We start from the raw sequence: 50,533 nt of genomic DNA, 5'->3' as shown, positions 1-50,533 counted from the left end.
TCGGCCCGGTCGCCACCGCCGCCCTCGCCGACGAGGCGGCCGGCGGCGGGGTCCCGGCGCTGCGGGCGTTCACGCTGGAGGTCGGGCGGCCGGTGCGGCCGATGCTCGCCGCGTCCGCGCCGACGGTCGCCGAGGCGCTCGCCAAGATCGACGGGCCCGCGGCGGTGGAGTGGAAGCTCGACGGCGTCCGCGCCCAGATCCACGTCCGGGAGGGCGAGGTCCGCGTCTTCACCCGCACCCTCGACGAGATCACCGGCCGGCTGCCGGAGATCACCGGGGCGCTGGCGGCGCTGCCCGTCCGCGACGCGGTGTTCGACGGCGAGCTGATCGCGCTCCGCGAGGACGGCCGTCCCCAGCCGTTCCAGATCACCGCCTCGCGCGCCGCCACCCGCACCCGCAAGGACGGCCCGCACGTCCCGCTGTCGCTGTTCCTGTTCGACGTCCTGCGGCTGGACGGCGCCGACCTCCTCGACCGGCCCGACGCCGAACGGCACGCGGCGCTCGCCGGGGCCGTCCCGGCCGGGCTGCTCATGCCGCGCACGGTCACCGCCGACCCGGCCGAGGCCGAGGCGGTCTTCGCGGACGCCGTCGCGCGCGGGCACGAGGGCGTCGTCGTGAAGTCCCCCGCCACGCCCTACGCCGCCGGACGGCGCGGCGCGGGCTGGATCAAGGTCAAACCCCGGCACACGCTCGACCTGGTCGTCCTGGCCGCCGAGTGGGGCCACGGCCGCCGCCGGGGCCTCCTGTCGAACCTGCACCTCGGCGCGCGGGACCCGGAGCGTCCCGGCGAGTTCGTGATGCTCGGCAAGACCTTCAAGGGCCTCACGGACGAGCTGCTCGCCTGGCAGACCGAACGCCTCCGCGAGCTCGCCGTCGACGAGGACGCCTACACCGTCCGCGTCCGGCCCGAGCTCGTCGTCGAGATCGCCTTCGACGGCCTCCAGACGAGCCCCCGCTACCCGGGCGGGCTGGCGCTGCGGTTCGCCCGCGTCCTGCGCTACCGGCCCGACAAGAAGGCCGAGGACGCCGACACCATCGACACCGTCCGGTCCCTGGCCCCGGAGACCCCCTAGTCGACGCGCGAGTGCCGTCCCCGCCGCCGCCCGGACGAGCCGGACTCCCCTGGGTCACCCGTCCGGCCCGGGTCCCCCGTGCGGCTCGGATCGCCCGTCCGGCTCGGATCGCCCGTCCGGCCCGGGTCGCCCGTGCGGCCGGGATCGCCCGTCCGGCCGGGGTCGTCGGTGCGGTTCGGGTCGCCGGGGCGGTGGGAGGAGGATCTGCGGCGCCGGGTCTCGGGCAAGATCAGGTCGTGGCGTCCGGCGATGAACTCCTGGATCCAGATCTTGGCGCGGATCACCGGCCGCCGGTACCGCTCCTCGCGCCGGACGGCCCGCCGGTACTTCCGCGAGCCCGGCGCGTACAGCCAGCGCGACCACGGCGACCCCGGGCGCGCCACCCGGACCGCCCCGAACACCAGCACGGCGGGCACGAACAGCCCGACCAGGCCCGTCCAGATCTTGCCCTTGAGCAGCGCGACCACCGCGAGCCCCAGGTTCGCCGTCACCGACGCCACGTACACCACCAGCAGGACGGGGCGGGTGACCTCCTCGCCCGGCTCGGGCTGCTGGATCCCGGTCAGGCCGAGCGGGTGGACGCCGAGCAGCAGCAGCCCGGTGACGGCGATCGCGACGAACACCGCGTCCACCGACGCGCGGCCCTTCTCCGTCCAGTAGACGTCCTGGAGGTGCAGGATCAGCGCGAACTCGTCCAGCACCAGGGCCGCGCCCATGCCGAACACGCCCGCCGCGAGGACGTTCGGCCAGGAATGCGCCTCCGGGATCGCGAACCCGGCGACGCCGCCCAGCAGCATCAGGACCACGCCGAACACGACGTGGTGGATGTGCAGGTCGCCCGCCTTGACGTTCTGGAACCACCAGCGCACGTTCGCGCGGATCAGCCGCACGTTCACCCGGGTGAACACGAACGTGACGATGAACGCCACGAAGAAGCAGAACAGCGGCAGCCGCCCGGTGTCGACGATCCGCCGTGCGAAGAACTCGGCCATGCACCCCCCGTATCCCCCATCATGCCCCGTGATCTGCGGCGATATCGTGAAGGGCCAGGATGATCAGTGAAGATCACACCCGAGGGAGCCATCGTGAGCCGCAACGTGGACCACGTCGACCCGGTCTGCCGGGCCTGGATCGCCGAGGCGATCCGGAAGGTCGAGGCCGACGCCAACCGCAGTGCGGACACGCACCTGCACGTGTTCCCGCTCCCGCCCGAGTGGGGCATCGACCTCTACCTGAAGGACGAGTCCGTCCACCCGACCGGGTCCCTGAAACACCGGCTCGCCCGGTCGTTGTTCCTGTACGGGCTGGCGAACGGCTGGATCCGGGAGGGAACGACGATCATCGAGGCGTCGTCCGGGTCCACGGCCGTGTCGGAGGCGTACTTCGCGCGGCTGCTCGGGCTGCCGTTCGTCGCGGTGATGCCCGCGTCGACCAGCCCGGAGAAGATCGAGCTGATCGAGTTCTACGGGGGCCGTCCCCACCTGGTGGACGACCCGACCACGATCTACGCCGAGTCGCGCCGGCTCGCGGCCGAGACCGGCGGCCACTTCATGGACCAGTTCACCTACGCCGAGCGGGCCACCGACTGGCGGGCGAACAACAACATCGCCGCGTCGATCTTCGAGCAGCTCGAGCTGGAGCGGTACCCCGAGCCGACGTGGATCGTCGTCGGCGCCGGGACGGGCGGGACGTCCGCGACGATCGGGCGGTACGTCCGGTACCGGCGGTTCCAGACGCGCGTCGCGGTCGTGGACCCCGAGGGCTCGGCGTTCTACGGCGCCTTCCAGGACGGCGACATGACCCGCACCGCGCCCGGCTCGAGGATCGAGGGCATCGGGCGTCCGCGCGTCGAGCCGTCGTTCCTGCCGACCGTGATCGACCGGATGCTCCAGGTCCCGGACGCGGCGTCGGTCGCGGCGATGCGCTGGACGAACGAGGTGACGGGCCGGTACACCGGCGGCTCGACCGGCACCAACATGTGGGGCGTGTGCGAACTGATCGCCGAGATGCTCCGCGCCGGGCAGCGCGGCAGCGTCGTCACGCTGATCTGCGACGGCGCCGAGCGCTACCAGCACACCTACTGCTCGGACGCGTGGCTGACCGAGCAGGGCCTGGACATCGAGCCGTACCTCGCGGCCCTGCGGACCTTCCCCAAGACCGGCGAGATGCCCATCGAGGTCTGACCCCAGAACGCGGACGGCCGCGCGCCCCCGCCAGGGGGACGCGCGGCCGTGGCCGTTCCCGGGGTCAGCCGTTGAGCTTGATCGGGTTGACCAGGTCGGCGTAGATCAGGAGTCCGCCCATCACGACGAGGACGGCGGCCATCACGTACGTGACGGGCAGCGCCTTCGCGACGTCCACGTAGCCGGGGTCGGGGCGGCGGGTGATCCGCGCGAAGCCCTTCTTCAGCGCCTCCAGCAGCGCGCCCGCCATGTGGCCGCCGTCGAGCGGCAGCAGCGGGATGAGGTTGAACAGGCCGACCGCGAGGTTCAGCGAGCCGAGGAGCCCGACGAACACGCTGACCTTCTGGATCGTCGACAGGTCCTTGGAGGCGGCGACCTCGCCGCCCATGCGGCTCACGCCGACGACGCCGACCGGGCCGTTCGGGTCGCGCTTCTCGTTGCCGAACGCGGCCTTCCAGATGCCGACCATCTTCTGCGGCATGTTCACCAGGGCCTCGACGGTGCGCCCGGTCATGTCGCCCATGGTGCTCGCGACCGCGCCCGGCCCCGTCCGGACGAACGGCTGGGTGGGCGTGATGCCGAGGAAGCCGACCTCGACGGTCTTGTCGATGTCCTTGAGGTCGACCATCTTGTTGCGGATGATCGGCGTGCTGGTCGTGATCGTCCGGCCGTCGCGCCGGATCTCCATCGCCACCGTCCGGCCCGCCGAGTCGCGGATCAGGCCCTGGAGCTGCGGATACGAGGTGATCTTGTGACCGTCGAAGCTCGTGATCCGGTCACCGGCCTTCAGCCCGGCCTGCGCGGCGGGGGTGAGCGGCGCGTTCGCCGGGCACTCGGAGACGGTCTGGCCGGCGCTCACCACGCACTTGGACACCGACTCGACGACCGGCTGCGAGGTCTGCCGTCCGATGCCCATCAGCAGGATGGAGAAGAACAGGACCGCCAGGACCAGGTTCATGGCCGGGCCGCCGAACATGATCAGCAGCTTCTGCCACCACTTCTTGGAGTAGAAGACCCGGTCCTCGTCGCCGGGCCGGACCTCCTCCAGCGCCGCGCCGCGGGCGTTCTCGATCAGCCCCTGCCACGGCCCGGTCGACACCTGCCGCACCTGGCCGGGCTCGTCGCCCTTGCGCGGCGGCAGCATCCCGATCATCCGGATGTAGCCGCCGAGCGGGATCCACTTGACGCCGTACTCGGTCTCGCCCCGCCGGAACGACCACATCGTCGGGCCGAACCCCACCATGAACTGCGGCACGCGCACGCCGAACAGCTTGGCGAAGCTCATGTGACCCAGCTCGTGCAAGGCGATCGACGCGAGCAGGCCGAAGAACAGGATGAGCACCCCCGCGAACCAGAACACGCTTCCCCGTCCTCCCGGTGATCTCCAGCAACCCACCCAGGGTACGTCAGATGACCGTGGCCGACCGCGTACAACGCCATACCCCGCCGGGTAGGGACATCCCCGGCCTGCGGCTCCGCGCCGGAGCCCATGGGGAGACCCGTGGCGAGGCCCGTGGCGAGGCCCTGGCGAGGGAGGTCAGGCGAGGAAGCCGCGGAGGAGCGCGGCGGTGCCGTCCAGGTGCTCGGTGACGGCCTGGCGCGCGGCGTCCGGGTCGCCGGACAGGACGGCCCCGGCGATCGCGTCGTGCTGGAACGCCGCGTGCTCGATGTTGGCGTCGAGGACGGGGATCGCGTTCAGCAGGTCGGTGATCCGCATCCGGGCGTCGGCGCAGGCGGCGACCAGTGTGGGCGACCCGGTCAGCTCGGCGACGGTCAGGTGGAACAGGGTGTCGAGGCGGCGGTAGTCGTCCGGCCCGGCGGCGTTGAGGTCGGCGAGCCGGAGCCGGAGCAGGTCGCGCTGCCCGCCGGTCAGGTCCGCGGACGCCGCCAGCTGCGCCGCGCCGGTCTCCACGGCCAGCCGGAAGGTCAGCGTGTCGTGCAGGTCGTCGCCCATCGCGATCAGCGCGCGGCGCAGGTCGGCGCTCCTCGGCCGGGGACGCCGGTAGGTGACGAACGTGCCGCCGGACCGTCCGCGCCGGGACTCGACGTACCCCTCCTGGGCGAGGACGCGGATCGCCTCGCGCAGCGTCACCCGGCTGACGCCGAGGAGCGGCGCCAGCTCGCGCTCGGGCGGCAGCCGGTCGCCCCGGTCGACCAGGCCCAGCTTGATCGCCTGGAGCAGGCGCTCGACGGTCTCCTCGAACGCGTTGCCCGCCCGGACCGGCCGGAACACCGCCTCGCTGAGCGGCGTGCGCTCGGCCACGATCTCCTCAGCCTCCTCCATGGGACGCAACGTTACCGGCGCGTCCCGCGTCCCCGAACCTCTTGACGGGACGCCCCTCAAAACACTTAATGGTCTGACGTTAGCCCGTTAAACGGGCGTCAACCCCCCTGCGAGGAGGCGCCGTGAGCCTCGACGAACACGCCCCCACCCCCGCCCTCTCCGACGACGAACGACGCCTGCACGAACTGGGCTACGCCCAGGAGCTGCGGCGGTCCATGTCCGGTTTCGCCAACTTCGCGGTCTCGTTCACGATCATCTCGGTGCTCACCGGCTGCCTCACCTCGTACACGATCGGCCTCAAGGGCGGCGGCCCGGCCGTCATCACCTGGGGCTGGCTCGGCGTCGGCGTGATGACCCTGCTGGTCGCCCTCGCCATGGCCGAGGTCTGCTCCAGCTACCCGACGGCGGGCGGCCTCTACTACTGGGCCGCCAAGCTCGCCCCGCGCAACGGCGCGGCCTGGTCCTGGTTCACCGGCTGGTTCAACTTCACCGGCCAGGTCGCGGTGACCGCCGGGATCGTCTACGGCTCGGCCGCCTTCCTCAACCCCCTGCTGGACGACCGGTTCGGCTACCACGTCTCCCCCGGCCACACCTTCCTGCTGTTCGCCGTCCTGCTGGTGATCCACGCCCTGCTCAACCAGTTCGGCGTCCGGCTGGTGGCGCTGCTGAACGCCGTCAGCGTGTGGTGGCACGTCGTCGGCGTCGCGGTCGTCATCGGGGTGCTTGCGTTCAAGCCGTCCCACCACCAGAGCGCCACGTTCGTGTTCACCTCGTTCGTGAACCAGACCGGCTGGCACTACGGCCTCTACGCGGCGCTCATCGGCCTGCTGCTGTCGCAGTACACGCTCACGGGGTACGACGCGTCCGCGCACATGACCGAGGAGACCCACGACGCGGCGCGGTCCGGTCCGCGCGGCATCGTGAACTCGGTGCTGATCTCGATCGTCGCGGGCTGGCTGCTGCTGCTCGGCATGACGTTCGCGATCGGCGACTACGACAAGGCCGCCGCCGACGGGCCCGCGCAGATCTTCACATCCGCGACCGGGCGGTCCGTCGGGGACGTCCTCATCCTCATCTCGTTCGGCGCGCAGTTCTTCTGCGGGATGGCCTCGGTCACCGCGAACTCCCGGATGATCTACGCGTTCTCCCGGGACGGCGCGCTGCCCTTCTCCGCCGCCTGGCACCGCATCAACGCGCGCACCCGCACCCCCACCAACGCGATCTGGCTCGCCGCGACCTGCGCGTTCGTCCTGGCGCTGCCCGCGCTGTGGAACATCACCGCCTACCTCGCCGTCACGTCCATCGCGGTGATCGGCCTGTACATCGCCTACGTCATCCCGACGTTCCTGCGGCTGCGGCAGGGCGACGCGTTCGAGCGCGGCCCCTGGCACCTCGGCCGCTGGAGCCGCCCGATCGGGACGCTCGCGGTGATCTGGGTGCTGGTCATCTCCGTCCTGTTCATGCTGCCGCCGTCCAACCCGATCACGACCGACAGCTTCAACTACGCGCCGATCGCGCTGGCCGCCGTCCTCGGGGGCGCCGCCCTCTGGTGGGTGCTGTCCGCCCGCCGCTGGTTCACGGGCCCGAAGGTCCAGGGCAGCGCCGAGGAGCTCGCCGCCATCGAGAACGAGCTCAAGGGGATCGGATGAACCTCGACGGGCTTCGGGACGAGGTCGCGGCCGGACGCGTCGACACCGTGATCATCGCGATCGCGGACATGCAGGGGCGGCTCCAGGGGAAGCGGCTGTCGGCGCGGTTCTTCCTGGACGAGGTCGCCGGGCACGGCTCGGAGGGCTGCAACTACCTGCTCGCCGTGGACGTCGACATGAACACCGTGGACGGCTATGCCATGTCGTCCTGGGAACGCGGGTACGGGGACTTCGTGATGCGGCCCGACCTCGCGACGCTGCGGCGGATCCCCTGGCAGGACGGCGCGGTGCTCGTCCACGCCGACCTCGGCTGGGAGGACGGCTCGGACGTCGCGGCGTCCCCCCGGCAGATCCTGCGCCGCCAGGCGGGCCGGCTCGCCGAGCGCGGCTGGACGGCGTTCGCGGGCACCGAGCTGGAGTTCATCGTCTACGCCGACACCTACGAGGACGCCTGGAACCGCGCCTACCGCGACCTCACCCCGGCGAACCAGTACAACGTGGACTACTCGCTGCTCGGCGGGGCCCGGGTCGAGCCGCTGCTGCGGCGGATCCGGCTCGGCATGGAGGGCGCGGGCATGTACGTCGAGTCCGCCAAGGGCGAGTGCAACCTCGGGCAGCATGAAATCGCGTTCCGCTACAGCGACGCCTTGTCAACGTGTGACAACCACTCGTTGTACAAGACGGGGGCAAAGGAGATAGCCGCGCAGGAGGGCATGGCCATCACGTTCATGGCCAAGCCCAACGAACGCGAAGGGAACTCCTGCCACATCCACCTTTCGCTACGGGACGCCGGCGGACGCCCCGTGCTCGCGTCCCCGGACGGCGAACACGGCCTGTCCGACATCGGGCGGGCGTTCATCGCCGGGCAGCAGGCCCTCATGCGCGACCTCACCCTGCTCTACGCGCCGACGATCAACTCCTACAAGCGGTACCAGCCCGGCTCGTTCGCGCCGACCGCGATCAAGTGGGGCCTGGACAACCGGACCTGCGCGCTGCGGCTCGTCGGGCACGGGCCGTCCCTGCGGATCGAGAACCGGACGCCCGGCGGCGACGTGAACCCCTACCTGGCCGTCGCCGGGATGATCGCGGCCGGGTTGTACGGCATCGACCACGACCTGCCGCTGGAGGAGCCGTACCGGGGCAACGCCTACACCTCCGGCGCGTCCACGGTCGCCCGGTCGCTGCGCGACGCCGCCGCCGACTGGACGGCGAGCGCCCTGGCCGCCGAGGCGTTCGGCAAGGAGGTCGTCGAGCACTACGCCAACAACGCCCGCGTGGAACTGGACGCCTACGACCGGGCCGTCACCGACTGGGAACTGTTCCGCGGCTTCGAGCGCCTGTGAGAGTCCGACTGTGAGAGTCCGACTGTGGGAGTCGACCGTGAGCGTCCGACTGTGAGAGGGAGCGCGTTGGATCTGATCAACCCCGCGACCGAGGAGGTCGTGGCGTCCGTGGCGATGGCCTCGGCCGCCGACACCGACGCGGCCGTCGAACGGGCCCGCCGCGCTTTCGCCCGCTGGCGGGAGGTGTCCCCCGGCGACCGCGCGCGGCTGCTGCGCCGCTTCGCCGAACTGGTCGACGAGCACGTCGAGGAGCTCGCCGACCTGGAGGTGGCCGAGGCCGGGCATCCGGTCACGCAGGCCCGCTGGGAGGCCGGAAACCTCCGTGACGTGCTGCTCTACTACTCGGCCGCGCCCGAACGGCTGACCGGGCACCAGATCCCCGTGCCGGGCGGGCTGGACGTCACCTTCCACGAGCCGCTGGGCGTCGTGGGGCTGATCGTCCCGTGGAACTTCCCGATGCCGATCCTCGGCTGGGGCCTCGCCCCGGCGCTCGCGGCCGGTAACACCGTGATCGTCAAGCCCGCCGAGACGACCCCGCTGACCGCGCTGCGCATCGGTGAGCTGGCCCTCGCGGCCGGGCTTCCGGAGGACGTCCTGACCGTCCTGCCGGGCGAGGGCCCGGTCGCCGGACGGCGGCTCGCCGACCACCCGGACGTCGCGAAGATCGCCTTCACCGGCTCGACCCGCGTCGGACGGGAGCTGATGGCCGCCTGCGCCGCGAACGTCAAGCGGCTCACCCTCGAACTCGGCGGCAAGAGCGCCAACATCGTCTTCGCCGACGCCGACCTGGAGCTCGCCGCCGCCACCGCCCCCGGCGCGGTCTTCGACAACGCCGGGCAGGACTGCTGCTCCCGCTCCCGTGTCCTCGTCCAGCGGACCGTCTACGACCGGTTCATGGAGCTGCTGGAACCGGCCGTCCAGGCCGTCGTGGTGGGCGACCCGCGGGACGAGAAGACGCAGGTCGGGCCACTGATCACCGGCGCGCACCGGGAGCGGGTCGCCTCCTACGTCCCGGACGGCGCCCCCGTTGCCGTCCGGGGCTCGGCCCCGTCCGGGAAGGGGTTCTGGTTCGCCCCGACCGTCCTCGCCGGGGACGGCGTCACCGACCTGCCCGCCTGGCGCGAGGAGGTCTTCGGGCCGGTCGCGGTCGTCGTCCCCTTCGAGGACGAGGCCGACGCCGTCCGCATCGCCAACGACACCCCGTACGGCCTGTCCGGCTCGATCTGGACGCGCGACGTCGGCCGCGCCTTCCGCATGTCGCGGGCGGTCGAGGCCGGGAACCTGTCGGTCAACTCCCACTCGTCCGTCCGCTACTGGACCCCGTTCGGCGGCTTCAAGCAGTCCGGCCTCGGCCGCGAACTCGGCCCGGACGCCCTCGCCGCCTTCACCGACACCAAGAACGTCTTCATCTCCACGGAGGGTTAACGTGCAGCGATTCGAGGACCGTGTCGCCGTCGTCACGGGCGGGGCCAGCGGGATCGGGCTGGCGACCGCCCGCCGCCTCGCCTCCGAGGGCGCGAAGGTCGTCATCGCCGACCTGGACGAGCCTCGCGGCCGGAAGGCGGCCGACGAGGTCGGCGGCCTGTTCGCCCGCACCGACGTCACGTCCGAGGACGACGTGAAGGCCCTGTTCCGGGCCGCCCACGACGCCTACGGGCGGATCGACGTCGCGTTCAACAACGCGGGCATCTCCCCGCCCGACGACGACTCGATCCTGGAGACGGGCCTGGACGCCTGGAGACGCGTCCAGGACGTCAACCTGACCAGCGTCTACCTGTGCTGCAAGCACGTCATCCCCTACATGCGGGAGCAGGGCAAGGGGTCGATCATCAACACGGCGTCGTTCGTGGCCGTGATGGGCGCGGCGACCTCGCAGATCTCCTACACGGCGTCCAAGGGCGGCGTCCTGGCGATGTCGCGCGAGCTCGGCGTCCAGTTCGCCCGGGAGGGCATCCGCGTCAACGCGCTGTGCCCCGGCCCCGTCTCGACGCCGCTGCTCCAGGAGCTGTTCGCGAAGGACCCGGAGAAGGCCGCGCGCCGCCTCGTCCACATCCCCGTCGGGCGCTTCGCCGAGCCCGAGGAGATCGCGGCCGCGGTCGCGTTCCTCGGCTCGGACGACGCGTCGTTCGTCACCGCGTCCGAGTTCCTCGTGGACGGCGGCATCTCGGGCGCCTACGTCACCCCGCTCTAGCTAGGGGGCGTCGGCGTGGGTGAGGGTCTCCCAGCCGAGGAAGTAGGAGGGGCCGTCCGGGCGTTTGGCGGCGACCAGGGCGCCCGTCTTGGGGAGTGAGACGCCGAGGCGGTGGTGGTAGGCGTTGTAGCCGACCTCCAGGACCGGGCCGAGGCCGGTCCTGGGGGCGCCCTTGCAGAGCCAGGACGGCGCCTTGGCGCCCAGGTCGTACCGGGCATGGAACTCCATGGCCTTGGTCAGGCGGGGCCGGGCCTCCTTGTAGAGGTCCAGGCCCTGGAGGCGGGCGGTCTCGGCGACGTGGACGGCGGCGTCCAGGGCCCAGCCGGTGTGCCCGAAGTCGCGGCAGGTCTCCTGGGCGAGGCCGTCCACGAAGGTGTCCTGGCCCTGCCAGTACCTGATCGTGGCGGACTTGCCGGTGATCCCGGCGGGGGTCTTCGGGAGCGCGCCGTCCTGTTTGAGGTAGACGTACTCGGGCAGGCGCCTGCGCCAGCGGGCGACGGCCGTGTCGAAGGCGGCGCGGTCGTCGGTGTGGACGGCGATGGAGAGCGTCGCGTCCGTCATGATCAGTTCCCAGTTGCCGTTCGTGGTCGGCCGGTCCTTGTCGACCACGGGCAGGTACACGGTGCGCAGGAAGGACGCGAACCTCTTCTGGCCCGTCCATGTCGCGCCGTACGGGGAGTACTTGATGATCTCGGCGGCGCGGGCCCAGTCGTCGGCGGCCCAGGCGGACTGGAGCGGCGCGTTGGAGTTCGTGTGCTCCTTGAGGACCTTCGCCCACGCGTCCATGAGCTGGACGGCCTTGGCCGCGTACCGCTGGTCGCGGCCGACCGTGTAGGCGAGGGCGTCGGTGTAGGCGGCCATCGCGTCGTCCCGCTCGTCCGTGCACCCGTGGTTCGGGTTGGACGAGGAGCCGCACTCGACGTTCGCGCGGGGCTTCGGCGTCCGCGTGAGATCGGCGTACTTGCTCGCGATCATCGCGTCGTAGGCCTTCTTCTGCGGCTGCTCGCCCGCCTTGACGCGGCCGCGCATGGCGTCGAGCTGCTGCTTGCCGACCAGCACGCCCGGGTGCTTGAACCCGGCAGCGGACGTCGCCGCGACCGCCCCCGCCTCATGCGTGCCGGACCCGCCGTCCCCCCCAGGCGCCCCTCGCCACGGACGCCGCCACGGACGCCGCCACGGACGCCGCGACCACCGCCGCCCCCGCGCCGGAGGCGAGCCACACGCGGCCCCGGTTGAACGCCATCACGAGATCCTCTCGTCGCCTGAACGATCCCTGAACGCCCGATCATGCAACCGTCGTGGCCCGGCGCCGTCAATCAGAACGCCGAAATCCGCCACAAAGGGCGACAAGTCGGCTGGTAGCGCGGTCGAGGGCGCTGATACATTGCGGGCAGCCGTTGAACCCGCGCGGGAGAGTGCTCCCGCCGCCAGCGGGGGCCGCCGAAGGAGCAACTCCTCCCCGGAACCTCTCAGGCCCCACGGACCGCGCGGACCAGGCGACCTCTGGAAAGCGAGGGCGTTCCCGCCCTCCGCCGAAGGTGAAAGCCCCCTCCGAGGACGGGGTGAAACTCTCAGGCGCCGATGACAGAGGGGGAGGCACCGAGCCGCCCGGTGCGCGAGTGGGACCATTGACGGAGTCCACGCGCGCCCCGCGACCAAGGAGCCAGACCCATGTCCGCCGATCCGACTCCCAAGAAGACGCCGCTCTACGACGTCCATGCCGCTCTGGGCGCGAACCTCGTGGACTTCGCGGGATACCTCATGCCGCTCCGGTACGCGAGCGAGACCGCCGAGCACAAGGCCGTCCGCACCGGCGCCGGGCTCTTCGACCTCTCCCACATGGGCGAGATCTTCCTCACCGGCCCGCAGGCCGCCGCCGCGCTGGACTTCGCGCTGGTCGGCAACATCTCGCCGATGGCCGTCGGCAAGGCCCGCTACACCATGATCGTCGACGGGGACGGCGGCGTCCTGGACGACCTGATCGTCTACCGCCTGGCCGCCGAGACCTACCTGGTCGTCGCGAACGCCTCGAACGTCGCGGTCGTCCGGGAGGCCCTGGTCGAGCGCGCGAAGGACTTCGAGGCCGAGGTCGACGACCGCTCCGACGCCTACGCTCTGATCGCGCTCCAGGGCCCGGACGCGCAGGACATCCTGCTCCGTTTCACCGGCGCCCCGCTGGCCGAGCTGAAGTACTACGCGATCCTCCCCGCGGACGTGGCCGGGAAGGACGCCCTGATCGCCCGCACCGGGTACACCGGCGAGGACGGCTTCGAGCTGTTCGTCACCGCGTCCGACGCGGTGGAGCTGTGGAACACCCTGGCCGCGGTCGAGGGGGTCGTGCCGTCCGGGCTGTCCGCGCGCGACACCCTGCGCCTGGAGGCCGGGATGCCGCTCTACGGCAACGAGCTGACCACGGAGACGACCCCGTTCGACGCGGGCCTCGGCCGGGTGGTCAAGTTCGAGAAGAACGGGGACTTCGTCGGCCGCGCGGCGCTGGCCGCGCGTGCGGAGGCCGCCGCAGGCCGTAGGCTCGTGGGACTGGTGGCCCGCGGACGGAGGGCGCCCCGCAAGGGGTACGCGGTCGTCGGCCCGGACGGCACGCCGTGCGGGGTCGTGACCAGCGGCGCGCCGTCGCCGACGCTGGGCAAGCCGATCGCCATGGCCTACCTGGACGCCTCGGTCCCCGAGGGCACGTCCGAGCTGGCCGTGGACGTCCGCGGCCGGCACGAGCCGGTCGACGTCGTCGCCCTGCCTTTCTACAAGCGTTCCTGAGACCCTGGAGAGAGAACAACCGTGAGCGTTCCGGAGCAGCTCCGCTACAGCGAAGAGCACGAGTGGGTCGCCGGCCTTGAGAACGAGGACCGCATCGTCACCGTCGGCATCACCCAGCACGCCGCCGACGCGCTCGGCGAGATCGTCTTCCTCGAGCTCCAGCCGGGCGAGGGCGACACCGTCGAGGCGGGCGAGACCTGCGGCGAGGTGGAGTCCACCAAGTCGGTCAGCGACCTGTACTCCCCGGTCAGCGGCGAGATCACCGCGATCAACGCGGCCGTGATCGACGAGCCGAAGGTCATCAACGACGACCCGTACGGCGAGGGCTGGATCTTCAAGGTCAAGATCACCGACGAGCCGGGCGACCTGCTGGACGCCGCCGCCTACGACAAGCTGACCGAGGAGTCCTGACGATGACGGCTCCCTCGTCGAACTCGTCGCACGACGCGCCGCTCGCGGAGGTCGACCCCGAGGTCGCCGCCGCGGTCGCCGACGAGCTGCACCGCCAGCAGTCGACCCTCGAGATGATCGCCTCGGAGAACTTCACGCCGGTCGCGGTGCTGGAGGCCCAGGGGACGGTCCTCACCAACAAGTACGCCGAGGGCTACCCGGGCCGCCGCTACTACGGCGGCTGCGAGTACGTGGACGTCACCGAGCAGCTCGCCATCGACCGGGCCAAGGCCCTGTTCGGCGCCGAGTTCGCCAACGTCCAGCCGCACTCGGGCGCGCAGGCCAACACGGCCGTGTACTTCGCGCTGCTGAACCACGGCGACACCATCCTGGGCCTGGACCTGGCGCACGGCGGCCACCTGACCCACGGCATGCGCCTCAACTACTCGGGCAAGGTCCTCAACGTGGTGCCCTACCACGTCCGTGAGGACGACGGCCGGGTGGACATGGACGAGGTCGCGCGCCTCGCCGAGGAGCACCGGCCGAAGATGATCGTGGCCGGCTGGTCGGCGTACCCGCGGCAGCTGGACTTCGCCCGGTTCCGCGAGATCGCGGACGCGGTGGGCGCGCTGCTCATGGTCGACATGGCCCACTTCGCGGGCCTGGTCGCCGCCGGGCTGCACCCGTCGCCCGTCCCGTACGCCGACATCGTCACGACGACCACGCACAAGACCCTCGGCGGTCCGCGCGGCGGCCTGATCCTGGCGCGGGAGGAGTTCGGCAAGAAGATCAACTCGGCCGTGTTCCCCGGCATGCAGGGCGGTCCGCTGGAGCACGTCATCGCCGCCAAGGCCGTCGCGCTCAAGGTCGCGGCGTCGGAGGAGTTCGGCGACCGGCAGCGGCGCACCCTCGAGGGCTCCCGCATCCTGGCCGAGCGCCTGCTCGCCGAGGACGCGGCGAAGGCCGGCGTGAAGGTGCTGACCGGCGGCACGGACGTCCACCTGGTCCTGGTCGACCTGGTCGACTCCGAGCTCACCGGGCGGGACGCCGAGGACCGGCTGCACGACATCGGCATCACCGTGAACCGGAACGCCGTCCCGAACGACCCGCGTCCGCCGATGGTGACCTCCGGGCTGCGGATCGGCACCCCGGCCCTGGCCACCCGCGGCTTCGACGCGGAGGACTTCCGCGAGGTCGCGGACGTCATCGCGCTGGCGCTCCAGCCGGAGTTCGACCAGGCGGCGCTGGCCGCCCGGGTGAAGGCCCTGGCCGACAAGCACCCGCTCTACCCGAACCTGTGATCACCCGTGCCCCCGTCCGTCCTCCGGGCGGCCGGGGGCACGTGTCTTCGCACCGCTACAACGGAGTAGCAAGTCCATGGCTATCAGCGTCTTCGACCTCTTCAAGATCGGCATCGGGCCGTCCTCCTCGCACACCGGGGGACCGATGGCCGCCGCGCACCGCTTCGCCCGCGGCCTCGCCCAGGACGGAGTCCTGGAGAAGACCGCGTCCGTCCAGGCGATCCTGTACGGCTCGCTCGGCCTGACCGGCAAGGGGCACGGCAGCGACAAGGCCGTCATCCTCGGCCTGGAGGGCGACAAGCCCGAACTGGTGGACGTGGACACCGTGGACGAGCGCCTCGCGCGCGTCCGCGATTCCGGGTCCCTCACCCTGTACGGCTCGCACCCCGTGCCGTTCGTCGTGGGCGAGCACCTGGTCTTCGAACGCAAGATCTCCCTTCCCGGGCACCCGAACGGCATGCGCTTCACCGCGTTCGACGCCGACGGCAACGAGCTGCGCTCCCGGGTCTACTACTCGGTCGGCGGCGGCTTCGTCGTGGACGAGAACGCCACCGGCGCCGACCGCATCAAGGCCGACGACACCGTCCTGCCCTACCGCTTCGACACGGCCGCCGAACTGCTCGACCGCTGCCACGAGACGGGCCTGTCGGTCTCCGCGCTGATGCTGGAGAACGAGAAGGCGTTCGGCCGTTCCGAGGCCGAGATCCGGTCCGGCCTGGTCGAGCTGTGGAACGTCATGCGCGCCTGCGTCGACCGCGGCTGCTCCAGCGAGGGCCTGCTGCCCGGCGGCCTGAAGGTCCGCCGCCGCGCCCCCCGCCTGCACCGCACGCTGGTCTCCGAGAAGGCCACCGACCCGCTGCACGCGATGGACTGGGTGACCCTGTTCGCCCTGGCCGTGAACGAGGAGAACGCCGCGGGCGGCCGGATCGTCACGGCCCCCACCAACGGCGCGGCGGGCATCATCCCGGCCGTCCTGCACTACTACGACCGGTTCGTCCCGGGCGCGGACGACGAGGGCGTCGTCCGCTTCCTGCTGACCGCCGGGGCGATCGGCGTCCTGTTCAAGCAGAACGCGAGCATCTCCGGCGCCGAGGTCGGCTGCCAGGGCGAGGTCGGCTCCGCCTGCTCGATGGCGGCGGCCGGGCTCACCGAGGTCCTCGGCGGCACCCCCGAGCAGGTCGAGAACGCCGCCGAGATCGGCATCGAGCACAACCTCGGCCTCACCTGCGACCCGGTCGGCGGCCTCGTCCAGGTCCCGTGCATCGAGCGCAACGCCGTCGGCGCGATCAAGGCGATCAGCGCCACCCGCATCTCCCTGCGCGGCGACGGCAAGCACTTCGTCTCCCTCGACCGCGCCATCAAGACCATGAAGGACACCGGCCGGGACATGCTCGACAAGTACAAGGAGACCTCGCGCGGCGGCCTCGCCGTCAACGTCATCGAGTGCTGATCGGCACCCGGGACTAGACGGGGCGGACGCCGCGGCCGCGGGGGCTGTGGGCGCCCTCGCGGGCGGGCTCGCCGCAGGCGGCGCAGACGACCTCGGGGACGAGGTCGGCGCCGCAGGAGTGGGACCAGACGACGGGCGGATCGTCCTGGTTGATGTGGCGGTCGCCCCATTTGAGCAGGAGCAGCATCGCGTCGCCGAGCTCACGTCCGGCCTCGGTGAGGTGGTACTCGTACCGGGCCGGACGGTCGCTGTACAACTCCCTGCGGAGGACCCCCGCGCTCTCCAGCTTGCGGAGGCGCGTGGTGAGGATGTCGCGGGACGCGCCGGTGTTGCGGGCGATGCCGTCGAAACGCCGGACCCCGTGGAAGAGCTCGCGGACGATCAGGATCGACCAGCGCTCACCGACCAGGTCCAGGGTGCCCGCGATCGAGCAGGGCCTCGGGTCGGCGTCCTTCGGCGGCATGGTCCTCATCGTAGGCGCTCCCGGGCCGGGCTAGAGGCGCTCGATGATCGTCGCGTTGGCCAGGCCGCCCGCCTCGCACATGGTCTGGAGTCCGTAGCGTCCGCCGGTGTCCTCCAGGGCGTGCAGGAGCGTGGTCATGATCCGGGCGCCGCTCGCGCCGAGCGGGTGGCCGAGGGCGATCGCGCCGCCCCGGACGTTCGTCCGGGCCGGGTCGGCGCCGGTCTCGCGGAGCCAGGCGAGGACGACGGGCGAGAACGCCTCGTTCACCTCGAACAGGTCGATGTCGTCCAGGGCGAGGCCGGAGCGGGCGAGGGCCTTGGCGGTGGCCGGGATGATCGCCGTGAGCATGAGCAGCGGGTCGTCGCCCGCGACGGCGAAGGTGTGGAAGCGGGCGCGCGGGCGCAGGCCGAGGCGCTCGGCGGCCTCGCGGCTCATGACCAGGACGGCGGCGGCCCCGTCGTTGATCGGGGACGCGTTGCCCGCCGTGATGTTCCAGCCGATCTCGGGGAAGCGGCGCGCGGCGGCCTCGTCGTGGTAGGCGGGCCTGAGCCCGGCGAGCACCTCGGGGGTCGTGGCCGGGCGGACCGACTCGTCCCGGCCGGGCCAGGCGAGCTCGCGGTCGAAGGCTCCGGCGTCCCACGCGGCGGCGGCCCGGCGGTGGGACTCGGTGGCGAAGGCGTCCAGCTCGGCGCGGGTGAGCTTCCAGCGGGCGGCGATCAGCTCGGCGCTGATGCCCTGGCCGACCAGGCCCTCGGGGTAGCGCGCGCCGAGGAGCGGCCCGAACGGGTCGCTGCCGGGCAGGACGGCCGACCCCATCGGCACGCGGGACATCGACTCGACGCCGCAGGCGATCGCGACGTCGTAGGCGCCGGAGATCACGCCCTGCGCGGCGAAGTGCAGGGCCTGCTGGGACGAGCCGCACTGGCGGTCCACGGTCGTCGCCGGGACGGACTCGGGGAAGCCCGCGGCGAGGACGGCGTTGCGGGTGAGGTTGAGGGCCTGCTCCCCGGCCTGGGTGACCACGCCGCCGATCACGTCGTCCACGGTGGACGGGTCGATGCCCGCGCGCTCGACCAGCGCCTTCAGGGTGCGGGCGAGCAGGTCCACGGGGTGGTCCTCGTGCAGCGCGCCGCCGGGCCTGCCCTTGCCGACGGGGGTCCGGACGGCCTCGACGATCACCGCGTCGCGCATGGCTTCCTCCTTGGTTGGATTTTCCAACTCAAGGGTCGCGCTGTCAGTTGGATTTTCCAACCTACCGGGGACGTGGGGCGCGTCACACAACGACGACGTCCGGGACGACGAGCATCCCGGACGCCTGGACAGTGCGAAATACGGGTCGCGCTCCCGAGGTCGTGGCGATTGGACACGGCCTCCGGAGCGCTCGGGCCGCTCTAGTGGAAGGGGCCCGTTGGGAAGTCGTTCAGGTTGCGCCTCCATCCGTCGAGGGGCTCCTGCGGGGAGCCGTCCGTCCTCTGATGCTCCAGCAAGCGCCGCACCTCCAAACCCCTTCGACGTCAGCGGTCATTTCGAACGCTAGGGCCCGGATGGGTGATTTTGGGGATTAGGAGGACAAAGATGTCGTTACGGTGCCAGGGACATGGCCCCGGCGACCCGAGCGGCCAGCTCCTCGTCCCCGCTGGCCCCCACGGTCACGTCCGCGGACGTGCAGCGCCCCGTCACCAGCCGGACGAAGGTCTCCCAGTCCATCCGCAGGACGGTCGCGCCGTCCCGGGCCTCCTCCGTGAACGCCGCGCGCCCGTCCGGAGCGACCTCGACGTGCCGGGTGAACGCGAACGGGCCGCTGACCTCGAACGTCACGGCCGTCCCCGGGGACGCCCCGGCGCGCTTGCCGACGATCATCGGCAGGCCGCGCTCGACGACCTGGAACATCCGCGCCGCGGCGGGGGCGTCGAGGTTCCCGGGCCGTCCCACGGCGCGCCGGATGTCCTGCTCGTGCGCCCAGCAGTCGAACGCGCGGAACACCATCAGCTCGCCGTAGGTGCCCTCGCGGCCGGTCGGGAGCACCGCCGGCTCGTCGGGCGAGATCTCCGCGAGCCGCTCCATCCGCCGGTCGAGGACGACGCGCAGCTCCGCCAGGACCTCCGGACCGGGCGTCCCGCGCCGGTGGTCGACCGCGGGCTCCACCATCCGGCCGAGCGCGTTGCGGACGTGCGGCAGGTCGTCCGGGAGGACGTGGCCGGGCGCGGGATCCTCGCCCAGCAGCAGCGTCTCCACCCCGACCAGGTGCGCCACGATGTCCTTCACCCTCCAGCCGGGAAGCTCGGTGGGCCGCGTCCAGTCCGCGTCGCCGAAGGTCTCCGCCAGCCCGATCGTCGACCGGACGGTCTGCTCGAACGCCGCGACATGCCCTGCCATGAGTTCGTCCATGGCGGGCATCATCGCGCAAGGCCGTCCCCGCGAACAGAGCGGGGTTCGGAATCGGGCCGTCACATGACGTGAAGGTCACCCGCGTCCTGACGCGCGCGTCACTCGACCGTACGGCGCTCGTCCCCGGTGACCAGACTCAGCCGCACCACCGCGGGCAGCCGCTCCACCTCGAGCGCGCCGCGCAGCCGCACCAGCGCCGACTCCTGGATGCCGCGCCGCAGTTCCAGCAGGTCGGCGCGCCGGTCGTAGGCGACATGCAGGCGCAGCTTCGGCGCCGACGGGCGCCCCGCCAGCCGCGCCCGCGCCGACCGGACGCCGGGCAGCCGCCGGATGTCGTCCTGAAGCGCGCCCGTGAGCGTCCCCGCCGGGACGATCGTCCGGCCCGTGTCGTCACCGTCGTCCAGGACGACCCCGGTGATGCGGTCGGACCGTCCCTGCGCGAGCAGCCACACGATCCCGACGATCGCGGCCACCACGGCGCCCGCCCCGATCGCGGGCCAGTACCAGGGATGCGCCTCCGCGAAGTGCCGCGTCGCCCTGCTGAGAACGGGCTCGCGCGCGCGCGAGAAGCCGAAGGCACGCAACCCGAGGGCCAGCCCGATCCCCCCGGCGCCGACCAGCAGCAACCCGGTCAGGACGAGCAGCACGCGGTTCAGCCGCGCGGCATGCCGGTCCACCGCTCACCCCCTCCGCGTCCGCGCCCGGACGGCGACCCGGTACCCCGCCAGCGGCCGGACCTCGTTCAACTTCTCCTGGACGGACACCCTGACCTGCGCCTTCACCGCGTCCACCTCATGGGACGGGCAGTGCACCGACACCCTCACCTTGTGGCGGCCCAGCACGACGTGCGCCTGCGACGCGCCCTCCACGTCCTCGGCCGCCGCCGCGAGCGCGTTCCGCAGCCCGGCGGGCGTGACCGCCATCGCCAGATCCCGGTTGTCGCCCCGCAGCGGGACGACCCGCGGCCGTCCCGGGACCAGACCGGCCAGCAGGAACCACACCCCGACCAGCGCCACCGCCGCGCAGACCGCGAGCACGCCCCAGCTCCGCCAGGCCGCGTGCTGCGCCCAGTGCTCCGTCCGCCCGTACGGGACGAGCCGCGCGGCGTGCCCGCCCATCGTCGAGAACACCTCGATCGCCACGATCGTCCCGGACGCGGTCAGCACCACGGCCGCGACCAGCGACGTCACGATCCGGCGCGGCCGGAACGCCGAACGCGCCACCCGCGCCGCCCGCGTCCCCCTCCCCACCGGGACCCCCGCGCGCCCGGGCGCGGACGACCGTCCCGCGCGCGTGGTCATGCGATCCGCCTCCTCCCGTCCCGGGCGTCCGCGGCGTCCGGGCGGTCGAAGGCGGCGACCTCGACGTCCACCCGCTCGACGGTCATCCCGGTCATCTCGAACACGCGCGCGGTCACCAGCTCACGGATGCGCCGCGCCACCTGCCGGACCGGCGCCGGATACTCGACCGACGTGGACACGCGCGCGGTCACCCGGTCGCCGTCGACGACGACCCGGGCACGCGCGGCGACACGTCCCCCGACGCGGACGCCGAGGACCGACCGGTCCAGCCCCGCCGTCCCCGCGGCCTCCCCCGCCGCCCGGCCGACCACCCGCGTCAGCACCCGGTCGGTGATCCGGGTCGTCCCGCGCCGCGCCGCGGGCGGGACGACGGGCACCACGGACCCGACGGATCCGGCGGGCACCACGGCGGTCATTCCGCCTGCCGCTTCCGGTTGCCGAGCGAGTCCCACACCCCGGCGACGTCGATCTCCCCCGCGACCACGCGGCCGGCCAGCAGGCCCACCACACCGAGAACCAGGACCAGCAGAAACCCGCTCAGCCCGCCGAACACCCCGGCGAAGCCGAGCGCGGTCCCGTACCCGAGGCCCACCATGGACCAGATCGAGATTCCGTTCATGTTCATGTCATGCTCTCCCCCCTTGAACCGCTACCGCAGCCGTGCCCCTGGGCCGCTACCGCAGCCGTGCCACCTGGGCCGCTACCGCAGCCGTCGCGCCCGGCTACGGCGGTAGCGCCAGCGCTCCACCACCGCGACCGGGCCGAACCGCCTCGGGACACCGACGATCGGCGCGTCCGGGGACGGGCCCCCGCCCGTCCGGACGCGCCGCCTGCGCCGGAGCCCGGCGGCGAACGCCTCCGGGTCGCCGCCGAGGTCCGGATGGTGGTCGCGAACCCAGGCGCGGAACGCCGCGCGCTCCGTCCTGCCCGCTGTGCCCGCCGTGCCCGCTGTGCCTTCCTCCCGCGCCCTCATCCAGCCGCGCCGCCCTCGACGCCATCGGCATCGTCGTCGACGATGTCGGCGATCAGGACGTCCACCCGGCGGGCCCCGGTCAGCGGGCGCGCGGCGGCGCGGACGGCGTCGGCGAGGTCCGCCAGCGGACGCCCGAACCGCGCGACCACACCGATCTCGACGACGTCGTCCTCCACGACCACCCCGATCACTGCGGCCTCGGCGCGGTGCGCGGCGTGCGACGGTGGCGGCCCGGCCGCGAGGCCCGCCACGTGCTCCGCGGGCACGGGGCCCGCCAGGCCCGCCACGTCCGGCAGCGCGGTCACCGCGGCCGCGACGCGCTCCGCCAGCCCGACGGACGGAGGCGCCGCGGCCCCCGTCCGTCCCACCGGAGCGGTCGTCGCGCCGGTCACTGCACCCGCGGCGACGGCCTGTCGGCGTCGTTCGACGCGTCGTCCTGCCTGCTGTCGTCCCCGGGCAGGTGGACGTCGTCGACGGTGATGTTCACCTCGACCACCTCCAGCCCGGTCATCTGCTCGACCTGGTGGATCACGCTCTCCCGGACGGCGCGGGCGAGATCGGGGATGGCGACCCCGTACTCGACGACCAGGTCGATGTCCACGGCGGCCTGCCGCTCCCCGACCTGGACCGCGACGCCCCGGGTCACGCTGACCCCGACGCCCGGGATGCGCTCCCGGACCGAGCCGATCGTCCGGGCCATCCCGGCGCCCATCGCGTGGACGCCGCCGACCTCGCGGGACGCCATGCCGGCGATCTTCGCCACCACGCCGTCCGCGATCCTGGTCCGGCCGGTGTCGCTGACCAGCGCGCCGTTCTGCTTGGGCGCGACCGCGCGGCCGACGCCCGCGGCGACGGACGGCCCCGGCTTGCCCGCGGTCTTGCGGTCCGCGACGGTCCGCACCTGCTGGTTCGGCAGCCCGTCCACGTGATCCCTGGTGGCCTGCTGTCCGCTCTGTGGACTCACGGCGATTCCCCCTGTGGCCTCGTGATTGCCGGTTACATGCTCACGTTCCGTAACAGGAAAACCGCCACACAAGGCAAGAGACCACCAAAGTCGATCAACGACCCAAAAAGGACCGGCGGCGTGATCACGCCACCGGCCCCCAGGTACCAGTCCTAACGCCCGAACGGCCGGGAGACGGTGACACTCCCGACCTTCCAGGCATCTCTACCCGGCATCACGCTCGGTAACCGACCCCGGTCCGCCGTCGCCCACCGGACGCCGCCTCGCGTGCGGCACCAGCGCGGCTTCCACGTCGTCGTCGCTGGGGATGTCGAGCGGGTCCGCCGCGTCCGCCAGCCTGTACCGGACCGCGACCAGCAGCGTCTGCATGCCCAGCGCGTCACGGAACCGCGCGACGGGCCCGCCGCCGAGCACCGCGTGCACGTCCCCGGGACGCGCGTCCGACGCGCACTCGACGGTCACCGCCAGCCGCGGCCGCGACGCCGTCCCGGTCAGCCGCACCCGCACCGACCGGACGCCCGGCAGCCGCGACACGTCGCGCACCAGGTCACCGGACGCGGCGCGGGCGTGCATGCGGGTCGCGCCGTCCATGCCCGGACGGCGGCGGCGCACCCCGTCCCGGACGACGCCGCCCAGCCCGACCAGCCCGGCCAGCGCCACGACCTCGGCGACCGCCCCCACCAGCGGCCAGAACCAGTCGTGGTCCGCGATGTACCGTCCGGCCGCCGGGGACAGCACCGCCGTCCCCGCCGCGGCCGGCCCGAACGCGCCGAACCCGGCGCACAGCGCCAGCGTCCCGCCCCCGAGCAGCAGCAACCCGGTCAGCCCCACCATGATCCGCATGCCCAGCCCCTTCGAGTCACCCGCACCGCGCGCGGTCACCAGTCGCATGGTCGCCAGTCGCACGGTCAGTCGTCGCGCCAGCTCAGGCGGACGACGACGCGGCGGTCGCGCATCAGGTCGAAGCCGTCCAGCCGGGCGCGGACGGCCTGCCGCACCAGGTCGGCGCAGTTGGCCGGGTTGCGGTACCGGGTCGCGGCGCGGACGACGACACGACGCCGGAACCCGCCGCGCAGCCGCACCCGCGCCCGGTCGACCCCGGGCACGTCCAGCGCGGCGTCCGCGAGCACGCGGCGCAGGTCACGCCGGGAGACCCCGCCCGCGAGCCGCCCGTCCGTGCCCCGCAACGGCTCCCGGCGCGGACGCCCGGGAACCAGCCCGAGCAGCAGCAGCGCCCCCGCGACCGCGACGGCGCCCGCGACGGCCAGCACCGGCCCGTCATGCCACGCGGCCCGCCGCAGCGCGTGCGCGACGGGCCCCACCGGGACGATCCGGATCGGCGTCCCGACCATCGTGGACAGCACCTGCACGGCCGTGCCGCCGGCGGCCACGGCCAGCAGCAGGCCCGTCCCGCCGAGCAGCAGGACGCGCCGCGGCCGGAACTCGGCCAGCGCGGTGCGCCGGGACTGCTGCCGGGCGTGCGTCTCTTCGATGAGGTCGTGCACCAGCGTCTCGCCCATCACCACCCCCACCCGGGAACCGGACCGCCCGGAATGCCGTTACCCATGGTGAGGCAGAGGAACGCTCGGTGAAACCCGCCATGCCGAGAAGGCCTCACCTGCCGCGTCCGTCAGACCGAACCGACGGGCGGACGGGCCGACGGGCCGACGGGCGGACGGGTCAGCGGAAGACGACCGTCCGGTCGCCGTTCAGCAGGACGCGGTGCTCGGCGTGCCACCGGACGGCGCGCGCCAGCGCCAGGCACTCGACGTCGCGGCCCACGGCCACCAGTTCGTCGGCGCTGTGCGCGTGGTCGACGCGCGCGACCTCCTGCTCGATGATCGGCCCCTCGTCCAGCGCGGGCGTCACGTAGTGCGCGGTCGCGCCGATGAGCTTCACACCGCGCGCGTGCGCCTGGTGGTAGGGCTTGGCGCCCTTGAAACTCGGCAGGAACGAGTGGTGGATGTTGATGATCCGGCCGGGCAGCTTGGCGCAGAAGTCGTCCGAGAGGATCTGCATGTAGCGGGCGAGAACGACCAGGTCGGCGCGGTAGTGCTCGACCAGCGTGAGGATCTCCGCCTCCTGCGCCGCCTTGCCGCCCGCCCCGGACGGCAGGTGGTGGTAGTCGATCCCGTACGACTGGGTGAGCGGCCGCATGTCCGGGTGGTTCGACGCGACGGCGACGATGTCCACGTCCAGCAGCCCGGACCGCTGCCGGTAGAGCAGGTCGTTCAGGCAGTGCCCGAACCGCGACACCATGATCAGCACGCGCGGCCGCTCGGCGGTGTCGTCCAGCCGCCAGTCCAGGCCGAGCTCGGTGCCGAGCGCGGCGAACGCGGCGTGGAGCCCGTCGGCGTCCACGTCCCCCGGCGCGGCGAACTGGACGCGCATGAAGAACGTCGCGGTGTCGCGGTCGCCGAACTGCTGGCTCTCCAGGATGTTGCATCCGCGCTCGGCCAGCGCTCCGGAGACGGCGGCGACGATGCCGGGACGGTCCGGGCAGGAGAGCGTGAGGACGAACTCGCGCTGATCGTGCTGGGTCATGACTTCACTTTCGCCGCGGTGGGGACGTCCGGAATGAGGTACGAGCTTACGCGCGGCGCCGTCCGGTCGCTGACGTTCCCCCACGTCGGGGCCGCGTTCGGGGCGCTTCGGGGCGAACCGGCCGGTTCTCAGCGCACCGCGCGGAGCGGGGCGGGCGTCTGGGCGGGCGTCCGGGTGGGCCACGCGCGGGTGGTCTTCAGCAGCTCGATGAACGCCTGCTCGGCCGGTCCGAGCAGGCGGTCGCGGCGGTGCGCGACCACGATGGGACGGGGGCTCGGCGCGGGCGTGACGGGCAGGACGGCGAGCCGCCGCTCGGCGACCTCGGCCTCGACGCAGTGCTCGGAGACCAGCGAGATCCCGAGCCCGGACGCGACCGCCTGCTTGATCGTCTCGGGGCCCCAGATCTCGGCGCGCGAGACGCCGGAAAGGCCCCACTCGGCGAGCGCCTCCTCCTGGACGGCCCGGGTGGACGAGCCTGGCTCGCGGAGCAGGAAGCGCTCGCCCGCGAGCCGCTCCGGCTCCACCACCGGCTCGCCCGCCAGCGGATGGTCGGGCGGGGTGATGAGGACGACGCGGTCCTGGAGGATCGGCTCGCCGTCCAGCTGCGGGGCGCGCGGCGTCCCGGCGAGGACGGCGACCCCGATCTCGCCGTCCAGCAGGCGCTTCTCCACCTGCTCGGCGTTCCCGGTGAAGATGCCGACCTCGATGCCGGGGTGCCGCTCGCGGAACGCCGCCAGCAGCGGCGGGAGCAGGTAGGTGCCGACCGTGGTGGAGCCGCCCGCGACGAGCGTGCCGCTCTGCAGGCCGCTGACCTGACGGATCGCGGTGACGGCCTCGTCGGCGAGCAGGAACACGCGCTTGGCGTACTCCAGCAGCACCTCGCCCTCGGGGGTGAGCCGGATGCGCGCGCCGGAACGGTCGATCAGCGTCGTCCGCAGCGACTGCTCCAGCTGCCTGACCTGGTTGGAGACGCTGGGCTGGCTCAGGTAGAGCTTGGTCGCGGCGGCGGAGAACCCGCCCTCCTCCACGACCGTCATGAAGATCCAGAGGCGGTACAGGTTCAGCTGCACGAGGGCTCCTTGCGTGGCGGGGTGTCAGGCCCGGGCCGCGCTGACCGATGCGGCCAGGGCGCCCTCGAGCTCTTCGAGCCGGTGCCAGGGAATCTCGCCCATCGTGCAGATACGGAAGAAGCGCGACGAAAGGGATCCCTGCCCGGCGTATATGACATATCCGCGCCGCTTGAGCTCGTCATGAAGGCGGTCGTACGGCACGGCGTCCGGGAGGTGAAGCATCGTGACGGAGTTCGACCGCAGGTCAGGGCGCACGAGCACGTCCAGGCCGAGGCGCGCGAACCCGGACCGCACCAGCTCGGCGCGCTCCCGGTACAACCTCGTCCGCCCGGCGAAGCCGCCCTGCTCGAAGTACTCCTGGAGCGCCTCGTCCAGCGCGTAGCAGACCTGGACGGCCGGGGTGAACGGCACGTTCCCGCTCCGCTGGCCCTTCAGGTACGACGCCGCGTTCAGGTACAGGCTGCGCTCGGGCACCTCCTGGACGCGCTCGACGGCCTTCGGCGAGCACAGGACGAACGAGACGCCGGGCTGCCCGTGCAGGCCCTTGTTCGCGGTGCCGCACACGATGTCGGCGCCGATCTCGCCGAGGTCCTGGTCCTCGTTGCCGGTCGCGCTGATCGCGTCCACGACCAGCAGCGCGTCCGTCCCGGCCACGATCTCGCCGATCGCCTTCACCGGGTTGATCAGGCCGGTCGTCGTCTCGTGGTGGACGACCGCGACCGCGTCCACGCCGGGGTGCTCGGCGAGCGCGGCGCGCACCGCCTCCGGGTCGACCGGGGTCGTCCAGCGGGTGAGATCGTCGCCGTCCGGGCGGACGGCGTGCGCGGTGATCCCGTTCGCGCGGGCGATCCGCAGCAGCCGGTCGCCATAGACCCCGTTGTCCACGACCAGGATCTCCCGGCCTTCACGGACCGAGCTGATGACGGCCATCTCCATCGCCGAGGTGCCCGATCCGGTCACCAGCAGCGCCTCATGGGAAGTCAGGCCGAGCGCGCGGGGCAGGTCCGTACGGATTCTGGCGAGCAGCTCGCCGAATTCCGGTTCGCGGTGACAGAGGTCGCCTCGGAGCAGCGCGTCCTTGACGCGCTGGGAGGTACAGGCGGGACCGGGGTTCAGGAGAATGAGTTCGTCGTCCACGTCACCGGACGCTAACCACGCGCCGAACAGGCGGCCAGCCCCCGTTTCCGCATGGCCGCCATAGCCGATCGTGTATTGCCTTTATCCGGCAGGCCGCCGCGTGAATTTCGCACCCCGAGAAATCTCCGGCTGTTCACCTGCCCTTCCCGCGTTCGCCGTCTCGGAGAGCCGGCGCGGCCGATGCCATCATGGACGGCGCGACGAAACGCTGGAACCGAGGGGTTCTCATGGAGACCTATGAACCCGCCGAATGGTCGGCGCGTGCGGCCGTGCGGATCATCTGCCTGGACGGCGCGGACCGCGTCCTGCTGATGAACTGGCACGACCCCCACAACCACCGCGAGTTCTGGGAACCGCCCGGCGGCGGCGTGGACCCGGGCGAGTCCGACATCGAAGCCGCCCGCCGCGAACTGCACGAGGAGACCGGACTGCCGGGTTCGTCCGTCCAGGACGTGTCCGTCCGGGTCGAGCGGGACTTCCTCTGGCTCGGCACCCGCCACCTCAAGACCGAGCCGTTCTTCCTCGCCCGCTTCGCCGGCACCCCGGACGTCCGCCCGGCCGCGCTCACGCCGGAGGAGAACGCCACCTACCTCGGCATGGCCTGGTTCTCCCCCGGCGAGATCGCCGCCCTGGGCGGCTCCGTCGAGCCGTCCAACCTGCTGAGCGCGATCGCCCTGCTCCTCGCACACGACCCGACCGGTTAGCCGGCGAGCGCGTCGAGGCGGGCCGCCTGGTCGGCGGACAGCTCCAGGTCGAGCGCGGCGAGGTTCTCGGCCACGTGCGCCGGCGACGTCGTCCCGGGAATCGGCAGGATCGCCGGGGAACGCCGCAGCAGCCAGGCCAGCGCTGTCTGCGCCGGAGTCGCGCCGAGCTCCGCCGCGACCTCGGCGACCGTCCCGCCGGGCGCCGCGTGCGCGCCCATCGCGACGGGGAAGAACGGCAGGAACGCGATGCCGTTCCGCTCCGCGTAGTCGACGACGGGCTCGTGGTCGCGGGCGGCGAGGTTGTAAAGGTTCTGGACCGCCGCGATCGGCGCGACCGCCCGCGCCGCCTCGAGCTGCTCCACGGTCACCTCCGACAGCCCGATGTGCCGCACCTTGCCCTCGTCCTGGAGCCGCTTCAGCGCGCCGATCTGGTCCTCCAGCGGAACGTCCGGGTCGACGCGGTGCAGCTGGAGCAGGTCGATCCGGTCGGTGCGCAGCCGACGCAGGCTCAGCTCCGCCTGCTGCCGCAGGTAGGCGGGGTGCCCGAGCGGCACCCACTCCCCCGCCGACGGCCGCGCCACCCCGACCTTCGTCGCGACGACGACACCCTCGCGGTACGGGTGCAGCGCCTCCCCGACCAGCTCCTCGCCGCCGCCCAGCGCGTAGGCGTCGGCCGTGTCGATGAACTGGACGCCCAGCTCGACGGCCTCCCTGAGCAGCGCGAGCGCCGCGTCCCGGTCGGCGGGCGGCGTCCAGATCGGCGCCGCGGTCGGGTCGGCCGGACGCCCCGGCCCGTCCGCCAGCCGCATCGTCCCCAGGCCCACCCGCCTCACGACGAGGTCGCCCCCGAGGTCGAGCGTCGTCGCGGTCCTCGTCTTCATGTCCGTGTTCGTCATGCTTCAACGATCGTTCCGCGGTCGTCCGGGAACAACGCCGATCTCCCGAACGATCTATCATGCGGGCTTATCGACGGAGGTGGGAGCATGGAACGGCAGGAGATCGAGGTCTTCCTGACCCTCGCGGACGAACTGCATTTCGGCCGCACCGCCGAACGCCTGCGCCTCTCCCAGGCGGCCGTGTCCCAGACACTGAAGAAGCTGGAACGCCGCGTCGGCGCGCCCCTCTTCGAACGGACGAGCCGCCGCGTCCTCCCCACCCCGGTCGGCAAGCAGCTGCACGACGACCTCGCCCCGGCCTGGGCCGCCGTCGAACGCGCCGAGTCCGACGCGATCGCCATGGCGCGCGGCGTCGCGGGCACCCTCACGATCGGGTTCCTCGGCGCGTCCCAGGGCGAGCACACCCCGCGCGCCATCGCCGCCTTCCGCGCCGCGCACCCGGGCACCGAGGTGCGCATGCGCGAGGTCCACCTCGGCGACCCCTTCGGCCCCCTCCGCGACGGCACCGTGGACCTCCTGCTCACCCGCCTCCCGGTCGCCGAACCCGACCTGACCGTCGGCCCCGTCGTCCTCTCCGAGTCCCAGATGCTGGCCGTCCCCGCCGGCCACCCGTTCGCGCGCCGCCCGTCCGTCCGCATGGACGACCTGTCCCGCGACACCACCTTCGCCGCCCGCGGCCCCGCCCCGTCCTACTGGTGGGACGCCCAGATCCCGCCGGTCACCCCGTCCGGCCACCCCGTCCGCCGCGACCAGGGCGCCGAGACCCTCCAGGAGATGATGACGCTCGTCGCGTCCGGCGCGGGCATAGCCCCGGTCCCCCGGTCCGTCTGCTGCGCCTTCTCCTACTCCGCCGTCACCTACGTCCCCATCGAGGACGCCCCGCCCAGCGACGTCGCCCTCGTCTGGCGCACCGCCACCGAAACCGCCCGAACCCGAGCCTTCCTAGACGCCACCCTGGAAACCCTCCGAACCACCGGCGGCCCCGCAACCTCCTGACCCCGCCCCTCCCCCAACAACCACCACCCACCCGGCGCACATCTCGCCAAAGCGCGCGCCTCCCCCGAACCCACAGCCCACCCAAGCGCGCAGCCCACCCAGGCGCGCGGCCCACCCAGGCGCGCGGCCCATCCGGGTGCGCGGCCCACTCAGCGCGCGGCCCCCGGCGCATGGCCCACACGGTGCGCGGCTCACCCGGTGCGCGGCTCACCCGGTGCGCGGCTCATCTGAGGGCGCGGAACGCCAGGGCGGTGAGTGTCGCGGTGATCTCGTCGGTCGTGCGGCCGCCAGCGCGCAATCGCTCGAACAGCTCCGATGCGAGCGGAGCCAGCAGGACGTCCGCCAACACGTCCACGTCAGCGCCCCCCTCTCCGGGAGTCGCGCCCTTCTCTCCGTCTCCGGGGCCGCGTGGCCCCGGCCCAGCGCCAGAAGCGGGGGCGGAGGCGGAGGAGGCGGCGTGTTCGGCGGCGAGGGCTCGGACGTGGGCGCGCCAGAACCCGTAGGCGCCGGTCTCGAAGCGGCGGGGACCGGTTTCGGCGCCGAGCACGAGCGCGATGTGCGCGTCCAGGAGTTCGACCATGGCGGCGTAGAAGGCGGCGAGGCGTTCGGCCGGGGGCGCGCCGGGGCCGAGCGGGGGCTCACCGCGCAGGAGCTTCTCCTGGAGCTCGCGTTCGTGCTCGTCGAGAAGCGCACGGGCGATGGACGCGACGTCGGGGAAGCGCCGGTAGAGGGTGCCGCGTCCGACGCCGGCGGCCTTGGCGACATCGTCCATGGTCACCGTGCGCGGGTCGCGGGAGGCGAACAGCACGGCGGCCGCTTCGAGAACACGCACCCGGTTACGGGCCGCGTCCGCACGCTCGCGGGGGCGTTCCGGCTGGTCGGCGAGCAGGTTCATGGCCGTGACCCTAACCCACGCCGAAATAACTGGACAAGCTGTCCGCTTATTGACTACGGTCACAACCGGACGCAGTGTCCACTTTTCGAAGGAGCCCTCCCATGCCCTCGTTGCTGCACCTCACCGCCAGCGCCCGCCGCGACTCGTTCAGCCGCCGCGTCGGCGGCGCCTTCGCCGACGCCTGGCGCGAGGCCCACCCGGACGGCTCGTACGTCCTGCGCGATGTCGCCGCCGACCCCGTCCCCCACATCACCGAGGCGTGGACGGAGCTGTGCGACCACGCGCTCGCACACCAGATCTCCGACCCGGCGCGCCTCCACGAGGGCGCACGCACACCCTCGCAGCGCGAGGCCTGGGCGGTCGTCGAACCGCTGCTGGACGAGCTGCTCGCCGCCGACGTCGTCCTCATCGCGACGCCGATGTACAACTACTCGGTTCCCTCCTCCCTCAAGGCCTGGCTCGACCAGGTGACCTTCCCGCGCGTCTCCCTCGCCCCGCGCCGTTTCGTCGTGGCGTCCGCGCGCGGCGGCGCCTACGGCCCCGGCGCCCCCAAGGAGCGCTTCGACTACCAGGAACGCTTCCTGCGCGACTTCTTCCACGGTCACTTCGGCGTGGAGGACACCACGTTCGTCCACGCCGAGCTCGTCAACTCCCGCATCGACCCGTCCCTCGCGTCCCTGCGTCCCAAGCACGACGCGTCGCTCGCCGCCGCCCTCGAAACCGCCCGCACGCTCGCCAAGGACTACTGACATGAACTGGCTGTTCCTCGGGCTGGCCGGGCTGGTGGAGATCGCGTTCTCGCAGAGCATCCGGCCCACCGAGAACTTCACCCGGCCGCTGCCCACGCTCGTCTGCTTTCTCCTGGGCGCGGCGTCGATCTTCCTGCTGTCGCTGGCCATGCGCGGCCTCCCGGTCGGCACCGCCTACGCCGTCTTCACCGGCATCGGCGCCGTCGGCGCGATCGGCCTCGGCATCGCCGTCCAACGCGACCCCGTCACCGCCGGCCGCCTGGCCGCCCTGGCCCTGATCATCGGCGGAGTCGTCCTGGCCCGCATCACCAACCCCGAGTGACCACCCCGACCCCACGCCTTGGGCGCGCGGGCGCCGGGGCTCGCAGCGGCAGGGCGCGAGTGCATGCAGGGGCAGGCACGCGAGCATGCAGAGCCAGACACGCGGCATGCGGGGCCGGGTGCGCGGCATGCGGGGCCGGGTGCGCGGCATGCGGGGCCGGGTGCGGGAAGGTGCCCTCCGGATGTCCACACCCCCCAGACGGTGGGGCCGTGGGGGCTGGTCAGGCGGTTTTGATGGCGCCGCCGTCGATGCGGTGGTCGGAGCCGGTGATGCTGGACGCGGCGGCGTCGGAGAGTAGGAAGGTGATGAGGGTGGCGACCTCCTCGGGTTCGGCGAGACGGCCGGTGACCATGCCCATGACCCCGGGAACCTGGGCGAGGAACTCCTCGTGGGGGACGCCGAAGGACTCGGCGAGGCGGGCGCCGAAGTTGTCCGGGGCCTCCCAGATGGCGGTGCGGACGGGGCCGGGCGAGACGGTGTTCACCCGGACGCCGCGTGGGCCGTACTCCTCGGCGAGGGCCTTGCCGAACGCGGTGAGGCCCGCCTTGGCGACGTTGTAGGCGACCGGACCTGCGGCGGGCAGCCGCGCGCCCATGGACGAGACGTTGACGATGTTGCCGCGCCGCTCGGCGAGGCCGGGCAGGATCGCGCGGGTCACCCGGACGGCGCTGAGCAGCGTGAGGTCGAGGTTGGCCCGCCACTCGTCCTCGGACACGTCGAGGAAGCCGTGCACCTCGACGGTGTCGCCGCCGCCGAGGTTGTTGACGAGCAGGTCGACGCCGCCGAGTTCGGCGGCGGCACGGTCGGCGAGCTCGCGCGCGCCCTCGTCGGTGGACAGGTCGACGGAGATGGCGATCGCGCCGCTCTCCTTCAGCTCGGGGGTCACGGTGCGGGCGGCCCCGGCGACGGTGACGCCCTCGGCGAGCAGGGCGCGGACGGTGGCGAGGCCGATGCCGCGGCTGGCTCCGGTGACGACGGCGGTCTTGCCGGACAGTGCGAGGTCCATGAGGGACACCTTTCTTGACCTAAGGGTACAGAATATGGCCGCAAGAGGGGCCGGCGCGCGGGGCGCCGGCCTCCGGGGGGTTTCGCTACAGGGAGTCGAGCAGGCCGTCGACCACCTGGTTCAGTCGTTCTCGCTCCTCACCCGCGCGGGCGAGGACCTGCAGCCCCAGCAGCGTGCTGAGGATCATGCTCGAGACCGCGTCCGGGTCACGCGCGCGGTCGATCTCCCCGGCGCGCTGCGCCTCCTCGACCGCGCCGCGGAACGCGGTCCGGGTGCGTCCGAACTGGTTCCGGACGGTCTCGCTCATCGCCGGATCGCCGCCACCGCCCAGCTCGGCCGCGGTGTTGACCACCATGCAGCCGCGCGGGTCGACGACGTTGACCTCGACGAGGAACTCCAGGGCGCGCCGCAGCCGTTCCTTCACCGGACCGGGACTCTCCAGGAGCTCGATCAGCCCGGCCGCCTGGTCGTCGCGGTAGCGCTCGAGCGCCTTCTCGAACAGCGCGCGCTTGCTTCCGAACGCGTGGTACAGGCTGCCCTTGCCGATGCCGAGCGCGACGACGAGGTCCTGCGGCGTCGTCGCGCCGTATCCCTTGCTCCAGAAGACGTCCATCGCCTGCACGACGGCCGCCTCCGGATCGAACTGCTTCGGTCTGCCCACGACCTCACTCCATCAGTTCTTGACCTCGAAGTCAAATACACCGGACGCCGCAGCGCCAGGAATGTCCCGGCCCGCCGCGCGTTGTCCTGAAAGTGAGCGATCCGCTGCGCACCATCCGCTGGTCGGTCCTGGACCGGTCCCGCACCCGCGAGGGCGAGGAGCCGTCGCGGGCTCTGCGCGACACCGTCGCGTTCGCCCGCCAGGCCGATGAGCTGGGCTTCCACCGGTTCTGGGTGGCCGAGCACCACAGCGTTCCGGGGGTGGCCGGGTCGGCGCCGACCGTCCTGGCCGCGGCGGTCGCGGCGGCGACCTCGCGCGTGCGCGTGGGGACGGGCGGAGTGATGCTCCCGAACCACCGTCCGCTCATCGTCGCCGAGCAGTTCGGCGTGCTCGCCTCCCTCTACCCGGATCGCATCGACATGGGTCTCGGACGTTCCGTCGGCTTCACCGGCGGGGTGCGTCGCGCGCTCGGGCATGACCGCGAGGACGCCGCCGACTTCGCCGCGCAGGTGCACGAGCTCCTCGGCTACATCAGCGGAGAGCAGGACGTCCATCCGGGCGTTCACGCGTGGCCCGCCGAAGGGCTGAACGTGCCCGCGTTCGTCCTGGCCACCGGCCAGGGCGCCGATCTCGCCGCCCAGCTCGGCCTGCCGCTCGTCATCGCGCCCGCGCGAGGCGAGGACGCCATGGTCGCCGCGATCGAGCGTTACCGCGACGCGTTCCGTCCGTCCGCGCAGGAGGACGAGCCGTACGTCATCGTCTCCGGGACGGTCGCCATAGCCGACACCACCGAAGAGGCCCGCCGCATGCTCATCCCTGAGGCGTGGGCCAACGCCTACTCGCGGACGCATGGCGAGTTCCCCCCGCTCATCCCCGCGTCGCGCGTCGAGTCCCTCACCATGACCGACCGGCAGCGCCGCATCTTCGACGACTCCATGCGCGGCCATGTCCACGGCACCGAAGAGCAGGTCGCGGACGAGCTGAACCGTCTCCTCACGCGCACGCGCGCAGACGAGTTCCTCGTCCACACCAGCACCTATGACCGCGCCGCGCGTTTGGACTCCCACCGGCGGCTCGCCGAGCTCGCCGGCCTACGCGCCACCTGCTGACCGACGAGGACGACCAGCGCCAGCGAACTCGCGCCGAACGCCAGCGAACGCGCGCCCGCGTGCGCGAGGACGACCGTCGAAAGCAACGACGCGATAGCCGCCAACGACCAAACGGTCGCGTCCACAGCGCCTTCCAAGCGAGCGCTCTCCGCAGACGGCAGCCCAACGGCAAGCAAGGCGCTCCCACCGACGAAACACAGGTTCCATCCGTAGCCGAGCAGGAACAGCGTCAGCATGCGCGCGTCCGGGAACACTCCTGCGAGCCCTGTCGAGAGCACCAGGACAAGAAGTCCGGCACGGGTGACGGGCCATGCGCCAAAGCGGTCCACCGCGCGCCCGGTCAGCGGCGACAAGGCGAACATCCCCAGGGTGTGGGCGGCCAGGGTCTCGCCCACCATGCCGAGCCCGTCCCCATGCATGTGCATGTCGACCGGTGCCGCGGTCATCACTCCGAACATGACGACCTGAGCCGTCACCAGCACCGGCAGGGCCCTCCGCGCGGACGGCATGGCGAACAGCGTCCGCAGCGGGACGCCCGGCTCCGAGTCCTCCGCGCCGAGGCGCCGCCCCGACATCGCGGCCGCGCCGATCAGGGCCGTGACCATGGCGAACACGAACGGTCCGGCGAGCACGGTCAGGCCGAGCGTCCCCGCGAGGCGGCCGGACGGCTCGAGCAGCAGGGGCCCGCCGACCGCCCCGGCAGCCGCCGACCACACCACCAGCCCGATCGCGAACCCGCGCCGTCCCGGCGGGTACAGCTCGGCCGCCGCGTAGCGCGAGAGCTGCGCGGCCGCGTTCCCCAGGCCGAGCAGCAGCATCGCCAGGGTCAGCACCGGAACGTTCCCATGGACGGCCGCGACCGCTCCCAGCGCCCCGCTGAACGCCGCGACGCCGTAGCCGAGGGCCAGCACCGTCCGCCGGTCGTACCGCCGGAACAGGCGTGTCAGCAGGATCGCGCCCGCGCCCGTCCCGATCACGTCCGCCGTGGGCGGGACCGCGCCCCAGCCCGCCCCGAGGTGGTCACCCGCGACCAGCGAACTCGCCGTGCTCGCCACCGCCATCGTCGCGCTCATCAGCGCCACGCCCGCGCACAACCCGATCATCCGCGTCATGCCTCAGAACGGTAGGAAAGCGGAGCGATCCGATGAAGGGGCGTTCGATGGTGTTCGCCCTGATACGCCGTTAGGTTGAAAGGTCTTCGCCGCGAAGGACCTTGCACATGGACCAGACCGACCAGCGGATCATCGACGAGCTCCAGCGGGACGGACGCCTGTCCTTCAACCGCCTCGCCGCGCGCGTCAACCTGTCCCCGCCCGCCGTCGCCGAACGCGTCCGGCGCCTCGAGGAGTCCGGCGTGATCACCGGCTACCGCGCCGAGGTGGACGCGGCTGCCGTCGGCCTCCCGCTCACCACGTTCGTCCAGATGCGCTGCACGCCGGGGCGGTGCCTGCTCAAGACGACCAGCGCCGAGGACCTGCCCGAGGTCGTCGAGATCCACAAGCTGAGCGGCGCGTGGTGCACGATGCTGAAGGTGCGCGTCGCGTCGTTTCCGCACCTCGAGGGCCTGTTCGAACGCCTGGGTGAGCATGGCGAGATGAACAGCCACATTGTTCTGTCCACCCCGTACGAGGCCGCGATCGTGGACCCGCGGCCCGCCGAGTCACGTCCCGTCACCCCGCCTCAAGGCTGGCCAGGAAGGCGTCCAGCAGGCGAAGCTGCCGCTCGGGCGGAAACGCGTCCGCGTCGAACAGCACCTGAACGATGAGCCCCAACGCGAACGACTGGATGGACGCGGCCAAGTCGTCCGGATCGGATTCCGGAATCTCGCCCTGCCGCTGGGCCACCTGAACGTGGTGCCGGATCCGCTCGCGCGCGCCCGCGTAGCGGACGCCATGCCCGGCCGCCAGTTCCGGTACGCCGAGTGCCGCGTCCCATGAGCCGACCCAGATCCGGTTACCGGCCGCGCCCTCCGGCGTGAGCGGAAGGATGTCGGCCAGGGCCGCCCGCAGCCCGGCCATCCCGTCGGGCGCCTCCGGCCGGGGACGGCTCTGGCGCCGCTCGTCCAGCAGGGCCAGCGCGTGCTCGACCAACTCCTGCTTGCTGCCGAAATAGTGTGTGACGAGCCCGGTCGTCGCGCCCATCTCGGCGGCGACCGCACGCATCGTCAGCCCGCCGAAGCCCTGCGTGGACAGGACCCGCCAGACCGCGGCGGACACGTCCCGGCGGCGGGCGTCGTGGTCTCCCTTGTGGCGCGGCATCCCGACAGAGTACGTTCACAAAACACCCGTTATGCGAATGGAGCCGAATTGCTCGTCCAGCCCCTGCGCCTCGACGCCGAACTCCGCCTGCTCGAGCCGTTCTACGCCGCCGAGTTCCTGGCCCACCAGGACCGCGCCCGCGCGCACATCAAGCCGTGGGTCGGCCCCACGTTCGTCATCGACGACCTGGACGGCGCCCGCGGCGTGCTCGAGCGCTACGCCAGGGACGGACGCCGCATCTTCGGCATCTGGCTGGACGGCGTGCTCGTCGGCGGCACCATGTTCGTGTCCTTCGACACCGAATCGGGCGTGTGCGAGCTCGGCTGCTGGCTCGAACCCTCCGCCGAGGGACGCGGCCTGATCTCCCCGGTCATCCGGCGGATGATCGACTGGGCCTTCCGCGAGCGCGGCCTCACCCGCGCCGAGTGGCGCTCCCTCCCGGACAACGCCCGCAGCATCCGCGTCGCCGAGCGCCTCGGCATGACCCGGGAGACGGAGGAGCTCTGGGCCCTGTCGTCCGACGACTGGAACCCGCCCGCCCCCGAGACCGCCGACCTGGACCGCGTCATGGACGCCATGCTCGCCGCGTTCGACAACACCGGCGACCGCACGCCCGACCTGGCCTCCCTCCGCGACCTGTTCCTCCCGCAGGCCGTGATCGTCAACAACACCGGCCCCGAACCCGCCGTCTACGACCTGGACGCGTTCATCACCCCACGCCAGAAGATCCTCACCGACGGGACACTGACCTCTTTCTCCGAATGGGAGGTCGCCCACCGCACCGAGGTCACCGGCTCCATCGCCCACCGCTTCAGCGACTACCGCAAGTCCGGCATCCGCGACGGCGTCCCCTTCGAAGGCTCGGGCCGCAAGTCCACCCAGTTCGTCCAAACCCCCACCGGCTGGCGAATCACCTCCCTCACCTGGACCGACGACCCGAGCTGAGCTCCCCTGCGGGGGTGACCACCAGCGATCACGGAACAGCGCCGCGTCGGGATTCCTCACGAGCCGCGAACGTGATCGCCGCGGCCCTGTCCGGCGCGTCCGTGATGATCGTTACTGCGTCGCATGACCACCACGCGCACCCGCCGACTCGGCCTCGCCGCCGTCGCCCTCACCGCCGGGCTCCCGATCCTCGTCGCGCCGCCCGCGCACGCCGACACCACCCCGCGGTTCGCCTCGACCAGCGTCCCCCGTCCACGATCACCGGCGGCGACCAGGCCGTCCAGACCGTCCGGCTGGACGCGCCCGCCCCGGCGGGCGGCCTGGCCGTCGAGGTGATCAGCGTCGACCGCAGCGACCGCAACTATCCCTACTCGGTGCCGAACGACGTGTTCAGGATCCCGGCGGGGCAGACGAGCGTCAGCTTCCCGGTCCGGTTGGAGGCGTACTCGGAGACGACGACCGTCCCCCTGGTCGCCCGCACGACCGGCTCCAGCGCCACCACCGACGTCACCGTCGTCCCGCCGGACTGGCGCGACCAGACGGTGACGCGCATCGACATGAACGTCCCGGACGATGCCCGCGCGATCGGCGGGCACCAAGGCGACCGGCACCGTCCGCCTCAGCGCGCCCGCCAAGGTCGGCGGAACCTCGGTCGACCTCCGCCTCACCCACGTCTCCGGCCTGCCGAACAGCCCGGAACCGAAGATCCCGCCCTACGTCGTCGTCCCGGCGGGCAGCAGGGAGGCCACCTTCACCGTCGACCACCCGGCCATCCCGATCTGGCCGATCGGCATCACCGACATCGGCGCCGACCTGGGCCACCCGGCGATGATCACGGCCCCGCTCTTCGTCCCGAAGAAGTACACGGTCGGCGTCACCCGCGAACTCCGGCGCGGCGCCTGGAACAACATCGGCTCCATCGGCCTCGGCGACAACCGGCACCCGTTCGGCGCGGTCATCGAGCTCACCAGCGACACCCCCGGCGTGCAGGTCCCGGCCAAGGTCGAGATCCGCGCCGAGTCGGCGGGCGCCAACTTCCCCATCAAGGTGGACGACTCCGTCCCGCTCGGCACAGAGATCAAGATCTCCGCCAAGTGGCTCCTCTCCCTGGCCGGCACCGTCACCACCACAACCACCGTGGACCACTGACCTCGAACGACGCTTCGCCCCGGCCCGTCCGGCGGGCCACCCCTGCGACACCCGACCCGCCAGCCCCCCACCGAAAGCAGACGGACGCAGCCGACACCGACTCTCGGCCTCACTCAAACCAAGGCCACCGCACGAGCCGCCCGCGGACGTCCACCGGCCAGCACCACTCGGCGGCCACCTGGAGATATCGCTGACGCTCCCCCGACGGCGGCCGCTTGTCCCTGCTCAACGTCCGCGAGTTGTCCCTGACCGGCTAGCGCCCGGCCCGTTCGGCGGTCAGCCGAGGACGCGGTCGAGGTTGCCTTCGGCCATCGTGTGGATGGTCTTCACCGTGCCGGGGAGCATGCCATAGGTGCCCATGGCCTCGGTGAACGCGGCGGACGCGACGTTGAGCGCGAGCCGCAACAGCACGCGTTCCTCGTGGTCCGCGCTTTCGGACACCGTCCCCGGCAGCTCGAACCAGACCACCCAGCGAGGGCCGTTCCGTCCTGGCACGGGGTAGGCCCCGGCCTTGTCCGCGAGGGCTCCCACCATCGCCAGGCCGCGTCCCGACTCGCCCAGCCAGCCCTCGTCGTCGACCGCGTCCGGAACGAGCGGATGCGTGTCCGCTCCACCGTCGTCGGTGACCTCCACCCGGACGCGCCCGTTCATCGCCCGGACGACGATGCCGACGCCCCCGTCCACCCAGCCGGACGCCGTGTGGAGTGCGGCGTTGGTGACCAACTCGGTGACCGCGAGTTCCAGGTCCTCCAGGTCGATTCCGAGGGACAGCGTGCCCACGACGTCCCGGACGTGGTGACGGGCCACGCGGACGTCGAGCCGCCCGTCCCTGCGCGCATCCATGCGCCGGTTCATCACCTCGCGCCAGGTCACCGCTCGACCTCCGCGATCCGCGCCGCCGCCGTGGACGAGCCGTCCGCGAACGCCCACCGGTCCCCGCACCACTCGAACCGCCAGACCCCACGCGCGTCGGCGACCGCGAGCACCGCGAACCACCGTCCCGTCCGAGGCGCGAGCACATGCAAAACGGGCTCCCCCAGCACGGGCAACTCCAACCGAGTCGCCCGCCCGGCCCGCTGAAGGTCGGACATCAGCCGCCCCAGCAACACCATCCGCTCCACCGTCACCGGCCTTCCCCTCCTCCGAAGCACGGACGGACAGGCGTCTGCGCGAGCACGAGCGTCTCGACCTGGTACCCGTCGCCGCGACACGCTGTCCAGAAGGTCAGACCCTGCTTGCCTCCCGCCGACTCCCGGCTATTCGTCCGGACACCGCGCCCGATCTCGAACACCCACCGGTTCGCACACTCGAGAACGGCGACACCATTCACGCTGAGCAGGAGTTTTGCGAGTTCGCCACCCCAAGACAACAGTTCCCGGACGAGCCGGACGACACGATCTCGTTTGTTCTTTGACACACAGAAGGAGTCGGACATTGCCGTCACGTCCTTTCTGGAGCTGTCATGACCACCGTGACTCTGGTCATAGAATCCTTGTAAAAGCTCTCCCCCGCGAGAAGTATCCGCGCTTTTACAACCCCGGAGCGTGATCCATGTCGGCCGCCGAATCCCTCAACCCCGACGCGTCCCTGTGGGACTACATGTCCGTTCACCTGCGCAAAGAGCGCCAGCGCCGGAACCTCTCCCAGTCCGACGTCGCCCAGATCATCGGCGCCGACAAAGCGCGGGTTGCAAACTACGAGGCCGGACGACTCAGGCTCACCGACCATCACGCGGACGCCCTCGATCAGGCGTGGGGCACCATGTACGCCGTCCTCCGCCGTTTCGCCGTGAAGGTCGGTATCGAGGAGAACTGGGCCAAGAAGCTGGGCGATTTCGAGCAGAAGTCCCTGAGTGTCAAGATTTACTCGACGGGGCTGATCCCCGTCCCCTTTCAGACCGAGAGCTATGCGCGCGAGATGCTCAATCACGTCCGCGTCGTCCGCGACGTGGAAGCTTCGCTGCGCAAGCGCATGGCGCGAACCGAGCTCCTGCTGAGCCAGCTCGACCGCATGTCCCTCTGGGTCCTGATCGACGAGCGCGCACTCGACCCGCCGATCAGCGATGAGCTCAAGCGGGAGCAACTGGAAGCACTACTCGCGCTCTGCGAGCGAGCCAGCGTCCGCGTCATCCCGGACGGCGAATGGCATGCCGGACAGGCCGGCACCTTCGAGATGATCACCACACCATCCGGCGAACAGGTCGCGTACATGTGGGCCCAGCTCGGGGGCAAACTGGTACACGAAGCCTCGGAAGTTCAAAATCTCGCGCTACGGTATGACCGAATGGGCGCGGTTGCACTCACCGAAGAGGCGACGCGTCAGCTGATCAGGAAGAAGCTGGAGAGCCTTCAGTGAATGACTGGCGCAAAAGTAGCCATTCGACGGGCGGCGGCAGTGACGGCACCGACTGCGTCGAGCTGGCCAACCTCGGAACCACGATCGGCATCCGCGACAGCAAAGCTCCCATGCATGGAAACCTCTCCGTCCCCCACGCAAGTTTCGTACAACTCGCCGAGCACATCAGGCAGCTGCCCTGATGATCGCTAGGTGGCGCAAGAGCAGCTATTCAACAGGCGGCGACAGCGGCGGTACCGACTGCGTCGAGGTGGCTGGCCTCGGGGCCATCGTGGGAATCCGTGACAGCAAGGCTGCGGATCGCGGCCATCTCACGGTCACCCGAGAGAGCCTGGCAAGTCTCATCTCCTGCATCAACCGACAGGGCATATAGCCGTCGAGCGCCATCGGCCAGGCCTGATTCTGGCGTTGAGGCGGCGAGCACGGGCGTCCACCTGAGTGGCTGTACCGCCTCATCGCGATCGTTGTCGCCTGCTTGGCAGACGGCGACCCATGCACTCGGCGCCGGGTCAGGCGCGGGCCTTGAGATTCGGACGGTCTGGGGCGCGCCGAACCAGGGATCCGGTGTGGGGGTTCGGGGTCAGCCAGGTGAGGAGGGCAATGGCGGTGGCTGTTCCGGCGGCTTCTCCTAGGAGGAGGGCGGGGATGTCTTGTGGACGGATGCCTGTGGGGGTGTCCGTGAGTGTTCTTGCCAGGGCGACGGCCGGGTTGGCGTAGCCCGTTGGGGTGAACCAGAAGATTCCGACGACGTAGGCGGCCACGATGGCCGGGAGTGCTGCAGAGCGCGTTCGCGAGCACGTCCAGATGATTCCGAGCAGGCCGAACGTGGCGACGAACTCGGCGAGCGTTCGCGTCGACCCGGACGATTCGTGTGTGGCCTGGGCGAACACCGGTGCTCCGAACATGGCGTCCGCGAGGCCGACCCCGGCGAAGCCTCCCAGCAACTGGGCGGGAACGTACGCGGCCGCCACTCCGAGCTTGATGTCGCCGCGGAACGCCATGGCGAGACTGACCAGCGGGTTGAAGTGGGCGCCGGAGATCGGGGCGAGCCACTCGATGAGCGCGAACAGCACCGCGCCCGTCGCCAGGGCGTTCGCCAGGAGGGCCACCCCGGTGTTCCCTGCGGAGAGCCGGGCGCCAAGAATTCCGGAGCCCACGATCGCGGCCAGGAGGAGCCCGGTCCCCAGAGCTTCGGCCACGCACCGCCGCAGCGGCGACGGGCCGTCGAGCGCAGCATCCAACTACCTCACACCACCTGGAAGACCTTGTAGGCGATGCCGCCTTCGATCAGGTAACCGGAGCCCACGCAGACGGTGTCGTTCAGCCAGGCGTAGGTCTCGGCGCCCGTTTCGAAGAGGCAGTTGGTCCTGAAGTAGTAGCGGGACGGGTCGACCAGGTGCCGCTCCCTGGTGTCGGCCATCGCCGCGCGCAGTTCCGGCGGGGTCGTGTAGCGGCCGCCGTAGGTCATGTACAGCAGGGCTCCGTCGTCCGTCCGCAGGGTGAGGCGGACGTCCAGGAGCATCGTTCCGTCGGGGCGGAACAGGGCCCAGTCGCCGCCGCCCGGCAGTACCTCTCCGCGGATTCGGGGGCCTTCGAAGGTTCCGCCGGCGGCGCCGAACAGGACGCGGCGTCCGATCGGGCCGGCGCCGAAATCGAGGCGAGGGTCGAGGTCGATCGCGATGTCGAACAGGAACTCCGTCCTGATCTCGCCGACGTCCTTCACGCGTGGGTCCATCACGCTTCACCTCCGAAGAGCGTGTGCCGGACGGTGTCGGTCGAGACGCCCGACTGGGCGCACAAATCCGACAGGTCGAAGAAGAACCGTTCGCCGGCGATCAGGTCGTCCTCGAAGGCGAACCGGATGGACACCGGGAGTTCGGCGCGCGTGCCGTTCGGCACGACGCCGAAGCGGTCGCCGGTCATGGTCATCCGGACCGTCCCCCAGCAGACCAGGGTGTCGTCGTTCGCGGCGTGTCCTTGCAGGTCGACCTCGTAGTCGGGGAACGCGGCGAAGAACCGGCGCAGCGCCTTCGCGTTCTCCTCGTGTCCCCGGGCCGTGGTTCCGAAGGCCGGGTTCTCCAGCATCATTCGCGGGTGGAGGAGCTTCAGGGCGACGGGGACGTCCTGGCGGCTCTTGGCCTCGGCGAGCGCCTGCGCCAGCTCGAACATGCGGTCAGCGTTCATGGCCGAAACAATACGTACGACCGTACGCATACACAAGAGGGTGTGGGACGATGGAGGGGATGAACGACGACCAGCCCTCCCCCGACCCCGCCGTGACCGACGGACGGCTGCTGCGCGGTGCCCGGTCGCGTCAGGCCGTCACCCGGCACGCCGTCGACGTCGCGTCCGCCGAGGGCCTCAACGGGCTCAGCCTCGGCCGCCTGGCCACCGACCTCGACCTGAGCAAGAGCGGCATCCAGACCCTGTTCCGAACGAAGGAGAACCTGCACCTGGCCACGGTCGAAGCGGCACGCGAGCTGTTCGTGGACGTGGTCGTCCGCCCGGCTCAGGACACGCCCCCAGGCGTCGCGCGGCTGCGCGCGCTCATCGAGAACTGGATCGACTACGCCGAAAGGCCGCTGTTCACCGGCGGCTGCTTCTGGTCGGCCAATCTGCCGGACTTCGACAGCCGCCCCGGCCCCGTCCGGGACGCCCTGGCACGCCAGCGCCGGGACTGGCTGGCCCTCATCTCCGCCCAGCTCAGCGACGCGGTGGACGCCGGTGAGATCGCGCCCCTGGACGCCGGCCTGACCGCCTTCCAGATCGACGCGATCCTCAACGCGACGAACATCGCCCTGCGCCTGGACGACAAGGACGCCGCCGGCAAGGCCCGGCGCGCCATCGACGCCTTCCTCACCCGGCCCTACTGACCGCCCAGGTAGACCTTCGCGTAGTACTCGCGGCGCGCGGCGACGAACGCGGCGGCCTCCTCGCCGGTCATCTCCTCGCTCTCCCTCAGGTGTTCCAGCAGGCCGTCCCGCGCGTCATGGTCGGAGGCCGCGACGTAAGCGATGGCGCTCGCCTTCCCACCTCCGGCCAGAAGCAGGTCATGCGGCAGCCCGCACCAGGTGTCGAAGCTGGTTCCGATGGCCTCCCACAGGATCCAGACGTCCTCCGGCCGCTGGTGTTCGGCGACCAGGAGCGCGGCGATCTCGGCCCCGTAGTTGAAGCCCCAGGCGTGATCGTGGAACAGGATCTCCTGCTCCAGCAGGAACCGCGCGAAGGCGTGGTCCACCGGCCCCGGGACGGCGACGAGGGCGTCCAGGACCTCGCCGCGATCACGCCACCGCCGATCGAAGGGCACGTCCTCCTCGTCGTGGGCGGCCTCGAACCGCAGCGTCTCCCACCGCTCGGGATCTTCGAGCCACCAGCCGACGCCGGGGAAGCCCTCGCCAGGTCGGGCCACGCCCACACCTTCCCTTCACGGAGATCGAACCCACGAGGGTACTGCCGCGCCGCCCCGGCCCGCCGCCCATGCCAAAGGCGCGGCGCACACGCGCCGCGCCCTTGAAACGCCAGTCAGAGGTGGCGGTCAGCGGGGCCGTCGTAGTGGTCGGGGCCCTGCATCTCCAGGGAGAGCGGCTGGATCATGTCGCTGTTGGCGGACGCGCGCCAGCCCTTCTCGCGCGTGGACTCCTCGATCGAGTGCGCGCACAGCGAGAGCGAGCGGCAGACGATGAACAGGGCCTTGAGCTGTAGGGGCTCATAGCCCATGTCGAGGCCGACGCAGCCCATGGAGCCGGGGCCGTTGAGCCAGACGCGACGGCCGAAGACGTCCTCGGTGGCGTCCTCCATGGCGCGGGCGATGGCGACGTAGCGGCCCGAGATGCCGAGTTCGTCCGAGAGGCCGAGGAGGCGTTCGGTGCGGGGGTCGCGGATGTGCTGGGCGTGGTGGAATCCGGGCATCCGCTCGCGGCGCGCGCGCATCTCGGCGACGATCGCCGCGGCGGCCTCGGCGTCCGGGATCCCGTCGCGGTCGGCGCGGTCCGCGACGCCGCGGAACATCTCGGCGGGACGGTCCGCCGTGCCGTGCAGGCGGCCGATCGTGGCGACGCCCGCGGCGACGGCGGCGTTGAGGTCGGCTCCGCCGGACGTGGCGAACCGGACGGTGGCCGAGGACGGCGACATGGCGTGCTCCGCCATGTTCACCATGATCGCGTCCGTCATCCGCGCGACCTCGGGCGTCGGGAGCTCGCCCTTCAGCACCAGGTGGAAGTGGTCGGCGAAGGAGACGTTGCCGGTCAGCTCGTTGACGTCGTAACCGCGGATGACGATGCGGTCCTTGTTCTTCCAGGCGATCGCCGTCTCCCACGCGAACGGCTTCTTCGCGTCCCCGGGCTTCACGTCCCTGGGCTTCTCGTCCCCGGGCTTCTCGTTCGAAAGCGTCTCGTTCATCGTTTCCTCTCAGGGAAGTACACGCAGTCGGGGTCGAGGACCTCGCGCAGGAGGGTGAGTTCCTCGGGGGTCGGCGGGGCCACGGCGTCGAGTTCCGGGGCGAAGTCCACGTCGAAGCCCGTTTCGGCGCGGACGGCGTCGGGCGACGCGTCCGGCATGAGGGCGGTGACGATGAGCGGGGAGTCGGCGGCCTCCATGACGCAGAGGTCGGTGACGACCTTGACCTCCAGCTCCGGCAAGCCCGCCTTGGCGCGCGCGCCGGGACCGGACAGGAAGCCCGGGGACGTCACGTGGTCGCAGCGTTCGGGGAAGCGGCGACGTTCGTGGTCGGTGAGGATCACGACCTTGCGGCAGTGCGAGGCGATGTCGTTGGCGCCGCCGGATCCCGGCAGGCGCTTGCCCGCGACCCACGTCGAGTTGATGTTGGCGTACCGGTCGATCTGGGCGCCGCCCAGGAAGCCGGTGTGGACGAGGCCGCGCTGGACGAGTCCGCCGAGCGCCTCGAACAGGGACCCGTGCCGGGACGCGCCGTGCATGAGCCGCGGGTCGACGACCGACACGGGCGTCGGGACGACCCGGGGGAACACCACGCCGGACTCGATGACCAGCTTGGCGTTCGGGGCGTGGGTACGCTGCGCCAGGGTCGCGGCCAGCAGCGGCAGGCCGGTCCCGACGATCACGACGTCCCCGTCGGCGATCTGCCGCGCGCCCTCGACCGCCAGGATCTCTCGGGGCAGGGCCTTCACACGTGGCTCCTCATGGACTCGGTGAGCGCGGCCCGCCGGGCTCCGCCCGGGTCGGCGCGGCGCAGGTACCCGTCGAAGTCGGCGGGGTTCAGGACGTGGTCGGCGAGCCAGGACGCGTAGGTGCCATCGCCGTGCCGGGCGAGCGCCTGGTACGCCTTGATCTCGTCCTCGGCGAAGTCGTACCTCCGGTACACCGAGGTCGGGAACGCGCCGAACGGCTGGGCGACGACGGCCGACACGTACGCGCCGGAGATCGTGACCTCCTCCGGACGGGCGTTCAGCTCGCCCTCCGGGACGATCTCCTCGACCGTCACGACCGTCGCCGCGGACGCCCGGACCATGTCCACCTCGTGGCTGGTCACGCCCTCGATGACGACGTTCCCGAACGGGTCGGCGCGGTGCGCGTGGATGAGCGACACGTCCGGACGAAGCGCCCGGACGAGCACGACCGGCCCGTCTCCCCACGGATCGTCCATGACCTGGGCGATTCCCTCGGCGACCAGGGCGGCGAGGACGTCCGAGCCGAGCAGGCTGCGCGTCGGCAGGAACGGGACACCGTTCGCGCCCGCCGTGAACCGGCTCGCCATGGTCAGGTGGCTGTGGTCGGCGACGGCGACTCGCCCGGCCTCGACGGCGCGCCGCCACGCGAACAGCGTCCCGTAGCGTTCGAGGTTGCCGGATCCCTGCTCGGTGCGGACGACAAGCCCGGCCGCGACGAGGAGGTCGAGCGGCAGCGACAGGTTGCAGCCGACGACGGTCAGATCACCGACGCCCTGCCGGGCGACCTCGTGGACGAGCGCCATCGGGCAGCGGTTGATGTTCTGCCCGCCCATCCCGACGACCGCGCCCGGCCGGACGAACCGTCCGACCGCCTCCTCCGCCGTCATCACCTTCCCCGTGGCCTGGCCGGGGTCGCCGCCGGTCAGTAGGTGATGCACGCCGACCGCCATTCGGTGTAGAAGTCCCAGACCTCGGGCGAGCACTCGGGCGGGCCGAACTGGGACAGCTTCGCGCCCATGTGCGGCAGGTGCGCGTACGCGCCGACGCCGGGCCGGTTGACGTGCAGCATCCCGGCCTCGAACCGGTCGAGCGCCTCGAACGCGCGCCCCATGTCGCGGGTGAAGATCGTCCCGGACATGCCGTACTTCACAGAGTTGGAGATCCGCATGGCGTCGTCGAAGCCGTCGCAGTCGATCACCGACAGGACCGGGCCGAAGACCTCCTCCTGGGCGATCTCGGAGTCCCACGGGACGTCGCGCAGCACGGTCGGCCGGACGTAGTAACCGTCGGGCAGGCCGTCCACGGCACGCGAACCGCCGATGGCGACGGACGCGCCGCTCTTCACGGCGCCCTCGATCGCCGACAGGCACGCGTCCATCCGCTGCTCATTCACTACCGGGCAGACATCCACACCCGGCTCCAGGGCGGACACCGCCGTGACGAGCTTCGCGAGGAACTCCTCCTTCACCCGCCGGTCGACGATCACCCGGGAGGTCGCCGAGCAGCGCTGCCCTGCCTGCCCGAACGCGCCGTGCACGACGGCCTTCACGGCCTTGTCGAGGTCGGCGTCGTCCAGCACGAGGACGGCGTTCTTGCCGCCGAGTTCGAGCTGGGTGCGCAGCAGCCGCCCGGCGCCCGCCTTCTGGATGGCGAGGCCGACCGGCAGCGACCCGGTGAAGCTGATCCCGGCGACGTCCGGATGGTCGACAAGGCGCTCACCTGCGGCGATGTCGCCCTGGACGAGGTTCAGCACGCCTGCCGGGACCCCGGCGTCCGCGAACGCCCGGACGAGGAGCGCCGACGACAGCGGCGTGAACGGCGACGGCTTGAGCACCGCCGTGCACCCGGCCAGCAGCGCGGGCGCGACCTTCCACATCGGGATCGCCAGCGGGAAGTTCCACGGCGTGATCAGCCCGACGACCCCCAGCGGCACGCGGAAGGTGTACGCCAGCGTCCGCGGCTCCTCGGCCGGGGTCGTCACGCCGTTGAGCCGGCGCGCCTCGCCCGCCGTGAAGTCGATGATCGCCAGCGCGCGCTTCACCTCGCCGCGCGCCTCCGCCAGGAGCTTGCCCTGCTCGCGGGAGATCGCGGCGGCGAAGTCCTCGGCGCGCTCCTCGATCAGCCGCTCGGCGGTGCGCAGGTACTCGGCGCGCTTCAGCGGGCCGAGCGCCTTCCACGCCGGGAACGCGGCGGACGCGGCGTCCACCGCGTTGTCGACGTCCGTGCCGCCGGACTCCGCGAAGTCGCCGATCACGTCGGACACGTCGGCGGGATTCACATTGGGCCGGGTACGCCCGCTCTCGGGCGGTACCCATTCGCCGCCGACGTAATTGTTCGTCTCCTGGTGCTGCGCCATGCGGCCAGCGTTCCGGTCCGCCGCGACCCTCACAATGGGCACTTCACGATGGCCCTCATAGAACACGGCTATCACCCCCCGCGACCTGCGGAGAGACGACCCTGATCCGACGTTAATCCTTGGCGTCCGCGAGGTTAATCCGATGTGGCGCGCCTTGGGTTCGCGCAGGTCAGGGGATATTCGATCGGCCTTGCCTATAGGGCTCATAGCCATAAGCGGATGGCGCCCCCGAAACACGCGGGTTAGACATGCCACCACGGCGGGGATCCGTGCCCGCCCCTTCCCCGTGTGACGAAACGAGGCTTGACGATGAGAACTCCCCGCGCGTTCGTCGCCGTGGTGGCGGCTGCCGGGCTGGTCGGTCTGGCGGGCTGCGGCGGGTCCGGCGGCTCCGGCGACGGCTACGACTGGGCCAAGGCCCCCGACACCGCGAAGATCTCCGAGCAGGGGAAGAGCCTGCCGACCTACGGTCTCGCGTCCGACTGGGCGAACTACGAGGGCGTCATCAAGGCGTTCTGCGCGAAGTACAACACCACGTGCGACCACAAGGACACCGACATGTCCTCGGCGGACGAGATCCAGAAGTTCGACGCCGAGCAGAAGAACCCGGTCGGCACGGCCAGCGACATCGGGCTGATGTGGGGGCCGGTCGCCGAGGCGAAGGGCGTCGTCCCGCGGTACACGCCGCCGTCGGCCGCCAAGCTGAAGGACTGGCAGAAGGCCAAGGACGGCGGCTGGGTCGCCACGTTCTACGGCGTCCCCGCGTTCGTCGTGAACACCGACAAGGTGAAGAGCCCGCCCCTGAGGTGGGACGACCTGCTCAAGCCCGACTACAAGGGCCAGATCGCGATCAAGACCCCGACGTCGTCCGGGACCGGGCAGGCCATGCTCGTCGCGGCGGCCGTCGCGCACGGCGGGAGCATCTCCGACCTGGGGCCCGGCTTCGACTTCTTCGCGAAGCTGAAGAAGTCCGGCAACCTGTCCGACGCGAAGATGAGCGAGGACACGCTGGAGAAGGGCGAGGCCCCGATCCAGATCAACTACGACTTCAACGGCGTCACGCAGAAGGCCGAGCTCGGCAAGAAGGGCGTGCACCTGACCGTCCAGGTGCCGCAGGACGGCTCGATCTGGGCCCCGTCCGGGCTCATGGTCAACAAGTACAACACCGCCAAGGGCGACTTCCTCAAGGCGTTCATGGACTTCGTCCTCGGCGACCAGGCGCAGATCGAGTTCGCCAGGTCCGGCGCGCACCCGGTGCGCGCGGTGAACGGCGACCTGACCGTCCCGGCGGACGCGAAGGCCAACTGGCTGCCCGAGCAGCAGTACTCGGTGGTCAAGGAGGTCGAGTACTCCAAGATCAGCCCGGAGGACATCGTGCGGCAGTGGGAAGCGAAGGTCGTGGCTTGACCTCCCCCGGCGTGTCCGCGCCGGTGGCCGGCGACACCCGCGCGAGCGGCGCGTCCCGGCCTCCGGCCGCGCCCGGCGAGGGCCGCCCGGCCACGCCCGCCCGCC

The 50,533-nt window shown here is 71.8% G+C and carries 61 protein-coding genes and 2 riboswitches; of the genes, 24 read left to right on the top strand and 37 right to left on the bottom strand.

The genetic code is table 11. The annotated features are described in order from the left end of the window. The coding region (locus EBO15_RS27450) for an ATP-dependent DNA ligase (protein ID WP_122197340.1) at nt 1–1,073 on the top strand (1,073 nt) is incomplete at its 5' end. On the opposite strand, the gene EBO15_RS27445 is transcribed toward EBO15_RS27450, so the two are convergent. Continuing rightward, the gene (locus tag EBO15_RS27445; protein ID WP_199744844.1) at nt 1,070–2,065 is read right to left on the bottom strand and encodes a collagen-like triple helix repeat-containing protein; all 996 of its coding nucleotides are present in this window, start codon (nt 2,063–2,065) and stop codon (nt 1,070–1,072) included. The genes EBO15_RS27450 and EBO15_RS27445 overlap by 4 nt on opposite strands. Before the next feature lie 93 nt (nt 2,066–2,158). Between EBO15_RS27445 and cds1 the strand changes: the two genes are divergently transcribed. Further along, a complete protein-coding gene (gene cds1 / locus EBO15_RS27440; protein WP_122197347.1) occupies nt 2,159–3,256 on the top strand; it encodes an L-cysteine desulfhydrase Cds1 in 1,098 nt (365 codons plus the stop codon). A 64-nt stretch (nt 3,257–3,320) separates the two neighbouring features. Here cds1 and EBO15_RS27435 read toward each other — a convergent pair whose 3' ends face one another. Both EBO15_RS27435 and EBO15_RS27430 read right to left on the bottom strand, forming a co-directional pair. Then, nucleotides 3,321–4,616 carry a M50 family metallopeptidase gene (locus tag EBO15_RS27435; RefSeq protein WP_199744843.1) on the bottom strand — a complete coding sequence of 432 codons (1,296 nt, stop codon included), beginning with the start codon at nt 4,614–4,616 and terminating at the stop codon, nt 3,321–3,323. A gap of 177 nt (nt 4,617–4,793) precedes the next feature. Next, a complete protein-coding gene (locus tag EBO15_RS27430; protein WP_122197339.1) occupies nt 4,794–5,540 on the bottom strand; it encodes a FadR/GntR family transcriptional regulator in 747 nt (248 codons plus the stop codon). A gap of 122 nt (nt 5,541–5,662) precedes the next feature. Between EBO15_RS27430 and EBO15_RS27425 the strand changes: the two genes are divergently transcribed. The 4 genes from EBO15_RS27425 to EBO15_RS27410 all read left to right on the top strand — a co-directional run bounded on the left by EBO15_RS27425 (nt 5,663) and on the right by EBO15_RS27410 (nt 10,723). Further along, nucleotides 5,663–7,189 carry an amino acid permease gene (locus EBO15_RS27425; protein WP_233616461.1) on the top strand — a complete coding sequence of 509 codons (1,527 nt, stop codon included), beginning with the start codon at nt 5,663–5,665 and terminating at the stop codon, nt 7,187–7,189. After that, the gene (locus EBO15_RS27420; RefSeq protein WP_122197338.1) at nt 7,186–8,532 is read left to right on the top strand and encodes a glutamine synthetase family protein; all 1,347 of its coding nucleotides are present in this window, start codon (nt 7,186–7,188) and stop codon (nt 8,530–8,532) included. The genes EBO15_RS27425 and EBO15_RS27420 overlap by 4 nt, the downstream gene beginning before the upstream one ends. 66 nt (nt 8,533–8,598) lie before the next feature. Then, on the top strand, nt 8,599–9,957 hold the full coding sequence (locus EBO15_RS27415; RefSeq protein WP_122197337.1) for an aldehyde dehydrogenase family protein: 1,359 nt from the start codon (nt 8,599–8,601) through the stop codon (nt 9,955–9,957). Nucleotide 9,958: 1 nt separating this feature from the next. Then, nucleotides 9,959–10,723, top strand: a complete 765-nt coding sequence (locus EBO15_RS27410; protein ID WP_122197336.1) for a 3-oxoacyl-ACP reductase — start codon at nt 9,959–9,961, stop codon at nt 10,721–10,723. Here EBO15_RS27410 and EBO15_RS27405 read toward each other — a convergent pair whose 3' ends face one another. Further along, nucleotides 10,724–11,782 carry an alginate lyase family protein gene (locus tag EBO15_RS27405; RefSeq protein WP_199744842.1) on the bottom strand — a complete coding sequence of 353 codons (1,059 nt, stop codon included), beginning with the start codon at nt 11,780–11,782 and terminating at the stop codon, nt 10,724–10,726. A 49-nt stretch (nt 11,783–11,831) separates the two neighbouring features. After that, a complete protein-coding gene (locus EBO15_RS46905) occupies nt 11,832–11,966 on the bottom strand; it encodes a hypothetical protein (RefSeq protein WP_267898437.1) in 135 nt (44 codons plus the stop codon). Between the two features lie 155 nt (nt 11,967–12,121). Then, a riboswitch (glycine riboswitch) is annotated at nt 12,122–12,219 on the top strand. A 1-nt stretch (nt 12,220) separates the two neighbouring features. Beyond that, a riboswitch (glycine riboswitch) is annotated at nt 12,221–12,321 on the top strand. A 73-nt stretch (nt 12,322–12,394) separates the two neighbouring features. Between EBO15_RS46905 and gcvT the strand changes: the two genes are divergently transcribed. The 4 genes from gcvT to EBO15_RS27385 all read left to right on the top strand — a co-directional run bounded on the left by gcvT (nt 12,395) and on the right by EBO15_RS27385 (nt 16,636). After that, entirely contained in the window at nt 12,395–13,495 is a 1,101-nt protein-coding gene (gene gcvT, locus EBO15_RS27400; RefSeq protein WP_122197335.1) for a glycine cleavage system aminomethyltransferase GcvT, read from the top strand. Nucleotides 13,496–13,516: 21 nt separating this feature from the next. Next, the gene (gene gcvH, locus EBO15_RS27395) at nt 13,517–13,906 is read left to right on the top strand and encodes a glycine cleavage system protein GcvH (RefSeq protein WP_122197334.1); all 390 of its coding nucleotides are present in this window, start codon (nt 13,517–13,519) and stop codon (nt 13,904–13,906) included. Between the two features lie 2 nt (nt 13,907–13,908). Continuing rightward, nucleotides 13,909–15,186: a serine hydroxymethyltransferase gene (locus tag EBO15_RS27390; protein ID WP_122197333.1), complete on the top strand. Its 1,278-nt coding sequence runs from the start codon at nt 13,909–13,911 to the stop codon at nt 15,184–15,186. Between the two features lie 76 nt (nt 15,187–15,262). Continuing rightward, nucleotides 15,263–16,636, top strand: a complete 1,374-nt coding sequence (locus tag EBO15_RS27385) for an L-serine ammonia-lyase (protein WP_122197332.1) — start codon at nt 15,263–15,265, stop codon at nt 16,634–16,636. 13 nt (nt 16,637–16,649) lie between these two features. On the opposite strand, the gene EBO15_RS27380 is transcribed toward EBO15_RS27385, so the two are convergent. From EBO15_RS27380 to EBO15_RS27310, 15 genes are all read right to left on the bottom strand, one after another. Further along, a complete protein-coding gene (locus tag EBO15_RS27380; RefSeq protein WP_122197331.1) occupies nt 16,650–17,099 on the bottom strand; it encodes a winged helix-turn-helix transcriptional regulator in 450 nt (149 codons plus the stop codon). 30 nt (nt 17,100–17,129) lie between these two features. After that, entirely contained in the window at nt 17,130–18,290 is a 1,161-nt protein-coding gene (locus EBO15_RS27375; protein ID WP_122197330.1) for a thiolase family protein, read from the bottom strand. A gap of 390 nt (nt 18,291–18,680) precedes the next feature. After that, a complete protein-coding gene (locus EBO15_RS27370) occupies nt 18,681–19,487 on the bottom strand; it encodes a maleylpyruvate isomerase family mycothiol-dependent enzyme (protein WP_158628363.1) in 807 nt (268 codons plus the stop codon). Nucleotides 19,488–19,585: 98 nt separating this feature from the next. Then, on the bottom strand, nt 19,586–20,164 hold the full coding sequence (gene amaP, locus EBO15_RS27365) for an alkaline shock response membrane anchor protein AmaP (protein ID WP_122197328.1): 579 nt from the start codon (nt 20,162–20,164) through the stop codon (nt 19,586–19,588). 3 nt (nt 20,165–20,167) lie between these two features. Continuing rightward, on the bottom strand, nt 20,168–20,788 hold the full coding sequence (locus tag EBO15_RS27360) for a DUF6286 domain-containing protein (protein WP_122197327.1): 621 nt from the start codon (nt 20,786–20,788) through the stop codon (nt 20,168–20,170). Beyond that, complete coding sequence (locus tag EBO15_RS27355; RefSeq protein ID WP_122197326.1) at nt 20,785–21,204, bottom strand: Asp23/Gls24 family envelope stress response protein; 420 nt, start codon at nt 21,202–21,204, stop codon at nt 20,785–20,787. The genes EBO15_RS27360 and EBO15_RS27355 overlap by 4 nt, the downstream gene beginning before the upstream one ends. Continuing rightward, complete coding sequence (locus EBO15_RS27350) at nt 21,201–21,413, bottom strand: hypothetical protein (RefSeq protein WP_378236662.1); 213 nt, start codon at nt 21,411–21,413, stop codon at nt 21,201–21,203. The genes EBO15_RS27355 and EBO15_RS27350 overlap by 4 nt, the downstream gene beginning before the upstream one ends. Before the next feature lie 75 nt (nt 21,414–21,488). Further along, a complete protein-coding gene (locus tag EBO15_RS27345; RefSeq protein WP_122197325.1) occupies nt 21,489–21,761 on the bottom strand; it encodes a hypothetical protein in 273 nt (90 codons plus the stop codon). Continuing rightward, nucleotides 21,758–22,129, bottom strand: a complete 372-nt coding sequence (locus EBO15_RS27340; protein ID WP_147481668.1) for an Asp23/Gls24 family envelope stress response protein — start codon at nt 22,127–22,129, stop codon at nt 21,758–21,760. The genes EBO15_RS27345 and EBO15_RS27340 overlap by 4 nt, the downstream gene beginning before the upstream one ends. Before the next feature lie 20 nt (nt 22,130–22,149). Continuing rightward, nucleotides 22,150–22,677 carry an Asp23/Gls24 family envelope stress response protein gene (locus EBO15_RS27335; protein ID WP_378236926.1) on the bottom strand — a complete coding sequence of 176 codons (528 nt, stop codon included), beginning with the start codon at nt 22,675–22,677 and terminating at the stop codon, nt 22,150–22,152. Between the two features lie 252 nt (nt 22,678–22,929). Next, the gene (locus tag EBO15_RS27330) at nt 22,930–23,607 is read right to left on the bottom strand and encodes a hypothetical protein (RefSeq protein ID WP_147481667.1); all 678 of its coding nucleotides are present in this window, start codon (nt 23,605–23,607) and stop codon (nt 22,930–22,932) included. A gap of 26 nt (nt 23,608–23,633) precedes the next feature. Beyond that, nucleotides 23,634–24,257, bottom strand: coding sequence for a DUF6286 domain-containing protein (locus EBO15_RS27325; protein ID WP_147481666.1), 624 nt, complete (start codon nt 24,255–24,257; stop codon nt 23,634–23,636). Between the two features lie 148 nt (nt 24,258–24,405). Continuing rightward, on the bottom strand, nt 24,406–25,269 hold the full coding sequence (gene purU, locus EBO15_RS27320) for a formyltetrahydrofolate deformylase (protein WP_122197321.1): 864 nt from the start codon (nt 25,267–25,269) through the stop codon (nt 24,406–24,408). Nucleotides 25,270–25,397: 128 nt separating this feature from the next. After that, a complete protein-coding gene (locus tag EBO15_RS27315; RefSeq protein WP_122197320.1) occupies nt 25,398–26,339 on the bottom strand; it encodes a LysR family transcriptional regulator in 942 nt (313 codons plus the stop codon). A gap of 24 nt (nt 26,340–26,363) precedes the next feature. Further along, nucleotides 26,364–27,476: a pyridoxal-phosphate-dependent aminotransferase family protein gene (locus EBO15_RS27310; protein ID WP_158628362.1), complete on the bottom strand. Its 1,113-nt coding sequence runs from the start codon at nt 27,474–27,476 to the stop codon at nt 26,364–26,366. A gap of 227 nt (nt 27,477–27,703) precedes the next feature. On the opposite strand from EBO15_RS27310, the gene EBO15_RS27305 reads away from it, so the two are divergent. Further along, a complete protein-coding gene (locus tag EBO15_RS27305; RefSeq protein ID WP_122197318.1) occupies nt 27,704–28,180 on the top strand; it encodes an NUDIX hydrolase in 477 nt (158 codons plus the stop codon). Here the strand turns inward: EBO15_RS27305 and EBO15_RS27300 are convergent. Beyond that, nucleotides 28,177–29,076, bottom strand: a complete 900-nt coding sequence (locus tag EBO15_RS27300) for an aldo/keto reductase (protein ID WP_122197317.1) — start codon at nt 29,074–29,076, stop codon at nt 28,177–28,179. The two genes, EBO15_RS27305 and EBO15_RS27300, sit on opposite strands and share 4 nt — an antisense overlap. A gap of 87 nt (nt 29,077–29,163) precedes the next feature. Between EBO15_RS27300 and EBO15_RS27295 the strand changes: the two genes are divergently transcribed. Next, nucleotides 29,164–30,072, top strand: a complete 909-nt coding sequence (locus EBO15_RS27295) for a LysR family transcriptional regulator (RefSeq protein WP_199744841.1) — start codon at nt 29,164–29,166, stop codon at nt 30,070–30,072. A gap of 223 nt (nt 30,073–30,295) precedes the next feature. Here EBO15_RS27295 and EBO15_RS27290 read toward each other — a convergent pair whose 3' ends face one another. After that, complete coding sequence (locus EBO15_RS27290; protein WP_122197316.1) at nt 30,296–30,967, bottom strand: TetR/AcrR family transcriptional regulator; 672 nt, start codon at nt 30,965–30,967, stop codon at nt 30,296–30,298. Between the two features lie 101 nt (nt 30,968–31,068). Between EBO15_RS27290 and EBO15_RS27285 the strand changes: the two genes are divergently transcribed. Further along, nucleotides 31,069–31,716, top strand: a complete 648-nt coding sequence (locus EBO15_RS27285) for an FMN-dependent NADH-azoreductase (protein ID WP_122197315.1) — start codon at nt 31,069–31,071, stop codon at nt 31,714–31,716. Nucleotide 31,717: 1 nt separating this feature from the next. Further along, the gene (locus EBO15_RS27280; RefSeq protein ID WP_122197314.1) at nt 31,718–32,038 is read left to right on the top strand and encodes a DMT family transporter; all 321 of its coding nucleotides are present in this window, start codon (nt 31,718–31,720) and stop codon (nt 32,036–32,038) included. 220 nt (nt 32,039–32,258) lie between these two features. Here EBO15_RS27280 and EBO15_RS27275 read toward each other — a convergent pair whose 3' ends face one another. After that, nucleotides 32,259–33,044: an oxidoreductase gene (locus EBO15_RS27275; RefSeq protein WP_122197313.1), complete on the bottom strand. Its 786-nt coding sequence runs from the start codon at nt 33,042–33,044 to the stop codon at nt 32,259–32,261. 85 nt (nt 33,045–33,129) lie between these two features. Beyond that, on the bottom strand, nt 33,130–33,705 hold the full coding sequence (locus EBO15_RS27270; RefSeq protein ID WP_122197312.1) for a TetR/AcrR family transcriptional regulator: 576 nt from the start codon (nt 33,703–33,705) through the stop codon (nt 33,130–33,132). 92 nt (nt 33,706–33,797) lie between these two features. Here EBO15_RS27270 and EBO15_RS27265 point away from each other — a divergent pair, with 92 nt between their 5' ends. Next, nucleotides 33,798–34,814: an LLM class flavin-dependent oxidoreductase gene (locus tag EBO15_RS27265; protein ID WP_122197311.1), complete on the top strand. Its 1,017-nt coding sequence runs from the start codon at nt 33,798–33,800 to the stop codon at nt 34,812–34,814. On the opposite strand, the gene EBO15_RS27260 is transcribed toward EBO15_RS27265, so the two are convergent. Then, entirely contained in the window at nt 34,742–35,926 is a 1,185-nt protein-coding gene (locus EBO15_RS27260) for an MFS transporter (protein ID WP_122197310.1), read from the bottom strand. The genes EBO15_RS27265 and EBO15_RS27260 overlap by 73 nt on opposite strands. A 107-nt stretch (nt 35,927–36,033) precedes the next feature. Here EBO15_RS27260 and EBO15_RS27255 point away from each other — a divergent pair, with 107 nt between their 5' ends. Continuing rightward, nucleotides 36,034–36,579 (top strand): Lrp/AsnC family transcriptional regulator, encoded by a 546-nt coding sequence (locus EBO15_RS27255; RefSeq protein ID WP_122197309.1) that lies wholly within the window; start codon nt 36,034–36,036, stop codon nt 36,577–36,579. On the opposite strand, the gene EBO15_RS27250 is transcribed toward EBO15_RS27255, so the two are convergent. Next, complete coding sequence (locus tag EBO15_RS27250) at nt 36,485–37,072, bottom strand: TetR/AcrR family transcriptional regulator (RefSeq protein ID WP_122197308.1); 588 nt, start codon at nt 37,070–37,072, stop codon at nt 36,485–36,487. The genes EBO15_RS27255 and EBO15_RS27250 overlap by 95 nt on opposite strands. 48 nt (nt 37,073–37,120) lie before the next feature. Here EBO15_RS27250 and EBO15_RS46260 point away from each other — a divergent pair, with 48 nt between their 5' ends. Beyond that, nucleotides 37,121–38,017 carry a GNAT family N-acetyltransferase gene (locus EBO15_RS46260; RefSeq protein WP_122197307.1) on the top strand — a complete coding sequence of 299 codons (897 nt, stop codon included), beginning with the start codon at nt 37,121–37,123 and terminating at the stop codon, nt 38,015–38,017. 123 nt (nt 38,018–38,140) lie between these two features. Next, nucleotides 38,141–38,353 carry a hypothetical protein gene (locus EBO15_RS27240; RefSeq protein ID WP_122197306.1) on the top strand — a complete coding sequence of 71 codons (213 nt, stop codon included), beginning with the start codon at nt 38,141–38,143 and terminating at the stop codon, nt 38,351–38,353. A 31-nt stretch (nt 38,354–38,384) separates the two neighbouring features. On the opposite strand, the gene EBO15_RS27235 is transcribed toward EBO15_RS27240, so the two are convergent. Then, entirely contained in the window at nt 38,385–38,570 is a 186-nt protein-coding gene (locus EBO15_RS27235; RefSeq protein ID WP_147481665.1) for a hypothetical protein, read from the bottom strand. Between the two features lie 20 nt (nt 38,571–38,590). On the opposite strand from EBO15_RS27235, the gene EBO15_RS27230 reads away from it, so the two are divergent. Continuing rightward, nucleotides 38,591–39,166, top strand: coding sequence for a hypothetical protein (locus tag EBO15_RS27230; protein ID WP_122197304.1), 576 nt, complete (start codon nt 38,591–38,593; stop codon nt 39,164–39,166). Nucleotides 39,167–39,442: 276 nt separating this feature from the next. On the opposite strand, the gene EBO15_RS27225 is transcribed toward EBO15_RS27230, so the two are convergent. Beyond that, a complete protein-coding gene (locus EBO15_RS27225; RefSeq protein ID WP_122197303.1) occupies nt 39,443–40,039 on the bottom strand; it encodes an ATP-binding protein in 597 nt (198 codons plus the stop codon). Continuing rightward, entirely contained in the window at nt 40,036–40,293 is a 258-nt protein-coding gene (locus EBO15_RS27220; RefSeq protein ID WP_122197302.1) for a hypothetical protein, read from the bottom strand. Before EBO15_RS27220 ends, EBO15_RS27225 begins: the two co-directional genes overlap by 4 nt. A 424-nt stretch (nt 40,294–40,717) precedes the next feature. On the opposite strand from EBO15_RS27220, the gene EBO15_RS27215 reads away from it, so the two are divergent. Genes EBO15_RS27215 through EBO15_RS27205 form a run of 3 tightly spaced genes read left to right on the top strand, consistent with a single transcriptional unit; the run spans nt 40,718 to nt 41,894 of the window. Then, nucleotides 40,718–41,521, top strand: a complete 804-nt coding sequence (locus EBO15_RS27215) for a helix-turn-helix domain-containing protein (protein ID WP_122197301.1) — start codon at nt 40,718–40,720, stop codon at nt 41,519–41,521. Further along, nucleotides 41,518–41,703, top strand: coding sequence for a DUF397 domain-containing protein (locus EBO15_RS27210; protein WP_122197300.1), 186 nt, complete (start codon nt 41,518–41,520; stop codon nt 41,701–41,703). The genes EBO15_RS27215 and EBO15_RS27210 overlap by 4 nt, the downstream gene beginning before the upstream one ends. Then, entirely contained in the window at nt 41,703–41,894 is a 192-nt protein-coding gene (locus EBO15_RS27205; protein WP_122197299.1) for a DUF397 domain-containing protein, read from the top strand. Before EBO15_RS27210 ends, EBO15_RS27205 begins: the two co-directional genes overlap by 1 nt. 136 nt (nt 41,895–42,030) lie before the next feature. On the opposite strand, the gene EBO15_RS27200 is transcribed toward EBO15_RS27205, so the two are convergent. Genes EBO15_RS27200 through EBO15_RS27190 form a run of 3 tightly spaced genes read right to left on the bottom strand, consistent with a single transcriptional unit; the run spans nt 42,031 to nt 43,705 of the window. Further along, on the bottom strand, nt 42,031–42,762 hold the full coding sequence (locus EBO15_RS27200) for an aquaporin (protein WP_199744840.1): 732 nt from the start codon (nt 42,760–42,762) through the stop codon (nt 42,031–42,033). A gap of 5 nt (nt 42,763–42,767) precedes the next feature. Next, a complete protein-coding gene (locus tag EBO15_RS27195) occupies nt 42,768–43,256 on the bottom strand; it encodes a DUF3237 domain-containing protein (protein ID WP_122197298.1) in 489 nt (162 codons plus the stop codon). After that, complete coding sequence (locus EBO15_RS27190; RefSeq protein ID WP_199744839.1) at nt 43,256–43,705, bottom strand: ester cyclase; 450 nt, start codon at nt 43,703–43,705, stop codon at nt 43,256–43,258. Before EBO15_RS27190 ends, EBO15_RS27195 begins: the two co-directional genes overlap by 1 nt. Nucleotides 43,706–43,764: 59 nt before the next feature. Here EBO15_RS27190 and EBO15_RS27185 point away from each other — a divergent pair, with 59 nt between their 5' ends. Beyond that, nucleotides 43,765–44,394, top strand: a complete 630-nt coding sequence (locus EBO15_RS27185; RefSeq protein WP_199744838.1) for a TetR/AcrR family transcriptional regulator — start codon at nt 43,765–43,767, stop codon at nt 44,392–44,394. On the opposite strand, the gene EBO15_RS27180 is transcribed toward EBO15_RS27185, so the two are convergent. From EBO15_RS27180 to EBO15_RS27160, 5 genes are all read right to left on the bottom strand, one after another. Further along, complete coding sequence (locus EBO15_RS27180; RefSeq protein ID WP_147481664.1) at nt 44,388–44,930, bottom strand: hypothetical protein; 543 nt, start codon at nt 44,928–44,930, stop codon at nt 44,388–44,390. The two genes, EBO15_RS27185 and EBO15_RS27180, sit on opposite strands and share 7 nt — an antisense overlap. A 113-nt stretch (nt 44,931–45,043) precedes the next feature. Continuing rightward, entirely contained in the window at nt 45,044–45,919 is an 876-nt protein-coding gene (locus tag EBO15_RS27175) for a citrate/2-methylcitrate synthase (RefSeq protein WP_122197294.1), read from the bottom strand. Then, nucleotides 45,916–46,665: a CoA-transferase subunit beta gene (locus tag EBO15_RS27170; protein ID WP_122197293.1), complete on the bottom strand. Its 750-nt coding sequence runs from the start codon at nt 46,663–46,665 to the stop codon at nt 45,916–45,918. The genes EBO15_RS27175 and EBO15_RS27170 overlap by 4 nt, the downstream gene beginning before the upstream one ends. Continuing rightward, the gene (locus tag EBO15_RS27165) at nt 46,662–47,603 is read right to left on the bottom strand and encodes a CoA transferase subunit A (protein WP_199744837.1); all 942 of its coding nucleotides are present in this window, start codon (nt 47,601–47,603) and stop codon (nt 46,662–46,664) included. The genes EBO15_RS27170 and EBO15_RS27165 overlap by 4 nt, the downstream gene beginning before the upstream one ends. After that, nucleotides 47,588–49,021, bottom strand: a complete 1,434-nt coding sequence (locus EBO15_RS27160; RefSeq protein WP_122197291.1) for an aldehyde dehydrogenase family protein — start codon at nt 49,019–49,021, stop codon at nt 47,588–47,590. Before EBO15_RS27160 ends, EBO15_RS27165 begins: the two co-directional genes overlap by 16 nt. A gap of 309 nt (nt 49,022–49,330) precedes the next feature. On the opposite strand from EBO15_RS27160, the gene EBO15_RS27155 reads away from it, so the two are divergent. After that, nucleotides 49,331–50,428 (top strand): ABC transporter substrate-binding protein, encoded by a 1,098-nt coding sequence (locus tag EBO15_RS27155; RefSeq protein WP_122197290.1) that lies wholly within the window; start codon nt 49,331–49,333, stop codon nt 50,426–50,428. The last annotated feature ends 105 nt before the right edge of the window (nt 50,429–50,533 follow it).

It is taken from the genome of Actinomadura harenae (genome assembly GCF_003696215.1).
Classification (GTDB): Bacteria; Actinomycetota; Actinomycetes; order Streptosporangiales; family Streptosporangiaceae; genus Spirillospora; species Spirillospora harenae.
This window is presented reverse-complemented; position numbering and strand designations above follow the sequence as displayed.

Bases quoted from the DNA above. Each gene is read 5' to 3' on its own strand.
- EBO15_RS27285 (WP_122197315.1), top strand. From the start codon at position 31,069: ATGCCCTCGTTGCTGCACCTCACCGCCAGCGCCCGCCGCGACTCGTTC.
- EBO15_RS27175 (WP_122197294.1), bottom strand. From the start codon at position 45,919: ATGAACGAGACGCTTTCGAACGAGAAGCCCGGGGACGAGAAGCCCAGG.
- EBO15_RS27255 (WP_122197309.1), top strand. From the start codon at position 36,034: ATGGACCAGACCGACCAGCGGATCATCGACGAGCTCCAGCGGGACGGA.
- EBO15_RS27370 (WP_158628363.1), bottom strand. From the start codon at position 19,487: ATGGACGAACTCATGGCAGGGCATGTCGCGGCGTTCGAGCAGACCGTC.
- EBO15_RS27420 (WP_122197338.1), top strand. From the start codon at position 7,186: ATGAACCTCGACGGGCTTCGGGACGAGGTCGCGGCCGGACGCGTCGAC.
- EBO15_RS27390 (WP_122197333.1), top strand. From the start codon at position 13,909: ATGACGGCTCCCTCGTCGAACTCGTCGCACGACGCGCCGCTCGCGGAG.
- EBO15_RS27230 (WP_122197304.1), top strand. From the start codon at position 38,591: ATGCCCGCGCGATCGGCGGGCACCAAGGCGACCGGCACCGTCCGCCTC.
- EBO15_RS27240 (WP_122197306.1), top strand. From the start codon at position 38,141: ATGACCACCACGCGCACCCGCCGACTCGGCCTCGCCGCCGTCGCCCTC.
- EBO15_RS27360 (WP_122197327.1), bottom strand. From the start codon at position 20,788: ATGACCACGCGCGCGGGACGGTCGTCCGCGCCCGGGCGCGCGGGGGTC.
- EBO15_RS27375 (WP_122197330.1), bottom strand. From the start codon at position 18,290: ATGCGCGACGCGGTGATCGTCGAGGCCGTCCGGACCCCCGTCGGCAAG.
- EBO15_RS46905 (WP_267898437.1), bottom strand. From the start codon at position 11,966: ATGGCGTTCAACCGGGGCCGCGTGTGGCTCGCCTCCGGCGCGGGGGCG.
- EBO15_RS27155 (WP_122197290.1), top strand. From the start codon at position 49,331: ATGAGAACTCCCCGCGCGTTCGTCGCCGTGGTGGCGGCTGCCGGGCTG.
- EBO15_RS27345 (WP_122197325.1), bottom strand. From the start codon at position 21,761: ATGAGGGCGCGGGAGGAAGGCACAGCGGGCACGGCGGGCACAGCGGGC.
- EBO15_RS27300 (WP_122197317.1), bottom strand. From the start codon at position 29,076: ATGACGAACACGGACATGAAGACGAGGACCGCGACGACGCTCGACCTC.
- EBO15_RS27215 (WP_122197301.1), top strand. From the start codon at position 40,718: ATGTCGGCCGCCGAATCCCTCAACCCCGACGCGTCCCTGTGGGACTAC.
- EBO15_RS27195 (WP_122197298.1), bottom strand. From the start codon at position 43,256: ATGGACCCACGCGTGAAGGACGTCGGCGAGATCAGGACGGAGTTCCTG.
- EBO15_RS27380 (WP_122197331.1), bottom strand. From the start codon at position 17,099: ATGCCGCCGAAGGACGCCGACCCGAGGCCCTGCTCGATCGCGGGCACC.
- EBO15_RS27190 (WP_199744839.1), bottom strand. From the start codon at position 43,705: ATGAACGCTGACCGCATGTTCGAGCTGGCGCAGGCGCTCGCCGAGGCC.
- EBO15_RS27260 (WP_122197310.1), bottom strand. From the start codon at position 35,926: ATGACGCGGATGATCGGGTTGTGCGCGGGCGTGGCGCTGATGAGCGCG.
- EBO15_RS27235 (WP_147481665.1), bottom strand. From the start codon at position 38,570: ATGCGCGTCACCGTCTGGTCGCGCCAGTCCGGCGGGACGACGGTGACG.
- EBO15_RS27160 (WP_122197291.1), bottom strand. From the start codon at position 49,021: ATGGCGCAGCACCAGGAGACGAACAATTACGTCGGCGGCGAATGGGTA.
- EBO15_RS27205 (WP_122197299.1), top strand. From the start codon at position 41,703: ATGATCGCTAGGTGGCGCAAGAGCAGCTATTCAACAGGCGGCGACAGC.
- EBO15_RS27350 (WP_378236662.1), bottom strand. From the start codon at position 21,413: ATGAACATGAACGGAATCTCGATCTGGTCCATGGTGGGCCTCGGGTAC.
- EBO15_RS27185 (WP_199744838.1), top strand. From the start codon at position 43,765: ATGAACGACGACCAGCCCTCCCCCGACCCCGCCGTGACCGACGGACGG.
- gcvT (WP_122197335.1), top strand. From the start codon at position 12,395: ATGTCCGCCGATCCGACTCCCAAGAAGACGCCGCTCTACGACGTCCAT.
- EBO15_RS27385 (WP_122197332.1), top strand. From the start codon at position 15,263: ATGGCTATCAGCGTCTTCGACCTCTTCAAGATCGGCATCGGGCCGTCC.
- purU (WP_122197321.1), bottom strand. From the start codon at position 25,269: ATGACCCAGCACGATCAGCGCGAGTTCGTCCTCACGCTCTCCTGCCCG.
- EBO15_RS27445 (WP_199744844.1), bottom strand. From the start codon at position 2,065: ATGGCCGAGTTCTTCGCACGGCGGATCGTCGACACCGGGCGGCTGCCG.
- EBO15_RS27355 (WP_122197326.1), bottom strand. From the start codon at position 21,204: ATGACCGCCGTGGTGCCCGCCGGATCCGTCGGGTCCGTGGTGCCCGTC.
- EBO15_RS27250 (WP_122197308.1), bottom strand. From the start codon at position 37,072: ATGCCGCGCCACAAGGGAGACCACGACGCCCGCCGCCGGGACGTGTCC.
- EBO15_RS27280 (WP_122197314.1), top strand. From the start codon at position 31,718: ATGAACTGGCTGTTCCTCGGGCTGGCCGGGCTGGTGGAGATCGCGTTC.
- EBO15_RS27275 (WP_122197313.1), bottom strand. From the start codon at position 33,044: ATGGACCTCGCACTGTCCGGCAAGACCGCCGTCGTCACCGGAGCCAGC.
- EBO15_RS27430 (WP_122197339.1), bottom strand. From the start codon at position 5,540: ATGGAGGAGGCTGAGGAGATCGTGGCCGAGCGCACGCCGCTCAGCGAG.
- EBO15_RS27295 (WP_199744841.1), top strand. From the start codon at position 29,164: ATGGAACGGCAGGAGATCGAGGTCTTCCTGACCCTCGCGGACGAACTG.
- EBO15_RS27305 (WP_122197318.1), top strand. From the start codon at position 27,704: ATGGAGACCTATGAACCCGCCGAATGGTCGGCGCGTGCGGCCGTGCGG.
- EBO15_RS27290 (WP_122197316.1), bottom strand. From the start codon at position 30,967: ATGAACCTGCTCGCCGACCAGCCGGAACGCCCCCGCGAGCGTGCGGAC.